This is a genomic window from Acidovorax sp. HDW3, from assembly GCF_011303755.1.
In the GTDB taxonomy this organism is placed as follows: Bacteria; Pseudomonadota; Gammaproteobacteria; order Burkholderiales; family Burkholderiaceae_C; genus Paenacidovorax.
On record NZ_CP049885.1, the window covers coordinates 2,705,749 to 2,755,000 of the forward strand.

A 49,252-nucleotide genomic window follows, 5' to 3' on the forward strand; every position below is an offset into this window, starting at 1 on the left:
GCGCGAGCGCGCAGCGCCGCAGGCGCGAAGGCGTGAGCAACTGTCTTAAAAGTCAAGACAGCGCATCGTGAAAATATCGAATTTCGTTATCGTTATTCGATATGAAAGAAAAACCAACACCCCGCGCCATGGAGCACCACGACCTGCTGTCGGGGCTGATCCGCCTGCACGTGCTGCACCACGCGGCCGAGCAGGAGATCTATGGGCAGTGGATGATCGACGAACTGGCCCACCACGGCTATCGCCTCTCCCCAGGAACGCTGTACCCGATGCTGCACAAGATGGAGCGCGACGGCTACCTCGTCTCCCGCCAGGAGCGTGAAGGGCGCACCGTGCGCAAGCTCTACACGATCACGCCCAAGGGCATGGAAGGCTTGGCGCTGGCCAAGGAACGCATCTGGGAGTTCACCGGGGAGGCAATGCACAAATGACAGATTCCACCAACACCTTGCAGCATGAGGCCGCAGCCGCGCGCGGCTCACCCGTCGAAGTCTTTGGCGCCTTCCTCAAGCTGGGGCTGACCTCCTTCGGCGGGCCGATCGCGCACCTGGGCTATTTCCGCTCGGAGTTTGTCGAGCGCCGCCACTGGCTGGATGACCGCAGCTACTCCGATCTGGTCGCCCTGTGCCAATTCCTGCCGGGCCCAGCCAGCAGCCAGGTAGGCATGGCGCTGGGGCTGGGCCGCGCGGGCTGGCTGGGCCTGCTGGCGGCCTGGGCGGGATTCACCTTGCCGTCGGCGATTGCGCTGATCCTGTTCGCCTTCGGCATCGCGGAGTACCAGGGGCTGGCCCAGTCGGGCTGGGTGCATGGGCTCAAGGTGGTAGCCGTGGCCATCGTGGCGCAAGCTGTCTGGGGAATGGCCAAGTCACTGTGCCCGGATCGGCCGCGTGCTGCCCTAGCCATTCTGGCGGCGCTGCTGACCATGATCCTGCCCTCGGCTGCAGGCCAGCTTGCCGCCATTGCAATGACAGGACTGTTGGGCTGGTGGACATTGAAGATCGCGCAACCCGGCGGCGGCCGAGCCCACAGTTACCCCGTCTCGCGCAAGCTGGGCATCGTGGCACTGCTGCTGTTCGCCGCACCGCTCGTCGGGCTACCCCTATGGGCGGCAGCCACGGGCTCATCCACGATCGCGCTGCTAGAAGGCGTGTACCGCTCCGGCGCACTGGTCTTTGGTGGCGGGCACGTCGTGCTGCCGCTGCTGCAAGCCGCCGTGGTGCCCAGCGGCATCGTGAGCAACGCCGACTTCCTAGCCGGCTACGGTGCGGCGCAGGCCGTGCCGGGGCCGCTGTTCACGTTCTCGGCCTATCTCGGCGCCGTCGCACAGGGGCCGCTGCATGGCTGGATCGGTGGTCTGGCACTGCTGGGCACCATCTTCCTGCCGGCCTTCTTCGTGCTGGTCGGTGCGCTGCCGTTCTGGGAAGGACTGCGCCACCGCGCGGGCATCCAGACGGCCATGGCGGGCATCAATGCCGGCGTGGTCGGCATCCTGGTGTCCGCGCTGTACGACCCGGTGTGGACGAGCGCTATCCACGGCAAGGCGGATTTCGGGCTGGCACTGCTCTCGTTCGGGCTGCTGACGGTGGGACGTGTGCCGCCAGCGCTCGTGGTGCTGCTGGCCGGGCTCGCGGGCTGGGTCATGGCGATGGGTATCTGAAGCCCAGGCGCCAGGACATAGGGACACCGCCACCATCTAGAAAGTCATGCCGGTGCAAGCGGCTCATTCCATGGCTGCCCGGTTTTGACCATGGCGTTCATGATGACCAACAGCTTGCGCATGCATGCCACGATAGCCACTTTCTTCGGCTTGCCAGCCGCCAGCAGGCGCTCATAGTACTGCCGTATCACGGCGTTGTAGCGCATGGCGACGATGGCGGCCATGTACAACGCACTCCTGACCGTGGCCCGTCCGCCGCAAATGATGCGTTTGCCGCGCGCCTGGCCCGAGTCCCGGTTCATCGGTGCGACCCCCACCAGCGCGCAGATCTGCTTGGCCTTGAGTTGGCCTAGCTCCGGCAGCTCGGAAATCAGCGTCGCAGCCGTCGCCGGGCCAACGCCCTTGACGCTCTTGAGCAAGGCGGCCAGATTGGATTGGTGCTGGGCCAGGTGTTCCGCAATCTTCCGATCCAGCGTCTCAAGCTGAGTCGAGAGCATATCCATCAGTTCCGCAATATCCTGCACCACCTCCGCGTGCGCCATGTGTTTGCGTTGGCGCTCGCTGACCAGCAAGCGCACCAACTGTCGACGCCGAAGTACCAACGCATGCAGATACTGCTGCGCTTGGTCTGGCATTGGCTTGATGAAGCGATCTCGATCAGGCCGCAGATTCAGCACCTGGGCCAATTCCGCCAGCATCCTGGCATCCACGCTGTCGGTCTTGACCAATCGCCCCATGGCCTTGGCGAAGTCCCGGGCTTGCCGAGGGTTGATGACGACGACGGCAAACCCCGCAGCCTGGAGCGCGCAGGCACAGGCCAGTTGGTACTGCCCGGTCGCTTCCATCACGATCAGCGAGACCTGATGGCTCTTCAGCACCTCGATCAACGCTTGATGCCCGGCGCCATCGTTGCTGAATATTGCCGTGGACTGCTCGTGCCCAATGGCTACATCCATGGTCTTCTTGGAGATGTCGATTCCGACTGCGACTTGATTGGCCATGATCCCTGCGTCCCTTCCTTGCAAATGCGAACGGCGTTCACGCAACTGTTCGGGCTTTCAGAGATCGGGCGCAAGCATGCGCCCAGGACTCACGCACGGGCTCGAGAGGCACCGAGGGATGACGGGCTACATGCTGCGGCCAACCCCGAACCCTGACAGGTCCGGGCGTGACGGCACTGCCGAACACGCACTTCAAAGATACAAGGGATTGAAGCCGAATGGCCGTGACGGCGAAGTCGGCGCGGGGCGAAGCCCGCAAAGCCCGGCGGCGCATCGCGCCGACACGCCCAGGCCGTTCTATATTTTGAGGAAGAAAGCCAAGACCAGTCCATGACCCTCCAGCTCCGACACGAAACCCCGGACGACACTTCCGCCATCGAGGCAGTGACGGTGGCCGCCTTTGCCGATGCGCCACACACCAGCCACACCGAGCAATTCATCGTGCGGGCCTTGCGAGCCGCCGGCGAGCTGATGCTTTCCATCGTGGCCGAAGAACGCGGCCAAGTCGTCGGCCACGTCGCGCTGTCGCCGGTGACGATCACCGATGACCACGGGCGACAGGCCCAAGGCTGGTACGGCCTGGGGCCAATCTCCGTCCTGCCGCAAAGGCAGCGGCAAGGAATCGGTTCGCGCCTGATGGAACAGGCGCTGTCCGAACTGCGGGCCATGCAAGCCGCAGGCTGCGTGCTGCTGGGAGATCCCGCGTACTACGCGCGCTTTGGTTTTGAGGCCCACGCGGGCCTGCAACTGCCGGGCGTGCCGCCCGGCTACTTCATGGCGCTGGCCCTGCACGGGCCAGTGCCGGAAGGCGTCGCGCACTACAGCGATGCCTTCAACGCCGCCGCCTGAGCCACCGCGAAGGCGGCGGTGTTTTGGTTCGGCTGTTGGCCTTGAACACCGGGCGCGGCCACCGCCGCGCCCGGATTTGCGTTTCACCGCGCCCAGGACGGAACGGCCTGGGCGCGGTGCTGTTCGGGTTATTCCTTCGTCTCGATGAGCCACCACACGGCACGCGGCAAGGCGCGGCCCGTGATGGGGTGAATGTCGGTCAGGTCAGCGCGAGCTGACCAGCCCGAGGGCGGACGGTAGCCGCGCACGTCGCCATCGCCGTGCCAGCGGCGGGCGCGTACCGCGCCGGGGGCGTAGATCGCAGCCATGCGTGGGCGGCTGGTGGTGGTGCGGGTCATGGGGCGTTTTCCTTCCAGCGAAGCGCCCCGGTCGAGGCCGGGGCGCTTGCTGTCGGCGTGGGTCAAGCGGCCAGCGCCACGGCGGGTTCATCCGCCATTGCCTCGGCATCCTCCGGGGCGTCGTCCTGCTCCTGCGGTTCTGCCTGCGTGGCTTCCTGCGTGCCTTCGGTGGCGAAGATGGCAGGCATCCAGCCGGTTCCGTCCGCCAGCCGCTCGGCTTCGCTGGCAATGTCGGCCTTCTTCAACTTCGCCAGCCGGGTGACGTGCGACGGGGCGAACTGCTCCACGGCTTCCAGAATCGCAGCCTTCGGTACATGCCGGAAATAACCCTCATTGGTGGGCTTCCACCATGCGGCCATGTCCAGCCCTACGGCCTGCGCCAGTTCCTCGCTCGGCTGCTGCCGCGTGGTGCGGGGTGTCACCACGTCCACCGTGACGGCCACGCATACCGCCAGCAGCCGCACCAGTTCGTCTTGCGACTTCGCCAGCAGCGCGGCGAACAGATCGGCGCTGTCCTGCGGCAAGCCTTCACCTGCCACCTGTTGCAGTTCGCGCAACGCCACGGCAGCAGGCGATTCCGGCCAGTCCGGGGCCATGCCTTCCAGCCGGTCTTGCACTTTCAGGCTCACGCCCAACGGCAGGTCGTGGCCGTAGTGGCTTTCCTGCAATACGGTCTGCACCATGCCATGCACCAGCGCGGCCAGCGCCACTTGCGGATGCCGGGCGATTTCGATTTGCAGCGCCGCCGTGCGGTGGGCGCTCAACCGCTGCGCCAGCCGGTCGGACATGGCGGCAGTCCTGGGCTGCCCGTCGCCGTCTCCGTCCTCGCCTTCGTCGTCGTTCCCGGCATCCTCGCCGCTGAAACCTTGGCGCAGGCGTTCCAGCGTGCGCAGCGCCTTGGCCTCGGCCTCGCGCATCAGCCCGCGATGAATCACGGCCTGCCCGTTGCGGTCGATGGTGATGATGGCACCGGCTGCGGCCTTCACGGTCGGGCTGTAGTCCTGCAAGCCATCTTCCAGCGCCTGCAACTGCTCGCCCACGGCTTTGCCTTCCTCTTGCAGCGCGTCGGCCTTGTCCTCGTCGTCGGCGTCCAGCGCGTCATCCACGGCTGAGGCCAGTTCCTGCATCTTGGATTGCAGCTTCTCGATGCGCTGCGCTTCGCGCTTGGTCGGCTCGCGCCGTTCCCTCGGCGCACGCTGGAAAGCGTGCAGGTCGGCATGAGTCACGCCCGGCGTGGCATCCACCCATGCCCAGCCTTCGGCCTTCACCTGGGCGGCGATGCCCGCTAGCCGGTCTTGCGCCAGCCTGTCCAGCAGCGCGGCATCGGTCAGATACACGCCCGCGTCACCTTCGGCGAACAGGTCACGGCGCACGCCACCGCCTGCGGCTTCGTAGGTGTCCAGCCCGACGAAGCGCACCAGCGGGTGCCGGTAGGCGTCGATTTCCCTTTCGGTGAGGCGGTCGCGCAGCGCGGACGGCTGGCGCTGCCACGTTGGCGCATCGTAGAAGGCGGCTTCCTGCGCGGCGTGGTCGTCGGTGATGGCAAGGGCCATCAACTGGTCAAGGCTCACGGCATCGGCCCGATAGTCGGCCATTAGGCGCGGCGAGACATTGGCGAGTTTCAGGCGGCGCTGCACCACCAGCGGCGTGACGGAAAAATCCGCTGCAATGTCCTCGATGGGTCGGCCTTCGGCCACCAGCGCGGCGAATGCCTCGAACTGGTCTGCGGGGTGCATGGCTTCGCGCTGCACGTTCTCGGTGAGGCTGGCGGTGCGGGCCGTGCCATCGGCCACCAGCAGGCAAGGCACCTCCCATTCCTTGCTGATGCGGTGCTTCTTCGCCAGCAGCTTCAACGCGGCCAGCCTGCGGCCACCGGCCACGACTTCGTAATGCGCGCCATCGGCGGATGCAATCACGATCAGGTTTTGCAGCAGGCCCACGCGCTGGATGCTCGCGGCGAGCTCGGGGATGGACATTCGCGGGGTCTTGCGCACGTTGCGGCCCGTGGGGCGCAGCACCAGCCGCGACAGCGGAACCAGAGTCAGGTTCTTGGTCGGGTCGGCGGCTTCCAGCGGGACAGCGGCGGCGGCATTGACGGCGTGGGCTTCGGTGTAGGTGATGGCGTTCATGGTGATAACTCCTAACGGTTCAGGGATGCAGCAGCGAGGGATGCGGCAAGGGCTGCTGCCTGCCCCTGCCGCGTGGGGAATCAGGCTTTCAACTGGCGCAGGCCATCGGCCAGCATCCAGAGGGCGCGATTGAGGCGCACATCGGAATCAATGCCCTGCACGGGGCGGGTTTGCTGGCGGCGTCCGTTGGCGCTGCGGCCATGCAATCCGCCTTTGGTCAGGTTTTCTTGGGTGCGGTTGAACACGCTCCACAGGTCGGGGCGGCGGTCGTCGAACCGGCGCGGCATCAGGATTTGCGATTCGGTGATGGGCGCGGGCTTGTTGTCGGTGGGGTCGTACTTGAGGGCCAGCGCGGCGCGGGCGAATACTTCGGCCTCGCCTTCGTCCAGCGTGATCGCGCGCATGGCATCGCGGGAATCCTTCACCCGGTCGAAGCCGCGCAAGACTTCGTAAGCGCCTTCGATGACATGCCCGGAAACGTCGCCCTTGTGGGGTACGCGCACATCGGCCACGGTGTCGCCGCACACCAGCCCATTGCTGCAAACGAAGCGGAACATTCCGGCCAGCATCTGATAGCTGCTGGTGCCGTCATGGGAGTTCAGCAGGATGATTTCGTTGGCCTCGCGGCCGTTGATCTGGCTGGCATGGCGCAGCCGAATCATGTGCTTGGTGTAGTCGCGGCGGTCGTCGTGGCGCACGCGGGTTTGCGTCACCATGAAAGGCTCGAAGCCTTCCCCGCGCAGTTCTTGCAGCACGGTGGCGGTGGGGATGTAGCTGTACCGCTCGGAGCGGCTTTCGTGCGGAGCCTCGGCGAAGATGGACGGGGCCACGGCCCGGATTTGGTCATCGGACAAGGGGCGTTCCGAACGCAGCACCGGGGAACGGGAAGCGAAACGGGATGCGAGTTGCATGGTCTTTCTCCTGACAAAAAGAGGTTTGCTGTTCACACCGCACACCGGATTCCTAGATTCGGAAGCCCAGCCTTTCGGCTGTTCGGTGCGGTCGGCACGAGGAACCCGGTTGGCCCTGTTGCCACCGTCTTTCCTGAGTTCATCGCCCGCGACGGTCAGGAGCGCGCGAACGGATGCCGTCAAGGAGGCAAGCGCAGGGTTGGTGCGGCCCGCAGGCGCAGCCGAGGACACGGCCCTGCGCGCCTTGACGGCACACGGGCGCGGGCTACAGTCGCGGTGAAGGTGATGAAGTCAGGGGAGACGGCTGGACAAGGCAACGGCCATCCCACACGCCGACCGCACGGCAAGCGAAGCGCGCAGGCCCGGATCTAGGAATCCGGGCCGGAGGCGTCAGCCGAGCGGAGCGAGGGAACGATGGAAGCCCGACAGGGGCGAAACCCCGAAGGGGGTTCGATGCGCTACGCGCACGACAGCGCGACCGGCCATGTTTCTTGGCCGGGGACGCACAGCCTTCAAGGTTCGATGAGCACCAGGCGCAACACGCCCCACGCATCGGGAAGCGGGTTCTGCTGTGACTGCGGATTTCTGGCCGAGCCGGCGCAGCCGGTTCGGCGGCTTTTAGGGGTGCCAAGCATCGCGCGGCGGGGATAGCCCGCAGGGCTTTCCCTTAGAGGCAAGCGAAGCGCGCAGCGCCCCGGAAGGGGCGCGAAGGCATCAGGCCGAGTCGTCAGGACGCAGGCTGGATTCCGCAACCGGCACCCACGGCGAAGTCGAGTTCAGCAGATAGCGCGCTCCACGCGCGTAGTGACCGCAAAGGCCACTCGGCCGGTAGAACCCGGTGACGCGGCGACGAAACTGCACGCCGTATTCGTTGGTGTAGATCACCGCGTCGCCGATCTTGAAGCGCAGCGGCTGGCCGTTCTCCGGCGCGAATGGCTTGAGCGCATCGTGCTGCGCCGTGATTTCGATGATGTAGTCGTGATGGCTGCTCATGGCATTGATCTCCTGTGATGGTCGAGAAAGCGCAAGGAGCGCCTTGCGGCGCTCCAAGGGGCGGGTCAGACAGCGATCCGCCCGGCCAGCCGCGCATCGCGCGCGTAGGCGCTCAACCGCTTCTCGGCGCGGAAAGACAGGTCGCGCTCGATCGGCAGGCCCAGCCCGCCGCGCACCGTCGCCAGCTCGCCCAAGCTGACCCAGCCGATTTCCGGCATCCCCAGGCCCAAGTCGCAAAGACCAAAGGCGTGATCGTGGTCGCCGGGATCAATCTCGGTCAGCAGCCAGGTCGCGCCGGCGTCCGGCGTGAACAGCTTGACCACGGGCGCCGGATCGAAGTCCGCGTTCTCCAAGGATTCGCGGCCGTTGGCCAGCAGCACGATGCGCTGTTCGTCAGTGATGAGTGCGTTGTTCATGGTGAACTCCTGAAAGGTTGCCGGGCGGAATTGCCCGACCCTTCCGGGGCACGGCGCAGCGCAAGCAGTCAGGGGTCGCAGACGGCCGCCAGGACGCAAGCGCGCATGGCGCGCGCAGCCCTTGACGGCGAGAACGCCGTGGCACGATGAGGGAAACAGCAAGACCGCCTCCCTCGCACCTCCACGCACCCCGGCTTTGGGGCAAGTGCGTAGCACGCGCAGGCCCGTGAGGGCCGGAGTTGCGCCAACGGACGCAGCAAAAAGGGGGCCGAAGCCCCCTTGGTCAAGTTAGATCGCGTTTGGTGAAGGACACAACGCTACATGCGTGGCCAACCTTGATGTAGGTCGTCCACGATCAGAAGGTGGTGGTGTCGGCCCTGGCCTGAATGTTCGCGCATATGCGGATGATCCGGCGGTAGATCCGGGTGGTCATGGGCGATATCCGATGGATCGCCGGCAGGCCAAAGCATTAGCGCAAGCACTACACCGGCGAGGCCAATCAACGACATAACGATGAAGGTTGATTGCAGTCCGAAGGCAGCACCGAAGCGTCCCGCCAGCGGGTAGCAGATCAGCCAGCAGGCATGTGACAGCGCAAACTGTGCAGCGAATAGCGCAGGCCGATCCTCGGCATGGGCGGAACGGCGCAGCAGCCGACCAGAAGGCGTTTGTGCCACGCTGTAGCCGAAACCAATCACCAGCCAAAGTGGAAGCAACAGAACATAAGACGGAATCAGCGCCCCGATGGCCGTACCGATAACCAGCACCGCCGCTCCCGTGATCATGACAGGTCGATCCGCTAATTTGTTGAGCAGCCCAGGCAGTGCAAATGCAGCGATCATCGAGCCGCCCCCAAACGCCGCCAAAGCCCAAGCTACTTCTGCTTCGCCCAGGCCGAAGCGTGCCTTGACGATGACCACCGTATTCACTATCACCATCGCACCTGCTGCTGACACGGCGAGGCTAACTGCCAGAAGTCCTCGCAGCCGCGGCGTTGCAAGGTAGAGGCGAACGCCCCGCGTGGTGCGCTCCCAGATGCCGCGACGTGGGCCAGGTGTCGAGGCGGGCAACATCACGCTGACCACCAGCGCGGCCGAGACAAGGAAGCCAAGCACTGTCCCGGCAAACAGGTTGTGGAAGCTGATGATGGTCAGCAGCGCAGCCGCCAGCATCGGGGAAACCAGGCTTTCAAGGTCGTAGGCCAGCCGCGAAAGCGACAGCGCCTTCGTGTACTCCTCCTCGTCAGGCAGGATGTCCGGGATGGTCGCCTGAAAGGTCGGCGTGAATCCGGCAGAAGCCGCCTGCAACACGAAGATCAGGAGATAGATTTGCCAGACCTCGGTGACGAAGGGCAGGCAGAGAGCCACGGCGGCTCGAATTAGGTCAAGTGCGACCAGCAGCGACCTACGCGGCAAGCGGTCGGCGAACGCCTGAGCGATCGGGGCGATGCCAACATAAGCAAGCATCTTGATAGCCAGCGCCGTACCAAGCACCGCTCCGGCGTCCGCGCCCGCCAGTTCGTAGGCGAGTAGGCCCAGCGCCACAGTCATCAGGCCGGTGCCCACTAGCGCGATCACTTGCGCAGCGAACAGGTGGCGATAGGTGCGGTTCTTAAGGACAGCGAGCATAAGTCGGCCTCATAGGAGTTTTGCGAGTGCCTTCATTTCACTCAGGACGGAAGCTGCATCATGGTCAAGGCAATGGTCGATGTGGTCATGAATCAGGGCACGCTTTGCTGCCGTTACCGCGCTTTCTACCGCCGAGAGCTGGCGGGCAATATCGAGGCAAGGTTCCTCCGCCTCGATCATGCCGATAACGTGCCGAAGGTGGCCTTCGGCACGCTTGAGCCGCTTCACAAGGGCAGGATGACTGGCGTGTTTGTGTGATTCCGTCATACGGCAATTATATCCCCCTAGGGGGGATGCGTCTAACGGCAATAATGCTTTGCCACAAATGGAGTGACGTGCCAGCGCAGCAGAAGAAAGTGCGCCATCCCGCAGGGACGACGCACCGAAGGCAGCGTGGCGCGGCTAGCTTGCCGCCGTTGCTGCCATCGACTGCAACTGGTCGATCACGCCAGGCTCTACAAACACGCAAGCCTGCTTGTCCTCGATCGGCACGTTGAACACCTCGGCAAACACCGTGCGCCGCAGGTGGGCCAGTCGGCCCGTGCGATACGCCTGCTCCGGCTTCATGCGGCCACCGGCCTGCGAGCCGCTACGCTGTGGATCGCATTCGACCAGTGCGACGAAGCCGTCATCGGACAGCCTCTGATGCTCGGGGCACAGGCCCCAGCCCGTCGCCGTGTGGCGTTCCATGCTCGCGCGCAGGCGCTTGTCCAGCAGGATCGCGCCGGTATCGAACGCCGTGCCGCAGACCAGGCAAACGTGCTGTTCGAGGGAAACGTGTGATTTGTCGTTCATGACGGTTCTCCGGTTGCAAGGGCGGAATTGCCCGGAACCGTCGAAGTCACGGCGCAGCGCAGCAGTCAGGGGGCGCAGCCGACCGCCAGGACGCAAGCGCGCATGGCGCGCGCAGCCCTTGACGGCGAGAACGCCGTGATACGGTGAAGGGACACAGCAAGACCGCCCCCTCACGCCATCCACGCGCGAAGGGTTTTCGGCAAGCGGAGCGCGCAGGCCCGCCAGGGCCGGAGGCGTCAGTGATGGAAGCCCGCATGGGGCGAGACTCGCGCAGCGAGGCTCGATGCGCAGCACGACAGCGCGACGGCGGCACGCCGGGACGCCCGACTACTGGTGACAGGACTACTCGGTGTCGGTCTTGCGCTGCTCGATCTGCAACTGCGCCCGCTGCGTTGCCTGTTGCAGCCGCTCCACCAGCACGCCCCTTGGCGGCAAAGCGGTCAGGTACTCGGCGACGTGGATGCCCGACTTGTCCAGCTCCAGCAATTCGATCTGCTCGCGCTTCTTGCCGGTACAAAGGATGATCCCCAGCGGCGAGGCTTCTTCCGGCTCCCGTTCGTGCTTGTCGAGCCAACGAAGGTAAAGCTCCATCTGGCCTTTATAGGCCGCCTTGAACTCGCCGACCTTTAACTCCACCGCCACCAGCCGCCGCAGCTTGCGGTTGTAGAACAGCAGATCGAGGTGGAAATCCTCGTCGTCAATCGGAATGCGTTTCTGCCGGGCCACGAAGCTGAAACCCGCGCCCAGCTCCAGCAAGAACGACTCCATTTCGCGGATGATCGCCGCCTCCAAGTCGCCTTCCTGCCAAGTGTCGCGCAGCCCGAGGAAGTCGAGGATGTACGGGTCGCGCATGACCAGGGCGGGCGACATGCGCTGCGCATCGCGCATCGTCGCCAGTTCCTGCGCGATCGTCTCGCCCGGCTTCTGCGACAGCGCCGTGCGCTCGTACAGCATCGAGTCGATGCGCTCGCGCAGCGTCCGCACGCTCCAGTGTTCGGCACTCGCCATCTGCACGTAGTATTGCCGCTGGAGCGGGTCTTTCAGCGGCAGCAGCGCCAGGAAATGCGACCAGCTCAATTGTCGTGACAGCGTCACGACAATTGGCTCGTCCGGGTAGGTGGCGGCGAACTGCACCATGCGGCGCAGGTTCTTGTCCGCGAAGCTGCGCCCGTAGTCGCGCACAAGCTGCGCCGCCAGCGTCGGCAGGATTTCCTCGCCGTACCCGGCTCGCTGGCCGGCCAGCACCTCCGTATGGATGCGCTGGCCGATGCGCCAGAACAGCAGGGTCAGTTCGGCATTGACCGTCGAGGCGGCGCGCTGCCGCGCCGCCTCGATCAGTGCCCGAATGTCCCCCAGCAGCGCCGAAGGTGCTGCTGACGATGCTGCGGATGGCCGGCGCGCGTTCATGCTGCCGCCTCCGTAAGCTGCCGCGCGCCCGTGATGGCCTGGCGCCGACTGGCCACCAGTTCGGCCGCCTCGCGCACCGGCTTGTCTTCGGTGTGGACGTAGTGCATGAACATCGCCACGGTCTTGTGGCCCGTCAGCTTCATGCCCACTTTGGTCGGCACGCCCGAATTGGCAATGTCGGTGGTCGAGCGATGGCGGATGCCGTGCGTGCCGACGTGCGGGACGCCGGCGGCCTTGAGCGCCCGGCACCAGCCGCCATAGTGCTCGCCAAAGGTCAGGTGCTTGGCCGGGTCGTTCGGCGACGGCAAGACATAGGGGCAACCCTCCCGGCGTGGCGCCGTCGAAAGCAGCCGATAGGCTTCCTCGCTCATGGGCTTGGATACGCCGCCGGTCTTGCTGTCGGGCCACACCACGCGCCGGTTCTCGAAGTCCAGCCAGCTCCATTCGAGCGGGCAGATTTCGGAGCGCCGGGCGGCAAACTCGAATTGCAGCCGGATCGCCAGCGGGATGACGTAGTTCTCCAGCCCTTCCGCCTCCAGCTTCTCCAGATGGCGGAAGATCCGCACCAGTTCCTCGTCCACGATGAGCCGGGTTTCCTTGCCCGGCGGGTACATCGGGACGTGGCGGCACGGATTCGTGCCGTCCGGGCGGAAGCCCCACACTTCGGCCAGGTTGAACATCTTGCGCAGCACGCCGAAGGTCTTGTTCGCCTCGGTCGGCTTGTAGGCCAGCTTCTCCATCAGCCCGGCAATATCGGGCCGCTTCACGTCCTGCACCTTCTTGCGGCCTAGCAGCGGGATGATGTTGCGGTCGATGACGCCCTGATAGCCTTCCTGTGTGCTGGGCTTGTTGCGCTTCTTGGAGTAGTCCTCCATGAATTTCTTGCACAACTCGGCCATCGTGGGTGCCTTGCGCGCCTCGGCCTTGGCCCCGCCGGGGTCGCCGCCCCGGCGAACCTCGGCCAGCCAGTCCTGTGCCTTGACCCGCGCCTGTTCGACGGTCAGCTCCCCGTATAGTCCTAGCGAGGGCTTGCGGGGCTGACCGGAGTTCGTGCGGTACTGGAGCATGAACACCCGGCGGCCCGTCGGGGTAATCTTGCACAGGAAGCCGGGCACCACGGTATCCCGCAGTTCGACGTCCTTGGCCTGGGGTTGCGCCGACTCCACGGCGGTCTTGGTGAGCTTGATCTTTGCCATGATGACTCCTTGGAACGACCCGGATTCCAGGAGCCAGATAGGAGCGGCGCGAGGGAAAACCGGATCAAGTTTCAGAAAGCACCGGCATATGATGGACGCGCGTAAGCTATTGATAAACCTGCTGTATCGAGCTGTGGCGCAGTCCAGCGAACTACCGGGCTGGAGTCATCGTGAAACAAAAAAACCCGCTGCCCCGCCCTCTTTTGCCGTCCATAGGGGCGCCGTTTTGGTAGTCTGCGCCCACGTTTTTCTGGAGCACCGCAGACCATGGCCACCCCTTTCACCCTTGAGACTCCCATCGCCTTCATCGGCGGCGGCAACATGGCCAGCGCCATCATTGGCGGCCTGCTGCGCCGGGGCCTGCCGGCCGAGCGCATCGACGTCGTCGAGCCCTTTGCCGAGGCGCGTGCGGCGCTGCAGCGCCAGTACGGCATCCAGGCGCTGGCGCAGGCGGGCGCGCAGCTCGAACGCGCGCGCCTGGTGGTCTGGGCCGTGAAGCCGCAAAATCTGCACGAGGCGGCGGCCCAGGTGGCGGCGCACACCCCGGGGGCGCTGCACCTGAGCGTGGCCGCCGGCGTGCGCTCGGCCAGCCTGGCGCAGTGGCTGGGCAGCGAGCGCATCGTGCGCGCCATGCCGAACACGCCGGCGCTCATCGGCCAAGGGATGACGGGGCTGTACGCGCGCCCTGCCGTGAGCCCGGCCGAGCGCGACCTGGTCGAGCAGGTGATCGCCACCACCGGCGCCCACCTGTGGGTGGAGGAAGAGGCGCTGCTGGACGCGGTGACGGCGCTCTCGGGCTCGGGCCCGGCCTATGTGTTTTATTTCCTCGAAGCCATGACGCAGGCGGGCGTGGACATGGGCCTGACGAGCGCGCAGGCGCACCAGCTGTCGGTGGCCACTTTTGCCGGCGCCGCCGAGCTGGCGCGGCGCAGCGACGACCCGCCGGTGGTGCTGCGCCAGCGCGTCACGTCCAAGGGCGGCACCACGCACGCGGCGATCGAATCCATGGAGGCCGACGGCATGGCGCAGCGCTTCATGCGCGCCCTCGACGCCGCCGAGGCCCGCGCCCACGCGCTGGGCGAGGAATTCAAATAAAACAAACGGTTCGCAATGTACCCCTGACTCCTTCCCCCTCTGGGCATAGGTATCTGCACAGCAATTTTGATAGCGCCTGACGCTTATCTGGCACGGGGTTTTACTCCCTCTCCCCTTGCGGGAGAGGGCTGGGGAGAGGGGGATGAACAGGCATGGCGCTGCAAGCTGGCACCCCCTCTCCCCCCACCCCTCCCCCGCGAGGGGGGGAGGGGAGTTACAGCCGTCACGCGCTTGCTGGGTAAGCGCTAGCAGCTATAAAAATAATAGCAATTCAGCGCAGCGCAAAGCCCAGCGCGACGCCGGCAAACAGCGCTGTGCCAATCCAGTGGCTCTGGCTGAAGGCGGTAAAGCAGCCGGGGCGCTGGCGCGTGCGGATCAGGCGGTAGTGCCACAGCACCTGCGCCGCCGCCACGCCCCAGCCCAGCCACAGCGGCCAGCCCAGGCCCAGCGGCGCCAGCGCCAGCGCCGTCAGCCCCAGGCACAGGGCAAAGAACAGCATCACGCCCGCCACATCGAAGCGCCCGAGGGTGATGGCCGAGGTTTTCATGCCGATCAACAGGTCGTCGTCGCGGTCCACCATGGCGTATTCGGTGTCGTAGGCCAGCACCAGGCACAGGTTGGCCAGCCACAGCAGCCAGGCCGTCCCCGGCACCTGGCCCTGCACGGCGGCAAAGGCGATGACGATGCCGAAGTTGAAGGCAATGCCCAAAAACGCCTGCGGCATGGCAAAAAAGCGCTTGGTGAACGGGTAGAGGATGGTGAAGGCCACGGCGGGCACGGACCAGGCCACGGCCTCCCAGCGCGTGGTCAGCACCAGCGCCAGCGCCACCAGCGCCAGCACCACACCCACCAGGGCGGCCTCGCGCACCGACAGCGCGCCGCTGGTGATGGGCCGCGCCTGCGTGCGCTTGACGTGGCGGTCAAAGTCGCGGTCGGCAATGTCGTTGATGGTGCAGCCGGCGCTCCTCATGAGCACCGTGCCGGCGACGAACACCGCCAGCAGGTGCCAGCCCGGAAAACCGCCCGCCGCCACCCACAGGGCGACGAGGGTGGGCCAGACCAGCACCAGCCAGCCGGCGGGGCGGTTGAAGCGGATCAAATCCAGGTACAGGGCCAGGCGGCTGCGGGCAGGGCGGGGGGTGGGGGTATTCATCAACAAAAAAGGGCCGAAGCCCTTGTATAGCAAACGCTAGCAGCTATCAATCTTCTAGCAAGGAGCGCAGCATCCAGGCGGTTTGCTCGTGCACCGTCAGGCGCTGGGTGAGCAGATCGGCGGTGGGCTCGTCGCTGGCTTTGTCGGCCAGGGGGAAGAGTTCGCGCGCGGTGCGTGCCACGGCCTCGTGGCCTTGCACCAGGATGCGCACCATCTCCAGTGCCTTGGGCGGCTGCGCCGGCACGTCGGGCAGCGAGGACAGCGCGCCAAAGGCGGCATAGGAGCCGGGCGCGACGTGGCCGAGCGAGCGAATGCGCTCGGCGATCGGATCGACGGCGTTCCACAGCTCGGTGTACTGCCCCATGAACATGGTGTGCAGGGTGTTGAACATGGGGCCGGTGACGTTCCAGTGGAAGTTGTGCGTCGTCAGGTACAGGGTGTAGGTGTCGGCCAGCAGGCGCGACAGGCCTTGCGCAATGGCGGCGCGGTCTTTGTCGCTGATGCCGATGTTGATGGCAGCGGCAGCGGCGGTTTTGCGGGCAGTCTTGGTTTCCTTGGCCATGGTGCTTACTCCTTGTGTGAGAACGTCAACCCCTGCGACTGTAGCGCAGCCATGGCTCAGGAAAGGCGCTGCACGCCCGGCAGCTCGCAGGCGTAGATGGCGTTGCGCAGCGCGGCAATGGCCTCGTAGCGCGTGAAGCTGCGCCGCCAGGCGAGCACCACGCGGCGCGTGGGCGGGCCCATGCCTTCTTCTTCCCGGATGGGCAGGTAGCGGATGTGCGCGTCGTCGCTCTTGCGTCGGCGCACGCCCTTGTGCAGCGCGTCGCGCGGCACCGACAGGCGCGGCACCAGGGTCACGCCCATGCCGGCGGAGACCATGTGCTTGATGGTTTCGAGCGAGCTGCCTTCAAAGGTGCGCCGTATGCCTTCGGCGTTGCTGGCGTAGCGCGCGAACTCGGGACAGACTTCGAGCACATGGTCGCGAAAGCAGTGGCCCGCGCCCAGCAGCAGCATGGTTTCGTTTTTCAATTCTTCGGTCGAGACACTGTCGCGCGCCGCCAGCGGGTGGCTGCTGGGCACGGCGGCCAGAAAGGGCTCGTCGTACAGCGGCGCCATGGCCAGGCCGGTATCGGGAAAGGGCTCGGCCAGGATGGCGCAGTCGATCTCGCCGGTGCGCAGCATCTCCAGCAACTTGACGGTGAAGTTCTCCTGCAGCATCAGCGGCATTTGCGGCGTGCGCGCAATCGCGTGGCGCACCAGCTCGGGCAGCAGGTAGGTGTCCCATCTCGTGTGATCATATACCCCACAGGAGTTGGGCATTCTTCCAAGCAAGAGAGGTAATGCGCAACGTGGTGGAATCCTTCAAACAGGAGCAATCGACATGAGCCAAGTGCACGCGCAAGCACGAACCACACCGCGTACGAGAGCCGAGATTAAAGCTTCGTCAGCATCGATTGCAGAACTGGCCGATCGCTACAACATCAACCGTGCGACAGCACGCAAATGGAAGCACCGAGACAGCCCGGATGATCTCTCGCACCGTCCGCACACGCTGCATACCACGCTCTCGCCCGTGCAAGAGGCCATCGCTGTGGAGCTGCGCCGCCTGCTGTTTCTGCCCCTGGATGACCTGCTGGCGGTGGTGCGAGAGTTTGTGAACCCGCAGGTCTCCCGTGCAGGTCTGGATCGTTGCTTGCGCCGCCACGGTGTCTCCAGTTTGCGTGAACTTCAGGCCCAGGCCCAGGCCGACGCAGGCACTGCTGACAAGCCCGTCAAGACCTTCAAGGACTATGAACCAGGCTTTGTGCATGTGGACATCAAATACCTGCCGCAGATGCCCGACGAGCGCCAGCGGCGCTATCTGTTCGTGGCCATAGACCGGGCAACGCGCTGGGTGTTCATGCACATCTATGCCGACCAGAGCGAGGACTCCAGCGTGGACTTCCTGGAGCGTCTGGAGCGTGCAGCACCCATGAAGATCGTCAAACTACTCACCGACAACGGCAGTCAGTTCACGGATCGGTTCACGAACAAAAAACGCGAACCCAGCGGGCGGCACAAGTTCGATGTGCGCTGCAAGGCGTTGGGCATTGAGCACCGGCTGTGTCCGCCGCGTCACCCACAGACCAACGGCATGGTGGAGCGCTTCAACGGGCGTATCAGCGAAATCGTCAGGCAAACGCGCTTTGCATCGGCAGCGCAGCTGGAGGCCACATTGATGAACTACGTCAAAACCTACAACCACCAGATTCCACAGCGTGCACTCAAGCACGTTTCACCCGTTCAGGCGTTGAAGGATTGGTATGCAAAAAAGCCGGAATTGTTCAAGAAGCGTGTTTACAAACAGGCGGGACTTGACAGGTAGGGGCCGATGGTGTAGATCACGCCCAGCGTGAGCACGCCAGCGAGCGGGTCCTTGCCGCGCTTGGCGATTTCCTTGATGGCGGCGGCCTGCTCCAGCACGCTTTGCGCCTGGCGCACGATGTCTTCGCCCAAGGCGGTGACGGTGACCTCGCCGGCGCTGCGCTCGAAGATTTTCATGTCCAGCTCGTCTTCGAGCTTTTTCACCGCCACCGACAAGGTGGGCTGCGAGACAAAGCAGGCTTCGGCGGCGCGACCAAAGTGCTTTTCACGCGCGACGGCGACGATGTATTTGAGTTCAGTGAGGGTCATAGCGCTGCATCCTTGGGCTCGATAGCGCCGGCGGCCAGCGGCGGCGCCATGCGCAAGGGGATGGTGACCGGGCCGTCGTTGACCAGGTGCACCTGCATGTCGGCGCCAAACGCGCCCGTTGCCACCGCAGGGTGCACCGCGCGCGCCAGGGTGACGAAGTGATCGTACAGGCGGCGCCCCACGTCGGGCGCTGCGGCCTGGCCAAAGCTGGGGCGATTGCCGCCGCTGGTGTCCGCTGCCAGGGTGAACTGGCTGACGATGAGCAGGCCGCCGGCCACGTCTTGCAGGCTGCGGTTCATCTTGCCGTCGGCGTCGCTGAAGATGCGCAATTTCAGCACCTTGGCCAGCAGGCGCACCGCCTCTTGGGGGCGGTCGCCCTGCTCGGCGCACAGCAGCAAGAGCAGGCCGGGGCCGATGGCGCCAATGCATTCGCCCTGCACGTGCACCTGTGCCTGGCGCACGCGTTGCAGCAAAGCCATCATGGGGTTTTCTCCTGGGTTTGCTCAAACACGGTGACGGCCCCGGTGGGCAGCAGCTCGATGGTGGCGTACAGGCCGGGGATGGTGCCCATCAACTCGGCTTCGAGCGCCTCGCGCGCGGCGGCGGCGCGCCCGAGCGTCCACTGCGCCGGCACGTGCATGTGCAGCTGCACATAGCTGCGCGCACCGGCGCGGCGCGAGGTCAGGTTGTCAAAGCGCACCGCGCCGGCGCTGGCCTGGCTGTGGCGCTCCAGGGTGGCGCCGATCAGCTCGAGCAGCGCCTGCTCCACAGCCTCGTCCATCAGGCCCTGGGCGGCGCGCCAAACCAGCGCACCGCCCTCCTTCAAGATATTGAGGGCCACGCCCATGGCCACCAGCGGATCGAGCCACAGCCAGCCCGTGGCGCGCGCCGCCAGCAGGCCAACGACCACGCCGATGGAGGTCCAGACGTCGGTCACCAGGTGGCGCGCATCGCCTTCGAGCGCCACCGAGCGGTGCGCGCGCGCGCTGCGGAACATGGCCCAGGCCAGCAGGCCGTTCAAGCCGGTGCTGGCCAGCGACAGCGCCAGGCCCCAGTCGAGCTGCTGCAGCGGCTGCGGCTGCAGCAGGCGCAGGCCCGAGGCCCAGAAGATGGCCACACTGGCGCCGACGATCAAAATGCCCTCGAAGCCGGACGAGAAGTACTCCGCCTTGTAATGCCCGTAGGGGTGCTCGGCGTCTGCCGGGCGCTGCGCAATCGTCACCATGGCCAGGGCGAACATGGCGCCGGCGAGGTTGACGAAGGATTCGAGCGCATCCGAGAGCAGGCCAATCGAGCCGGTGAGCCACCAGGCCAGCGTCTTGAGCGCAATCGTGAGCAGGGCCACGCCCACCGAGGCGCGCAGCAGGCGCTGCGGCGTCAGCCACACGAGCAGGGAAGGAACAAAGGGATGCGTCACAGCCGGGGATTATCGGCGCCCCAGCACCCAGCATTGAAAAAATCTATGGCTGTAGCCCCCAACCCAAAATAGTCGGTTTTACGTATGGCAATGGCAGACGCTTCCGCTATAACCAGCGCCAGTCTTATGCCTGATATGCCGAACACCGACCGCCTCGACCCTGCAGAGGTGCTGAGCTCCAGCAACAGCGGCTCGTTGTTGCGCGTGATTGCCGACGCCGTGCCCGCCAGCATTGCCTACTACGAGGCCGACACCCTGCGCTGCCGCTTTGCCAACGAGCGCTACGCCCGCAGCTGCGGCCAGAGCACGCGCAGCATTCTCGGGATGCACGCCCAGGACAGTGTCAGCACCGCCACCTGGGCTGCCATCGAGCCCTATACCCGCCGCTGCGCTGCCGGCGAGGCCGTGCGCTACACGCGCGAACAGCACGACGCCCAGGGCCAGCTGCGCATGGTCGAGGTGCACCTGATCCCGCACCTGCAGGACGGGCGCCAGCTGGGCATCTTCGTCATGATCAACGACATCACGCACCACTGGCAAGCCGAGCGCGCCGTGCGTGAGAGCAACGAGCGGATGCACAAATTCAGCACCGCAACGCAAGAATCACTGGTCTTTCACCGCCATGGCCGCGTGCTCGACGGCAACGAGGCCCTGGAGCGCCTGGTGGGCTACCGGGCGACGGAGGTCATCGGGCGCTCGATTCTGGATTTCGTCAGCCCCGAATACCACCAGGCCGTGATCGACTACATGACCCAGGGCCGTGAGGACAACTACGAAATCGTCGTGCTGCACCGCAACGGCCAGCGCATTCCGGTCGAGGTCGTGGGCAAAACCATGCCGGACGAAGGCGAGGAATACCGCATTGCCGTGCTGCGCGACATCACGGCCCGCAAGCAGGTGCAGGAGCACATGGCCTTCATGGCCCTGCACGATGGCCTGACGCAGCTGCCCAACCGCCGCTACCTGCTCGAACAGCTGGGCCAGACCCTGGCTCGCCTGCGCCCGCAGCTGGGCCAGGCGGCGCTGTTGTTCGTCAACCTCGATCATTTCAAAACCGTCAACGAATCGCTGGGCCACCAGGTGGGCGACGCCCTGCTCTACGAAACCGCCCAGCGCCTGAAAACGGCCGTGCGCCCCGGCGATCTGGTGGCACGCCTGGGCAGCGATGAGTTTGTGGTGCTGCTGTCCGAACGGGCGCAGGCCGCAGACGCCGAGCAGGTGGCCGACACCCTCTTGACCGTGCTCGCCCGCCCCCACCCCGTGGGCGGCCTGCCGGTGGCGCTCTCGCCCTCCATCGGCATCAGCTTGTTCCCGCAAGACGGCGACAGCCCCGAGGAGTTGCTGCGCCACGCCGATATGGCCATGGCCTACGCCAAGGAAAGCGGGCGCGCCAACCGCCAGTTCTACCAGGCGCGCATGGATGGCCGCACCCCGCACGAGGAGCTGCGCCTGGAACGCCAGCTGCGCGAGGCGATTGCCCAGCACGAATTCACCCTGCACTACCAACCCCAGGTGCGCCTGGCCGACGCGGGCCTGGCCGGCTTCGAGGCCCTGGTGCGCTGGCACCACCCCGAGCGCGGCCTGGTCGGGCCCGACGAGTTCATCACCTTTGCCGAGGCACGCGGCCTGATCACACCCATTGGCCGCTGGGTGCTGCACGAAGCCTGCCGCCAGCTGCAAGCCTGGCACGCCGCCGGCCTGCCCAAAGTGCCCATCGCCGTCAACATCTCGGCCCTGGAGCTGCGCCAGCGCGACGTGCTGGCCGACATCCGCCAGGTGCTGCACGACACCGGCCTGGCGCCGCAGTACCTGGAGATCGAGATCACCGAATCGGTGCTGATGCAGCAGTCCGGCGCCGCCGAGCAGATGCTCGCGGCGCTGCGCGCGCTGGGCGTGGGCGTGTCCATCGACGACTTCGGCACCGGCTATTCCTCGCTCGCCTACCTCAAGCGCTACCCGATAGACAAGCTCAAGATCGACCGCTCCTTCGTCATCGACACCCCCGACAGCCAGGACGACGTCGCCATCGTCACCGCCATCATCCAGATGGGCCACAGCCTGCAGCTGCGCGTCGTTGCCGAAGGCGTGGAAACACCGGCGCAGCAGGCCCTGCTGCAGCGCCTGGGCTGCAACCTGGTGCAGGGCTACGGCCTGTCGCGCCCACTCACCGCCTGTCAGGTACTGCCCTGGTGGGAAGCCTGGCAGGCGCGCGCGCAGCTCACGCCGCCCTGAACCAGGGGTGACACAAAGGCCGTGGACAATGCACATCCATGGCCTACCTCACCACCTTCACCGCGCCCACCGAGCACGACGACCCGGCAGCAGCGCTGGCACAGATTCAGCACATCTACCAGCAGCAGATCGAGCACCTGCGCCAGCACATGCAGCGCTTTGTGGCGGGCGAAACCCCGCCCCAGCCGGTGCGCGCCTACTACCCGCTGGTGCGCCTGCGCACGCACACCGTGGCCCGCGCACCCACGCAGCTGGCCTACGGCTTCGTCGAAGGCCCGGGCCACTACGAAACCACCCTCACCCGCCCGGATCTGTTTGCCAGCTACTACCTGCAGCAGCTGACCCTGCTGCGCCAAAGCCACGGCGTGGCGCTGGAGGTGGCCACCAGCAATCAGCCGATTCCGGTGCATTTTTCCTTTGCCGAGCAGGATCACGTCGAGGGCCAGCTGAGCGCCGAGCGGCGCCTGTTGATGCGCGATTTGTTCGACCTGCCCGACCTCACCGCCATGGACGACGGCATCGCCAACGGCACCTGGCAGCCGCAGCCGGGCCAGGCGCAGCCGCTGTCGCTGTTCACCGCTGCGCGCATCGATTACTCGCTGCAACGCCTGCGCCACTACAGCGGCACGCAGCCCGAGTGGTTCCAAAATTTCGTGCTGTTCACCAACTACCAGTTCTACATCGACGACTTCATCCGCCTCGGGCTGGCGGAGATGGCCAACCCCGAGAGCGAGTACGTCGCCTTCATCGAGCCCGGCAACGTCGTCACGCGCCGCGTGGGCCTCGCGCCCGAGCCCGGCGACGCACGCGGCATGGCGCCGCCGCGCCTGCCGCAAATGCCGGCCTACCACCTGGTGCGCAAAGACTGCAGCGGCATCACCATGGTGAACATCGGCGTCGGCCCGGCGAACGCCAAAACCATCACCGACCACATCGCCGTGCTGCGCCCGCACGCCTGGCTGATGCTGGGCCACTGCGCCGGCCTGCGCCACAGCCAGCAGCTGGGCGACTACGTGCTGGCGCACGCCTACGTGCGCGAAGACCATGTGCTCGACGAAGACCTGCCGCTGTGGGTGCCCATCCCGGCGCTGGCCGAGATCCAGCAGGCACTGCAGCAGGCCGTGGCCGACGTATCGCAAATTCCCGAGGGCGAGCTCAAACGCATCATGCGCACCGGCACCGTCGCCAGCACCGACAACCGCAACTGGGAGCTGCTGCCCAACAATTTGCCGCAACAGCGCTTTAGCCAAAGCCGCGCCGTGGCGCTGGACATGGAGAGCGCCACCATCGCCGCCAACGGCTTTCGCTTTCGCGTGCCCTACGGCACGCTGCTGTGCGTGTCAGATAAGCCGCTGCACGGCGAAATCAAGCTGCCGGGCATGGCCAACCACTTCTACCGCGAGCGCGTCGATCAGCACCTGCGCATCGGCCTGCGTGCCATCGAGCTGCTGCGCGCCGGCGGCGCCGCGCGCCTGCACAGCCGCAAGCTGCGCAGCTTTGCCGAGGTGGCGTTCCAGTAAAGGGGCGTAAAGAATTTACTGCGGCTGCACGCCACCAGGCGGCAGCGGGATCGCCAGGGTCACGGTGCTGGCCGCGCCCGGCGCCGGCCCGAGGTGCGCCTCGCGCCCGGTGACGTTTTGCAGCACCAGGCCGGCCTCCACCGTGGCGCCGACGCGAAACGGCTTGGCCGGCAGGCCGTCGATGGAGATCAGCGCCGCGCCGCCACCGCTTTCACGCCCGGCAAGCAGGCCCACCAGGGCCATGCGCCCCTGCACCGGCGCTGCCGCCTGCGCCCCCGGTGGTGGCGCCGGCACCATGCCCAGCAGGCGCCCCAGGGCCAGGGCGTCGGGGGTGCTGGCCACTGGCGCTGGCGCCAGCGCGGCCCCGGGCAGGGGCTTGTCGAATAGGCGCAAACCCCAATAGACCACACTACCCCCCGCAAGCGCCCACAGCGCAAAGGTGGCAAGGCGCGCGCCCCAGGGCGCAGGAGTTGCAACAGCAGATTTTTTGGAGCGGGATGCGGTGGCCATGGCGCGATTATGATTGACCGGCTATGCCTATCCCACCCCATTTCACCCCCACGTTCGCCCCCACGTCCCTGGCCCGCCACGTCCATCGCGTGCGCCAGGCCCGCAGCCTGCGCCAGCGTCTGGCGGCGGGCTTTACCCTGATCGAGCTGATGGTGGTGCTGGTCATCATCGGCGTGCTGGCGGCACTCATCGTGCCCAACGTGCTCGACCGCGCCGACGACGCCCGCGTGACCGCCGCGCGCACCGACATCACCAACGTCATGCAGGCGCTCAAGCTCTACCGCCTGGACAACCAACGCTACCCCACGGCCGAGCAGGGCCTGCAGGCGCTGGTGGTCAAGCCCACCAGCGGCCCCATCCCGGGCAACTGGAAGCCCTATCTTGAAAAACTGCCCAACGATCCCTGGGGCCGCCCCTACCAGTACCTGAACCCCGGCATCAAGGGCCCGATCGACGTCATGTCCTTCGGCGCCGACGGCCAATCGGGTGGCGAAGGCAAGGACGCCGACATCGGCAGCTGGCAGTGAGCCCGCACGCCCCGCTGCAGCGGGGCTTTACCCTTTTGGAGCTGCTGGTCGTGGTCGCCATCATGGCGATTGCCACCGCCGGCGTCAGTCTGAGCCTGCGCGATGGCGCCAGCACGCGCCTGGAGCGCGAGGGCGAGCGTCTGGCAGCCCTGCTCGAAGCGGCACGCGCGCAGTCGCGCGCCAGTGGCGTGCCCGTGCGCTGGCGCCTGCAGGGCAACGGCTTTCGCTTCGAGGGCCTGCCGCCCGAGCAGCTGCCCAGCGCCTGGCTCGACAGCGCCACCACCGCCCAAACCGCACCGGGTCAGGGGGAGTTGCTGCTCGGGCCCGAGCCCCTGATCCCGCCACAGCAGGTGCTGCTGTCGCTGGCCGACCAGCCCGAACGCCGGCTGCAAGTGGCCACCGACGGCCTGCACCCCTTCACCGTCGAGGCCGCGCCATGACGCGGCAAGCGGGCTTTACCCTGGTCGAGGTCATGGTGGCGCTGGCCATCACGGCCATTGCCCTGCTCGCCGGCCTGCAGGCGACGAGCGCGCTCACACACAACGCCGCACGCCAAAGCGAGGTGCTGCTGGCCCAGTCCTGCGCCGACAACGCCCTGGTCGGCCTGCGCCTGCTGCGCCAGCTGCCTGCCGTGGGCGACAGCAGCAGCCGCTGCGAGCAGGCGGGCGCGGTGTTTGACCTGCAGCTGCACGTGCGCCCCACGCCCAACCCCATGTTCCGCCGCGTCGATGCCCAGGTCTTCAACGCCGAGGGCTACGCCGTGCTGCGCGTCTCCACCATCCAGGGGCGCAACTGATGCGTTCACGCCCACACCCACGCCTGCTGCGGGCACATGGCTTCACCCTGATCGAACTGATGACGGCGATTGCCATCATGGCGCTGCTGGCCGTGCTCAGCTGGCGCGGCCTCGACGGCATGGTGCGCGCGCAGGAACAAACACGCAGCCGCGCCGACGCCCACCTGACGCTGCAAACCACCCTGGCGCAATGGAGCGCCGACCTCGATGCGCTGCAGCCGCTCGAACACACCAGCACCCTGGACTGGGACGGCCAGGTGCTGCGCCTGACGCGCCGCTCCAGCGCCTACCCCGACCCGGGCGCGCTCGTGGTTGCCTGGACGCGGCGCAACGTGGACGGCGTGGACATGTGGCTGCGCTGGCAATCGCCGCCGCTGCGCACGCGCACGCAGTGGCACCAAGCCTGGCAAAGCGCAGCGCAATGGGCACGCAACCCCGGGGCCGAGGCGCGCAAACAAGAAGTTGCCCTGCTGCCCCTGCAAGCGTGGCGCCTGCTGTACTACCGGGGCGGCGCCTGGACGAACCCGCAATCGAGCGCCAGCAATAGCGGCGCCAACGGCACCAACAACCCTGGCACCGCCCTGTCCACGCGCAGCAGCATTCCGGAGGGCATACGCCTGGAGCTGACGCTGGCGCCGGGCCAGGCCACGGCCGGCCTGCTCACGCGCGACTGGTTCAACCCCGTCAGCCCCCGGAGCGTGCCATGACGGGCCTGCGCCAAAGGGGCGCCGCGCTGCTCGCGGCCATGCTCACCGTCACCCTGGTGGCGTCTTTTGCCGCCGCTACGCTGTGGCAGCAGTGGCGTGCCGTCGAGGTCGAAACCGCCGAGCGCGCACGCGTGCAAGCGGGCTGGATTTTGCTCGGCGCACTCGACTGGTCGCGCCTGATCCTGGTCGAAGATGGCCGCGCCAGCGGTACCGACCACCTGGACGAACCCTGGGCCGTGCCGCTCGAAGAAGCGCGCCTGTCCACCTTCCTCGCCGCCGAGAAAAACACCGTGCAGGTGGACGACGCCAGCGTGGACACCACCGACGCCTTTCTCTCCGGTCAGATCGTCGATCTGCAAGCGCGCCTGAACCTGCGCAACCTGCTGCCGAGCGAAGCCCAGTCCAAAGTGGCCAAACGCCAGTTTGAACGCTTGTTCGAGCGCCTGGGCCTCTCGCCCGCCGAGCTGACGCTGCTGGTCGAGGGCCTGCGCCGCGCCCAGCAAGGCAGCGAGCAAGATGCGCCGCTGCTGCCCGCCAGCGCCGAGCAGCTGGGCTGGCTGGGCCTGTCGCCCACCACCGTGGCGCTGCTGGCGCCGCATGTGGCCATGCTGCCCAAGGCGATGCCGGTAAACGTCAACACCGCCAGCGTCGATGTGCTCTGGGCCGCCATCGACGGCCTGGACCAGGCCGGCGCCATGAAGCTGGTGCAGACACGCGGCGCGCGCTACTTTCGCTCCATCGACGAGGTCAAACAGGCCCTGGGCAACGACGTCAACCTGCCCGACGGCAACGTCCTGAGCGTAGGCAGCAGCTTTTTCGAGGTGCGCGGGCGCCTGCGCCTGGGCAGCACCACGGTGGAAGAACGCTCCCAGGTCGAGCGCTACATGGGCCAAGTGTACGTACTGTGGCGCCAGCGCAGCGCCCTGCCCCCACCGGCGCAGCTAAACGCCCAAATGGGGCCCGATTCCCGCCCTTCACCGGTCAAATCGCTCTCGGTGCTCCCCTAGAATCGCCCGCACACTGCCATGAGCACCCTCATCCTCACCCTGCCCCTGACCCCGCCCGGGCCGCACAGCCCCTTCGGCTACCTGGTCAGCCCCGATGGCCACCAGATCGAGCGCCAGGGCCAGGCCGCGCCCGCGCTGCTGCCGCCGCAAGGCCGCGCCGGCGAAACCGTGGCCGTGGTGCCCGTGCGCGCTCTGTCCTGGCTGCGCGTGGCCCTGCCGCAGAACCTGCCCCTGAACAACGCCCCGCGCCTGCGCGCCGTGCTCGACGGCCTGCTCGAAGACCGCCTGCTCGACGACCCGGCGCAGCTGCACTTTGCCCTGCAGCCGGGCGCACGCGCCGGCGAGAGCGCCTGGGTTGCGGTGTGCAGCCGCGCCTGGCTGCTGCAGTGCCTGCAGCAGCTCGAAGCCGCAGGCCGCCCGGTGGCGCGCATCGTGCCCGAATTCGCCCCCCTGGCCGCCAGCGCCGAATACTTTGCCCTGGGCAGCCCTGGCGACGCCCAGCTGCTCGCCACCAGCCAGGGCGAGGAGCAGGCCCTGGCGCTGTTGCCCCTGGCCGCCGCACCCGCCCTCCTGGCCGAAGTGCCCAGCCAGAACGAAGACAGCCCCACGCTGCAGGCCGACCCGGCAGTGGCCGAACTGGTCGAGGATTTGCTCGGGCGCCCGGTGCAAATCGTCACCGCCGCCGAACGCGCCCTGCGCGCCGCGCGCAGCGACTGGGATCTGGCACAGCTGGACCTGGCCAGCCATGGCCGCACGCGCCTGCTGCGCAAGGCCGGCAGCGCCGCCGGCGCCTTGCTGCGCGCGCCGCAGTGGCGCGCCGCCCGCTGGGGCGCTGCCCTGCTGCTGGGCGCGCACCTGCTGGGCCTGAACGCCTGGGCCTGGCAAGAGCGCCAGGCGCTCGCCGCCAAGCAAGCGCAGGTGCGCAGCCTGCTCAAGCAAACCTTTCCCCAGATTCAGGTAGTGGTCGATGCCCCGGTGCAAATGCAGCGCGAGCTGGCACAGCTGCGCCAGGGCGCGGGCGGCATCTCCGAGCACGACCTGGAACCGCTGCTGGCCACCACCGGCCAGGCGCTGCAGGGCATTGCCGGCGCCAGCCTGCCGCAAGCCATCGACTACCAAAACGGCGAACTGCGCCTGCGCGGCCTGGACGTGACCGGCGAGCTCAGCGCCACCTTGCGCGAACGCCTGGCCGGCAGTGGCTACCAGGCGCAGGCGAGCGACAGCGCCCTGACCATTCGCCCGGAGGCCCAGCCATGAGCACCCCCCGCCCCGCCGCCTGGCTGGCGCTGCAAGCGCGCTGGAGCAAGCTCGCCGCCCGCGAGCAAAACCTGCTGCTCGGCGCCTGCGCCGTCCTGGCACTGGCCCTGCTGTGGTGGCTGGCGCTGGCGCCGGCCCTGGCGACGCTGCGCAGCGCCCCGGCACGCCACGCCGAGCTCGACAGCGCGCTGCAGCAGATGCTGGCCCTGCAGCAAGAGGCGCAGCAGCTGCAAAACGCCCCCCAGCTGCGCACCGCCGACGCCCGCCGCAGCCTGCAAAACGCCCTGGCGCAGCAGCTTGGCGAGAGCGCCAAAATCCAATTCAGCGGCGACAGGGCCACCGTCACCATCAAAGACGCCAACGCCAGCGCCCTGGCGCAGTGGCTGGTTCTGGCGCGCAACAACGCCCACGCCGCCACGCAAGAAGCGCACCTGGCGCGCGCTGGCGACGCCCCCACGCAACGCACCAGCACGGCCGAGGAGCCGCGCTGGAGCGGCTCCCTGGTGCTGACCCTGCCCAGCGCGGACAAGGCCCGCTGATGGGCAGCACCACGCCCGTCCAGCGCCCCCCTGCCATGGCAGGCACGCCAGCGCGTGCGCGCTCGGCCACCCGTGCCGCCTCCTCACGTTCGCGCCGGCCACCGCCGCCGCCACGCGCACCCAAGGGCTGGGCGCTGGCCGGGCTGGCGCTGGGCCTGCTCGCGGCGCTGGTGTTTTTTGCCCCGGCGCAGTGGCTCGCTGGCACCCTGGCACAGGCCAGCGGCCAGCAGCTGGTGCTGGCGCAGGCGCGCGGCACCGTCTGGAGCGGCTCGGCCCAGCTGGTGCTCAGCGGCGGTGCACAAAGCCAGGACCGCGCCGCCCTGCCCGGGCGCGTGCAGTGGCAGCTGCGCCCGCGCTGGTGGGGCCTGAGCCTGCTGCTGCAGGCTGACTGCTGCACCAGCAGCCCGCTGCGCATGGCGCTGGCGCCGCGCTGGGGCGGGGCCCGCGTCGTCATCGGTAACAGCCAAAGCCAATGGCCGGCCCAGGTGCTCAGCGGCCTGGGCACGCCCTGGAACACGCTGCAGCCACAGGGCCGCCTGGCGCTGCAAACGCAGGGCGTGAGCCTGGAATGGGCGCAGGGCCGGATGCAGCTCGAGGGCCAGCTGCAGCTCGATGCGCTGGCCATGTCCTCGCGCCTGTCGAGCCTGCGCCCCATGGGCAGCTACCGCCTGCTGCTCGCCGGCAGCAGCGCCAGCGCGCCCAGCCTGACGCTGCAAACCATCGAAGGCCACCTGCGGCTCAGCGGCAGCGGCCAGTGGGTGGGCTCGCGCCTGCATTTCACCGGCGAAGCCAGCGCCGCGCCCGACGACGAGGCGCAGCTGTCGAACCTGCTCAACATCATCGGGCGCCGCTCCGGCCCCCGCTCCGTTATTTCTCTGGGTTGACTGATATGAACTCCAAGACCCCGCGCCTCTTTCAGTTTGCTCTTAATTCGATAGCTGCTTGCGCTTTACTGGCAAGCGCTAGCGGCCAAATTCATGCCCAAACGGCAATCAGCCCCGGCCAGACCAGCGTACGCGCGGGCGAGCCGGTGACGCTGAACTTTGCCGGTGCCGACATCGAGGCCGTGGCGCGCACCATGGCCACCATCACCGGGCGCAACGTGGTTGTCGATCCACGCGTCAAGGGCCAGCTCAACCTGGTAACCGATCGCCCGGTGGCGCCGGCGGCCGCGTTCGACCAGTTCCTGGCAGCGCTGCGGCTGCAGGGCTTTACGGTGGTCGAGGCTGCCGGCCTGTACAAGGTCGTGCCCGAGGCCGACGCCAAGCTGCAGGCGGGCAGCGTCGGCGTCACCCAGGGCGGGGGCAGCGCCGGCGTGCCGCACGGCGGGCAGATCGTGACGCAGATTTTCAAGCTCAACTTTGAGAACGCGAACAACCTGGTGCCGGTGCTGCGCCCGCTCATCAGCCCGAACAACACCATCAACGTCAACCCCGGCAACAACTCGCTGGTCATCACCGACTACGCCGACAACCTGCAGCGCATGGCACGCATCATTGCCGCCATGGACGTGGCCAACGCCACCGATGTTGAGATCATTCCACTGCAATACGCCCTCGCTGGCGACCTGGTGCCGCTGCTCACGCGCCTGATCGATGGCGGCAGCAACGGCGGCGCCGGCGCCCCGCAGGGCCAGGCCGACACATCTTTCAAGACCGCGCTGCTGGCCGAGCCGCGCAGCAACTCCATCGTCGTGCGTGCGGCCAACCCGGCGCGCGTGGCGCAGATCCGCTCCCTGGTGGCCAAGCTCGACCACCCCGCCGCCCCCGGCAGCGGCGCCGCCACCGGCAACATCCACGTCGTGTACCTGAAAAATGCCGATGCCACCAAGCTCGCCGTGACGCTGCGCGCTGCCATGGCAAGCATGGGCGGCGTGGCCGCTGCCGGCGGCGGTGGGGGCAGCAGCGGCGGCGCACCCAGCACCGGCCTGACGCCCACGAGCGCCAGCACCACCGGCGCCAGCTCCGGCCTGGCGGGCAGCAGCGCGGGGGGCAACGGCGCCGGCCTGGGCGCGGGCGCGAGCCTGTCGGGCGGCAACAGCAACCAACCCTCCACCGGCGGCCTGATCCAGGCCGATCCGACGACGAACTCGCTCATCATCACCGCCCCCGAGCCGCTGTACCGCCAGCTGCGCGCTGTCATCGACAAGCTCGATGGCCGCCGCGCCCAGGTGCTGGTCGAGAGCCTGATCGTCGAAGTCACCGCCAGCAAGCTGGCCGAATTCGGCATCCAGTGGCAGGGCGTGATGGGCAAGAACGGCGACGGCGTGGTCGGCGCCATCGGCAACAACTCCAGCATTGCCGGCGGCAACATCATCAACCTCACTGCCGGGCTGGCACAAGGCGGCACAGAAGCGGCGAAGGCCGCAGGCAGCCTGGGCAAGGGCCTGAACCTGGCGCTGGCACCGCGCGTCGCTGGGCAGTATTACCTGGGGGCGCTGGCCAACTTCCTGCAAAACAGCGGCGACGCCAACGTGCTCTCGACCCCCAACCTGATGACGCTGGACAACGAGGAGGCGAAGATCGTCATCGGCGACAACGTGCCCTTCGTCACCGGCTCCTACGCCAACACCGGCGGCAGCAGCGGCGCCGTCAACCCGTTCACCACCGTCGAGCGCAAGGACGTGGGCCTGATGCTCAAGGTGCGCCCGCAGATCAACGAGAACGGCACCGTCAAACTGGCGATCTACCAGGAGATCTCCAAGGTCGATTCCTCCACCCTGAAGGACCCCAACGGCCCGACCACGAGCAAGCGCTCGGTCGAGTCCAACGTGCTGGTCGATGACGGCAGCATCATCGTCATCGGCGGCCTGCTCGAAGACCAATACGCCCAGGCCGAGGACAAAGTGCCGGTGATGGGCGACCTCCCACTGGTGGGCAATCTATTTCGCAGTGAAAGCCGCGCACGCAAGAAAACCAATCTGATGATTTTCCTGCGCCCCACCGTGGTGCGCGACGCGGCCACCAGCGACGCCCTGATGACCGACCGCTACGACGCCATCCGCGCCGTGCAGCAAGGCGCGCAGCCCGAATCGAGCCTGCTGCTGCGCACCGTGAACAACGCCCCGGTGCTGGCACCGCTGCCCGCACGCCCGGCCCCAGCCGCGCCCGCCGAAACCGCGCCCGCATTGGCCCCGGCCCCCGAAGCCACCGCCACGCCTGCGGCCACGCCCGTGATTCAAACCCCGGCGCCCACACCGCAACCTGCGCCAGCCCCCACCGCTGCCGCTGCCGACGATGGCCGCTATTTCGTCAACGTCGGCATGTTTGCCAACGCACGCAACGCCCGGGCCACGCAGGCACAGCTGCGCCAAGCGGGGCTGCCGGTGGTCACGCAGTCCATCAGCACCAACCGGGGCCCGCGCGTGCGCGTGCGCGTCGGCCCCTACAGCAGCAACGAAGGCGCCGACACCGCCGCTGCCCGTGTGCGCGCCCTGGACATGGACGCCAAAGTGATCCGCCAGGAATAAGGACAAAGGCCCGAGGATGCGCTACCCCCTGCCCTACGCCTTTGCCCGCAGCGCCCAGCTGCTGCTCGAAGACGACGGCCAGCAGCCCGTGCTTTGGCACGCGCCGCAGCCCGGCGCCCAGCTGCTGCAGGCACTCTCCGAAGTGCAACGCAAGTACAACGTGCGCCAATTTGCCACGCTGGCGCCGGCGCAGCTGGCGCAGCGCATCAGCGCCGCTTATTCCCAAGGGGAATCGAGCGCGGCCTCGGTGGTGAGCGAGGTCGAGGAAGAGGCCGATCTCTCGCGCATGATGCAGGAGCTGCCCGCTGTCGAGGATTTGCTCGAAAACGCCGACGACGCGCCCATCATCCGTATGCTCAACGCCCTGCTAACGCAGGCCGCGCGCGACGGCGCCAGCGACATCCACATCGAGCCCTACGAGCGCCATTCGAGCGTGCGCTTTCGCGTCGATGGCAGCCTGCGCGAGATCGTGCAGCCCAACCGCGCGCTGCACGCGGCGCTGATCTCGCGCCTGAAGATCATGGCCGACCTCGACATTGCCGAAAAACGCCTGCCGCAGGACGGGCGCATCAGCCTGCGCCTGGGCACCAAGGCCATCGACGTGCGCGTCTCCACCCTGCCCAGCGCCCACGGTGAGCGCGCCGTGCTGCGCCTTTTGGACAAGAGCGAGAGCAAACTCACGCTCGAATCGGTGGGGATGCAGGGCCAGACCCTGGAGCGCTTTGAGGGCCTGATTGCGCAGCCGCACGGCATCATCTTGGTGACGGGCCCGACCGGCTCAGGCAAGACGACCACGCTTTACGCCGCACTCTCGCGCCTGGACGCCTCGCAGGGCAACATCATGACGGTGGAAGACCCCATCGAATACGAGCTGCCGGGCGTGGGCCAGACGCAGGTCAACGCCAAGATCGACCTGACCTTTGCCAAGGCGCTGCGCGCCATCCTGCGCCAGGACCCGGACGTGATCATGATCGGCGAGATCCGCGACTTTGAAACCGCGCAGATTGCCATCCAGGCCTCGCTCACCGGCCACCTGGTGCTCGCCACACTGCACACCAACGACGCCACCAGCGCCATCACGCGCCTGACCGACATGGGGGTTGAGCCATTTTTGCTCAGCTCGTCGCTGCTGGGCGTGCTGGCGCAGCGCCTGGTGCGCAAATACTGCCGCCACTGCGAAGGCAGCGGCTGCGAACACTGCGGCCACACCGGCTACGCCGGGCGCACCGGCGTCTTCGAGCTGCTGACGGTGGATGACACCATCCGCGCGCGCATCCACAACCAGGCGCCCGAGGCCGACATCCGCGCCCAAGCGCAGCAAGGCGGCATGGTGCTGATGCGCCAGGACGCAGAGCGCCTGATCGCCACCGGCATCACCAGCCGCGAAGAAGTGCTGCGCGTAACGCGCGATTAGGAAGACGGCGAGGCCTGGCGGCGCCGGCTCGCCGCCAGGCCGCGCTGGAGCTCGCGCAGCAGCAGCACCACCTGGCGCGAGGCGTGCTGGCAGCCATTGAACGCCTGCTCCGCGCGCTGCGCCTCGCCCGCCTCGGCGTGCAAGATCATGAGCGCAGCCTGTTGGTGAAAATAGCGGTGGCGGCGCAGCAGCATGTCGTAGGCCGGGAAATGGCCCAGCGCCATGCGCCCGCTGTCTTGCAGCCACTGGCCCAGCTCAGAGCTTTCGGCCTCACGCACCACCTCGGGGCGCAGGCGCTCGTCGCGCGCGCCCTGCAGCACCTGCGCCAGCCAGGGCAGCCAGCGCGCATGGCTCTGGATGGCTTCTTCAATATCAAATTCGGCCATGACGCGTACGGCCTCGTCGTCGAGCAGCACCAACTCGCTGGCCTGGCTGTCGGGCAGCGAGGTCCAGTCATCCGTCACCGGCTTGCCCTGGGGCTGAAACAGGCGGCTGAAGAATCCCATGATTTTTCCTTCCTGCACTGGCCATTCGTTAAACGGCATCAATGAAACCAGCGCAATTGATAGGGCTGCATTATGTAAGCATTTACCCGCATAGTGCGTCGCTGCGGCGACGGGCGTTGCGAAGCCGCTACCATGGTGCCCGCTTTTGCCCTTCTTCACCACCTGCCGAATGCCCGCGTTTTCCTTTGAAGCCCTCGATGCCCAGGGCCAGCCCCGCAAGGGCACCATAGAAGCCGACACCGCCCGCTCCGCACGCAGCATGTTGCGCGCCCAGGCCCTGGTGCCGCTGCATGTCGAATCCGTCAGCCCGGGGCAGGACGAGGAGGCCGGCCCCGGCTGGAGCCAGCGCCTGTTCTCGCGCCCGGTGTTCAACAGCACCACGCTGGCGGTGTGGACGCGCCAGCTCGCTGGCCTTGTGGCCTCCAGCCTGCCGCTCGAGCGCGCCCTCACGGCCCTGGCCGACGAATCGGAAGATGAACGCCAGCACCACCTGATCGCAGCGCTGCGCGCCGAGGTCAACGCCGGCGCCAGCTTTGCCCGCGCGCTGGGCCAGCATCCGCGCGAGTTCTCCGAGATTTATTGCGCCGTCATCGGCGCTGGCGAGGCCAGCGGCAGCCTGGGCCTGGTGCTCGAGCGCCTGGCCGATGACCTGGAGGAGCGCCAGCAGCTGCGCGCCAAGCTCGTGGGCGCCGCGCTCTACCCGGCCATCGTCACGCTGGTGGCCATTGCCATCGTGCTTTTTCTGGTGGCCTACGTCGTGCCGCAGGTGGCGGGGGTGTTTGCCGGCACCAAGCGCGCGCTGCCGTTTCTCACCACCGTCATGCTGGCCGTGAGCGACGCCGTGCGCGCGCAGGGCTGGCTGATGCTGCTCACTCTTATTTTGATAGCTGCTGGCGCACGCCTGGCGCTGGCGCAAGAGCATATTCGGCAAAAATTCGACGCCGCCTGGCTGCAGCTGCCACTGGTGGGCCGGCTGGCGCGCGGCTACAACGCGGCGCGTTTTGCCAGCACCCTGGCCATGCTCGCGGGCGCGGGCGTGCCCATCCTCAAGGCGCTGCAGGCCGCCGCCGACACCCTGGGCAACCGCGCCATGCGCGCCGACGCCCAGGATGCGCTGGTGCTGGTGCGCGAGGGCGCGCCGCTGGCCTCGGCACTGGCGCAGAAAAAGCGCTTTCCCGGCCTGGTGGCCATGTTTGCGCGCCTGGGCGAGCAAACCGGCCAGCTGCCGGTGATGCTGCAGCGCGCGGCCAACCAGCTCAGCGCCGAGGTGCAGCGGCGCGCCCTGCACCTGGCAACCCTGCTGGAGCCGCTGCTCATCGTCGGCATGGGACTGATGGTGATGCTCATCGTGCTGGCGGTGCTGCTGCCCATCATCCAGCTGAACCAACTCATCAAATAAACCATGGCCCTGACCCTGGACGACAAGCTCGTTGTTGCCATCTCCTCGCGCGCCCTGTTCGACTTCGAGGAGGAAAACCGCGTCTTCGAGCAGGACGACGACCGCGCCTACGTGCAGCTGCAGCGCCAGCGCCTGGATCAGCCCGCACGGCCGGGGGTGGCGTTCTCTTTGGTAAAAAAACTGCTGGCTTTCAACCAGGAGGGGCAGCAGTGTGTGGAGGTGGTGCTGCTCTCGCGCAACGACCCGGTGAGCGGAATGCGCGTCTTCCGTTCCTGCCGCGCCCACGGCCTAGAGAGCGTGCAGCGCGGCGTTTTCACCCAGGGGCGCGATCCGTTTCACTACCTGCGCGCGCTCGGGGCGCATCTGTTTCTCTCGGCCAACGGCGCCGACGTGCGCGCCGCGCTGCACCTGGGCTACCCGGCGGCGCGCGTGCTGACCGAATCGGTGCAGGCCGGCAGCGCCTACCCGCACGAGGTGCGCATCGCCTTCGACGGCGACGCCGTGCTGTTCTCCGACGAGGCCGAGCAGGTGTACCAGCGCGAGGGCCTGGCCGCCTTCCAGCAGCACGAACGCGACAAGGCCGCCCAGCCTCTGCCCGACGGCCCGTTCAAACCCCTGCTGGCGGCCCTGCACCGGCTGCAGCAGGCCGGCAGCGGCGCCATGCGCCTGCGCACCGCGCTGGTGACGGCGCGCAGCGCGCCGGCGCACGAGCGCGCCATTCAGACGCTGCTGAACTGGAACATTGCGGTGGACGAGGCGATGTTTCTCGGCGGCCTGGAAAAAGGCCCGTTCCTGCGCGAATTCGAGCCCGACTTTTTCTTTGACGACCAGACGGGCCACGTCGCCTCGGCAGCGCGCCACGTGCCCGCTGGCCATGTGAGCAGCGGCGTCGCCAACCCCGCCTGAGCCCGAGGGGGGGTTACACCCCGCCGCTGCGCTTGACCTTGGGGTCGGCGTAGGTGGGGGATTCCTGCGGTGGGTTTTGCGCCATGCGCTCTTGCTGGCCGGCCTTGGTGACGGCATCGGCCATATCGACGGCCATGGTGCTGGCGCGCCACATGGACTGAACCAACTCCACCAATTGCTTGTACAGCGGCTCCTTGGGCGGTTCTTCGGCTTTTTTCGCCTCTTTGGCTTTTTCGGGCTCGGGCAGCGTCCAGTCGCGGTTGGCCTGGTCGATGTTCGAGGGCTTGTCCGGTTCGCGCACGATGGCCCCCTGGCCCAGCCGGTCGCTCGATTCGACCGGATTGGGCGCATGAACGGGGCGCACGGGCACCGCACCGGAGGCGCCGGTGGAATACAAATCGGCGCCCTGAGGACGCCATTGCGGCGATCGATCAACAGGTGGCAGTTGCATGGCAGTGGCCCTGGGTAACGGTGAAACACTGGGGTGGTACTCCACCCCTCTCGTGCTTCATTTCGGCAAACAACAGGGGAAATTAAGCCCTTTTTGACCGATTGCAGCCAAAAAGGCGTCAAACCCAGGCCCAGAGCGCGTCAGCTGCTACAAAAATCTCTCTAAAAGCTTACGTGAATGTCTGTCCAGGCGCTGCGTATCGCGGATGCGGTACTGCACGCCGTCGGCACTGGCGATCAGGAGGTGGGTGCGCCCGGCCAGGCGGCGGATGTCCTCCTCGGCCTTGAGCTGCAGCCGCGCCGGGCCCCGGTCGGTCTGCAGCTGCCATTGGCTGGGCATGGAGAAGCTCGACACGCTCAGAATCTGCTCGATCTCGGGCACGAACTCGCGCACCGCCAGGTCTTCCTCGATCAGCGCACGCACGGCGGCAGGCAGGGCGTTCAAGTGCTCTATCCACAGCAGCTCGTGGCCGTCGCTGCCGACCAGCGACAGCCCCTCTTGCGGCGCGGCAATGGGAAAGGCGCGCACCGGCGTCACGCCGGCATGGCGGCTGCCATCGGCCAGCGTCAGCTCCAGGCGGCCCTGGGGATTGCGTTGCAGGCGCAGGCCGGCGCCAAAGTCAAAAGAGGTCATGGGCGTTACTTTCCTGCGGGGTGGCTGCTGTGCAGCAGGCTGCTGTCGATCACCAGCCCGGCGGCCTGGGCGTCTTCTTCGGCGCGGCGTGCCTGGGCTTCGTACAGGCGCCAGTAGGCGCCCTGTTGCGCCATCAAATCGTCGTGCGGGCCGACTTCGACGATCTCGCCCCGGTCCATGACGACCAGGCGGTCGGCCTTGCGCAGCGTCGAGAGGCGGTGCGCAATCGCAATCGTGGTGCGTCCCTTGACGAGGTTGTCCAGCGCTTTTTGGATTTCCTTTTCCGTCTCGGTGTCCACCGCCGAAGTGGCCTCGTCCAGAATCAAAATGCGCGGGTCGATCAACAGGGCGCGGGCGATGCTGATGCGCTGGCGCTCGCCGCCCGACAGGCCCTGGCCGCGCTCACCCACCAGGCTGTCGTAGCCGTGGGGCAGGCGCAGAATGAATTCGTGCGCGTGCGCGGCGCGGGCGGCGGCGACGATTTCTTCGCGCGTGGCGTCGGGTCTTCCGTAGGCAATGTTCTCGGCAATCGTGCCGAAGAACAAAAACGGCTCTTGCAGCACCAGGCCGATGTGGCGGCGAAAATCACTCACCGCCATGCGGCGAATGTCCACGCCATCGACCAAGATGGCGCCGTCGGCCACGTCGTAGAAGCGGCTAATGAGGTTCACCAGCGTGCTCTTGCCCGAGCCGCTGTGGCCCACCAGACCAATCATCTCGCCGGGGCGGATGGTGAGCGACAGGTCTTTGACCACCACGCGGCTGCCGTAGCGAAAGCCGACGTTGCGCATCTCGATTGCGCCTTGCACCTTGTCCACGCGCACCGGGTTGACGGGGTCGGGCACGTTGCTGACGTGGTCGAGGATGTCAAAAATGCGCTTGGCGCCGGCGGCGGCTTTTTGCGTCACGCTGACGATGCGGCTCATGGAGTCCAGCCGCGTGTAAAAGCGCCCGATGTAGGCAATGAAGGCGGCGAGCACACCAACGGTGATCTGGTTTTGCGCCACCAGCCAGATGCCAAAGCCCCAGACCACCAGCAGGCCGATTTCGGTCATCAGCGACACCGTGGGGGCAAACACGCTCCAGGTTTTGTTCAGGCGGTCGTTGACCTCCAGGTTGTGCACGTTGGCGGCGCGAAAGCGCTCGGCCTCGCGCTTTTCCTGCGCAAAGGCTTTGACCACGCGGATGCCGGGAATGGTGTCGGCCAGCACGTTGGTGACTTCGCTCCAGACGCGGTCGATGCGCTCAAAGCCGGTGCGCAGCTTCTCGCGCACGGTGTGGATCAGCCAGGCGATGAAGGGCAGCGGCACGAGCGTGACCAGCGCCAGCCAGGGGTTGATGGAAAACAAAATCGCCGCCGTCATGCAGATCATGAGCACGTCGGTAGCGAAGTCGAGCGCGTTGAGCGACAAAAAGACGTTGATGCGGTCGGTCTCGGAGCCGATGCGCGCCATCAAGTCGCCCGTGCGCTTGCTGCCAAAGTAATCGAGCGACAGGCGCAGCAGGTGTTCGTAGGTGGTGGTGCGCAGATCTGCGCCGATGCGCTCGGACACCAGCGCCAGGATGTAGGTGCGCGCCCAGCCCAAGCCCCAGGCAAAAATCGCCGCCAGCAGCAGCCCGAACAGGTACAGGCCGGCCTGGGCAAAGTCGATGGCTTTGCCGCTTTGGTAGGGGATGAGGATTTCGTCCATGAGCGGGATCGTCATGTACGGCGGCACCAGCGAGGCGGCGGTGGAGGCCAGCGTCAGGCCAAAACCGGCGGCCAGCTGCTTTTTGTAAGGCCGGGCAAAGCGCCACAGGCGCAGCAGCACCCAGGTGGAGGTTTGCGGCGCCTGTTGGCGCGCGCAGGCCGGGCATTCGTCGCTGTCGGGCGGCAGCGGGGTCTGGCAGGCCGCGCAGGTCGGGGCCAGGGCCTCGTCTTGCAGCGCGGCCACGGCGCTGGTGCCGCTGGCCAGGCGCTGCGCCTGCTGCTGCTCAAAGCGCTGCAGCAGGCGCAGCGCCTGGGCCTGCGCCCCCAGGGTGAAATACCAAACCGCCAGGCGCTGCTGGGCGTCGTGCAGCTCCAGCTGGCCGACGCCGCCGTGGTCGAGCAGGCGCAGCTGCAGGCCGGGCGCCAGCGCCCAGGATTGCCAGGCATCGGCTGCTGGCGGGCGCGCCCACAGGCGGCCTTCGGTCAGCGCCAGCAGACCGCTGCCAAAGCGCAGATCGGCGCCCAGGTCAACCGCCAAAGCGGCCTGCACGTTTTCATGGGGGGCGAGCTGGGCTCGCAAGTCGGCCCCCAAAGGGCCTTGAAGAACAGTGAAGGCGTCTGGTAATGAGTGATGTTGCATGGTGTCGGGGGGCTCGCGTCAGCGGTGGTCACGAACGGCGGCCGGGGCAATTGTCAATCAAGCACAGACCCGGCCAAGGCTGACGGTTTTTATCCTTAACGCAAGCGGCGGCGCCGGCGCTGACAGCCGCGCAAACCGGCGCTGGCAAGCGCACAATCTGCACTCTCGAAATCCCCACTTTTCCCATCCCCTTCCATGGCGACATTCAAAGACATCCAACTGCTGCGCACCACCTATCTGCGTGGCCCCAACATCTGGACCTACCGCCCAATCCTCGAAGTGTGGCTGGACCTGGGGGAGCTCGAACAACACCCCTCGCACCAGCTGCCGGGCTTCAACCAGCGCCTGACGGCCTGGCTGCCGGCGCTGGTCGAGCACCACTGCGGCGTGGGCGAGCGCGGCGGCTTCATCCAGCGCCTGGAGGGCGGCACCTGGATGGGCCACGTGCTCGAACACATCATCATCGAGCTGCTCAATCTCGCCGGGATGCCCGCCGAGTTCGGCCAGACGCGCGAGACCTCGCGCAGCGGCATCTACCGCATGGTGTTTCGCTGCCCCGAGGAGACCGTGGCGCGCGTGGCGCTGGCGCAGGGCCACGCGCTCATCATGGCGGCCATCAACGACCAGCCGTTTGACCTCAAGGGCGCGATCCAGGCGATCAAGACCGCCATCAACGACCGTTACCTCGGCCCCTCGACCGGCTGCATCGTCGATGCCGCCAGCCAGCGGCGCATCCCACACATTCGCCTCAACGACGGCAACCTGGTGCAGCTCGGTTACGGCGCGGCGCAGCGGCGCATCTGGACGGCCGAGAGCGACCAGACCAGCGCCATTGCCGAGGGCATTGCGCAAGACAAGGACTTCACCAAGCGCCTGCTGGCCGCCTGCGGCGTGCCCGTGCCAGAAGGCCAGGTGGTGGCCAGCGCCGACGAGGCCTGGGAAGTGGCGCAGGACATCGGAGCGCCCGTCACCGTCAAGCCCAGCGACGGCAACCACGCACGCGGCGTGACGCTCGAACTCACGCAAGAGGCCAACATCCGCGCCGCCTTCGCCCTGGCCGAGCCCGAGGGCTCGGAGGTGATCGTGGAAAAATTCATCCCCGGCACCGAGCACCGCCTGCTCATCGTCGGCGGCAAGCTGGTGGCCGCCACGCGCGGCGAGCCGGTGAGCGTGCACGGCAACGGCCAGGCTACGCTGGCCCAGCTCGTGGCCCAGCTCAACGAGGACCCGCGCCGGGGCCCGGAGCAGGAGTACCCGCTCGACTGGATCGACCTGGAAAAAGGCGCGGTACAGCTCGAACTCAAGCGCCAGGGCGTGACGCCCGAGAGCGTCATCCCCCAGGGCCAGAGCGTGCTGTTGCAGCGCAACGGCAACATGGCCATCGACTGCACCGACGAGGTGCACCCCGACGTTGCCTACTACGCGCAGCTGGCGGCCAAGATCGTCGGCCTGGACATCGCCGGCATGGACATGATCTTGCAGGACGTCTCGCGCCCGATGAAGGAGCAAGGCGGCGCGATTTTGGAAGTCAACGCCGGCCCCGGCCTGCTGATGCACCTCAAACCCACCAGCGGCACACCGCGCCCGGTGGGCATGGCCATTGCTGACCACCTGTTCCCGCACAGCGAAGACGGCCCGCGCGCCGGCCGCATCCCGCTCGTCGGCATTGCCGGCACGCAGGGCAACGCCTTCATCGCCCGCCTGGTGGGCTGGCTGCTGCAGCTCTCGGGCAAGCGCACCGGCGTCGCCAGCAGCGAGGGCATGTTCCTCGCCGGGCGCCAGACGCAAAAGAGCAACGCCGCGCACTGGGCCGGCGCGCACCGCCTGCTGACCAACCGCCTGGCGCAGGCCGCTGTCATCCAGACCACGGCACGCTCCATCCTGGACGAGGGCGTGGCCTACGACCGCTGCCTGGTCGGCGTGGTGACCGACATGGCCGGCTGGGAGGGCCTGGCCGACCACGACGTACTCGACGCCGCGCAGATGACGCGCGTGCTGCGCACGCAGATCGACCTGGTGCTCGACGACGGCGCCGGCGTGCTCAACGCCGACGACGCCCAGGTGGCCGACCTGGCGCGCCTGTGCGACGGCGAGGTGCTGTTCTACAGCCAGAACGCCGACAACCCGCTGATCGCCGCGCACCGCACCGAGCGCGAGGGCCGCGCCGTCTTCACGCGCCTGGGCCACGTGGTGCTGGCCACCGGCGCCAAGGAGCGCGTGCTCGGCAGCCTGGCACAGCTGAGCCTGGCGGGCGGCCAGCAGCCTGAAGTGCCGGCCCTGCTGGCCGCGATTGCCGCCGCCTGGGCCCTGGGCATTGCCCCCGACCTGATCGCCGCCGGCATCAAAACCTTTGACTACCAGACCGCCTGATACTATAAATTTGATAGCTGCTTGCGCTTGCCAGACAAGCGCTACAGCCCGATTTTGCTGAAAGAGCACGCCATGCAAATCATCCGCACCCGCGCCTTGCGCGGCCCCAACCTCTGGACCCGCAGCACCGCTGTCGAGACCATCATCGAGTGCGCCCGCACCGAACGCGACATCACCTTGCTGCCCGGCCTGGAAGAGCGCCTGCGCGCGCGCTTTCCGCGCATCGGCGCGCTGCGCCCCGAGGGTGGCGACCAACCGATCTCGCTCGCCGAAGTGCTCGAAACTGCCGCCCTGCAGCTGCAGGCGCTCGCCGGCTGCCCGGTCACCTTCAGCCGCACCCACGCCACGGTGGAAGAAGGCACCTACCAGGTCGTGGTCGAGTACACCGAAGAGGCCGTGGGCCTGCGCGCCGTGGAGCTGGCAGAGCAGCTGATCGCCGCCGCCCTGTCCGACACCCCATTTGACGCCGACGCCGCCGTCGCCGCGCTGCACGACCTTGACGAGGACGAGCGCATCGGCCCCTCCACCGGCGCCATCGTCGATGCCGCCATGGCGCGCGGCATTCCCATCAAGCGCCTGACCAGCGGCTCCCTGGTGCAGCTGGGCTGGGGCAGCCGTGCGCGGCGCATCCAGGCGGCCGAGCTGGATGTGACCAGCGCCGTGGCCGAATCCATCGCGCAGGACAAAGACCTGACCAAGCGCCTCTTGCACGCCGCCGGCGTGCCCGTGCCCATGGGCCGGCCCGTGACCAGTGCCGAAGACGCCTGGGCCGTGGCCGAGGAGGTCGGCCTGCCCGTGGTCGTCAAACCCCAGGACGGCAACCAGGGCAAGGGCGTGACGGTGAACATCACCACCCGCGAGCAACTGGAGGCAGCCTACGCCACCGCCCAGCACTACAGCGACGAGGTGATGGTCGAGCGCTTCATGCCCGGCCATGATTTCCGCCTGCTGGTGGTGGGCGACCAACTGGTGGCTGCTGCGCGGCGCGAGCCGCCGCAGGTGCTGGGCGACGGCGTGCACACCATTGCCGAGCTGGTCGATACCGTCAACCAAGACCCGCGCCGGGGCAGCGGCCACGGCACGGCGCTGACCAAGATTCGCCTCGACGACATCGCTATCGCGCGCATCGCCGCCGAGGGCTTGACGCCTGCGAGCGTGCCCGCCCAGGGCCAGCGCGTGGTGCTGCGCAACAACGCCAACCTATCCACCGGCGGCAGCGCCACCGACGTCACCGACGACGTCCACCCCGAGGTGGTGGCGCGCGCCATCGAGGCGGCCCAAACCATTGGCCTGCACATCTGCGGCGTGGACGTGATTTGCGAATCCATCCTGCGCCCGCTCGAAGAGCAAGGCGGGGGCATTTGCGAGGTCAACGCCGCGCCCGGCCTGCGGATGCACCTGGCGCCCTCGTTTGGGCGCGCGCGCAATGTGGGCGCTCCCATGGTCGATGCCATCTTCCCGCCCGGCGAAGATGGCCGCGTGCCGCTGGTGGCCGTCACCGGCACCAACGGCAAGACCACCACCACGCGCCTGATCGCGCACCTGTTCACCGCGCACGGCTGGCGCACGGCCATGACCAATACCGACGGCGTGTATGTGAACGGCCGCCAGATCGACAGCGGCGACTGCTCCGGCCCGCGCAGCGCGCGCAACGCCCTGGCCCACCCCGAAACAGACGCCGCCGTGCTCGAATGCGCACGCGGCGGCCTGCTGCGCGAGGGCCTGGGCTTTGACCGCTGCCAGGTGGCGGTGGTCACCAACGTGGGCGAGGGCGACCACCTGGGCCTGAACTTCATCACCACGGTCGAAGACGTGGCCGTCTTGAAGCGCGTCATCGTGCAAAACGTGGCCGCCAGCGGCTACGCCGTGCTCAACGCCGCCGACCCGCACTGCGCCGCCATGGCGCCGGCCTGCCCGGGCAAGGTCATCTTCTTTGCCCTCGACCGCCACCACCCGGTCATGGCCACGCACCGCGCCCAGGGCCAGCGCGTGGTCTATGTCGATGACGGCCACATCGTCGCCGCCGAAGACTCCTGGCGCGAAAAAATCGCCCTGCGCGACATCCCCCTCACACGCGGGGGCACCATCAGCTTCCAGGTGGAAAACGCCATGGCCTCGGTCGCCGCCGCCTGGGCCATTGGCCTGCCGTGGGACACCATCCGCCGGGGCCTGGCCGGTTTCGTCAACGACAGCGACAACGCCCCCGGGCGCTTCAACGTCATGGACTACCGGGGTGCGACCGTGATTGCCGACTACGGCCACAACCCCGACGCCATCCGCGCCCTGGTGCAGGCCGTCTCGGCCATGCCAGGCAAGACGCGCAGCGTCGTCATCTCGGGCGCGGGCGATCGGCGCGATGAGGACATCCGCGCCCAAACGCGCATCCTGGGCCAAGCCTTTGACGATGTGGTGCTGTACCAAGACGCGTGCCAGCGCGGTCGCGCCGACGGCGAGGTTCTCGCGCTCTTGCACAGCGGCCTGCAGGGCGCGCCGCGCACACGCTACGTGACCGAGATCCACGGCGAATTCCTGGCCATCGACCACGCTCTGGCGCGATTGCAGCCTGGCGATCTGTGCCTGGTGCTGGTCGATCAGGTGCAGGAAGCGCTGGCCCACCTGCAGCGCCGCTGCGCCGAGGCCGCCTGATGCGCGCCGCTGCCGCCAGCGTTGCCGTCGCCCTGCTGTGCGCCAGCGCCAGCACGCTGGCAGCAGGGGAAAAAGTCGGCACTGTCGATACCGCCTTTCAGTGGATAGGGCGCGACCACGACATCATCGTCGAGGCCTACGACGACCCGCAGGTCACGGGCGTGACCTGCTACGTCTCGCGCGCGCGCATCGGCGGCATCAAGGGCACGCTGGGCCTGGCCGAAGATAGGGCAGAAGCGTCGATTGCCTGCCGCCAGGTGGGCGCCATCGGCTTTCCCCAGGGGGCGCTGAAAAAGCAAGATGAGGTGTTTACCGAACGCATGAGTCTGCTGTTCAAGCGCCTGCGCGTGGTGCGCATGGTCGATGTGCAGCGCAACACGCTGGTGTACCTGACCTACTCGGACAAGCTCATTGAGGGCTCGCCGCAAAACGCCATCACCGCCGTGCCGGTGCCGGCCGAGACGCCCATTCCCCTGAAAAAATAACGCCAAATCACAAAGAAAAAGGCTGCTAGCGCTTATCCAGCAAGCGCTAGCAGCTATTTTTTTGATAGCAAATCAAGTTGCACCAGAGGCCCCGGCAGCGCGCGCAGCCTCGGCCAGCTCGTGCAGGGCCTGGGCAAAAACTTCCGGCGGGTGCCCGCCCTGGAGCATGGCACGCTCATTGAAAATGACCGAGGGCACCGAGCGGATGCCGCGCTGCTGGAACAGGTCTTCGCGCGCACGCACGGCGTTGGCAAACTCGTTGCCTTGCAGCACCGCCTGCGCGCGTGCGCCATCGAGCCCCACCGACTGCGCCACGCGCAGCAGCACGGCGTGGTCGCTGGGGTTTTGCGCCTGACTGAAGTAGGCCGCAAACAGCGCTTGCTGCAGCGCCAGCTGCGCGCCCGGCGGGCCCTCCACGCTCGCCCAGTGCAGCAGGCGGTGGGCGTCAAACGTGTTGTAGATGTGCGTACGCGCCGGGCTGAAGGCAAAGCCCAGCGCCGCGCCCCGGGCCGCAATTTGGGCGTGCATTTGCGCACTTTGCTCAGGGCTGGCGCCGTATTTTTCCTGCAAGTGCGCGTCCAGCGCCTGGCCCTCGGGCGGCATCAGCGGGTTGAGCTCAAACGGCTGCATTTGCAGCTGCACGGCAATGCCCGCCGGCAGCTGGCGCAGCGCCTGCAGCAGCGACTGCAGGCCAATGGCGCACCAGGGGCAGGAAATGTCGGAAACAAAATCAATATGTATAGCAGCGTTCGGCATGGTGCAACTCCATCCTCTCGGGCAAACCCCGATGGTAGGCCGCCAACAGCCCCCAGACAGTCCCCAAACCAATTGTTACCCGCGTGGAAAGGAGCTGCGCCGCAACCGAGACACTTGATACGCATCTGAGGAGCAAGCTGGCAGTGCAATCAACACCAGCCAACGCTACCCGCCCCTAGCGCGCGACGGCATTGAGCTCGACCCAACCCGTCCAGAGGATCTCAATGCCGATGCAAAACAGAATGAAGGCCACCAGGCGCATCATCACCAGGCTGCCCACCGGCCCCAGACGGCGCAGCAAAGCCGAGGCGTTGCGATAAATCAGGTACACCACGACCATGGTGGCCGTCGCACCGAGCAAGGCCACCACTGCCCCCAGCAGGTACAGCGCTGGTGTTTTCGGCAATTTGGCCCCCAAAGCAATCGCGGCGGCAATGGCACCCGGGCCCGTGGTCAGGGGAAAAGAGAGGGGGAAAAAACTGCGCCGAACGATTTCTTCATCCGACAAAGGCAAGGATTCGCGTGCCACAGCTGCGGTGACGTCATCCTCAGCGTTGGTATTGAGCATGCGCCACCCCGTGGCTGCCACCAACAAACCACCGCCAATACGCACAATGGGCAGGGAAATACCAAACAATTCCAGCACATAGGTGCCCACCAGCATCGACACCACCAGCACGATCCAGCCATTGATCGCCACTTGGCGCGCTAGGCGCTGCCCCACCAACGGATTGCCCCCAGCGGTCGCGGTAAAAATCGGCGCGGTACCCAAGGGGTTGATGATCGGCAACAAAGTTAGGGGCACGATCACAAAGGCCTGGAAAAAATCAATCACCGCTTGCATCGTCGCCGCTCCTTGCCAGGGTATGCAGTTACCCCAAAAAACAAAACCCCTTCATTCTTTCGAATGAAGGGGTTAGTTTGCTATTAATAGCCTGACGATGACCTACTTTCACACGGGAATCCGCACTATCATCGGCGCGAAGTCGTTTCACTGTCCTGTTCGGGATGGGAAGGAGTGGTTCCAACTTGCTATGGTCATCAGGCTTAAACTTTGAGCCATCTTGATAGTTTATCAAGACAGCGAATTCATAGAATCGAATCGGTATTTGATTGCGTCACTTGGCATAACAACCTTGACATGGACGTCAAAGTTATAGGGTCAAGCCGCACGAGCAATTAGTACTGGTTAGCTTAACGCATTACTGCGCTTCCACACCCAGCCTATCAACGTCCTGGTCTAGAACGACTCTTTAGGGGGCTCGGGGCCCCGGCAGATCTCATCTTGAAACGAGTTTCCCGCTTAGATGCTTTCAGCGGTTATCTCTTCCACACTTAGCTACCCTGCGATGCCACTGGCGTGACAACAGGTACACCAGAGGTGTGTCCACTCCGGTCCTCTCGTACTAGGAGCAGGCTTCCTCAAATCTGCAGCGCCCACGGAAGATAGGGACAAAACTGTCTCACGACGTTTTAAACCCAGCTCACGTACCTCTTTAAATGGCGAACAGCCATACCCTTGGGACCGACTACAGCCCCAGGATGAGATGAGCCGACATCGAGGTGCCAAACACCGCCGTCGATATGAACTCTTGGGCGGTATCAGCCTGTTATCCCCAGAGTACCTTTTATCCGTTGAGCGATGGCCCTTCCATACAGAACCACCGGATCACTATGTCCTGCTTTCGCATCTGCTCGACTTGTCAGTCTCGCAGTTAAGCACGCTTATGCCATTGCACTATCGTCACGATGTCCGACCGTAACTAGCGTACCTTCGAACTCCTCCGTTACGCTTTGGGAGGAGACCGCCCCAGTCAAACTGCCTACCATGCACTGTCCCCGATCCAGCTAATGGACCTGGGTTAGAACCTCAAACGCACCAGGGTGGTATTTCAACGTCGGCTCCAAGTGAACTAGCATCCACTCTTCAAAGCCTCCCACCTATCCTACACAGATCCGTTCAAAGTCCAATACAAAGCTACAGTAAAGGTTCATGGGGTCTTTCCGTCTTTCCGCGGGGAGATTGCATCATCACAAACATTTCAACTTCGCTGAGTCTGCGGAGGAGACAGTGTGGCCATCGTTACGCCATTCGTGCAGGTCGGAACTTACCCGACAAGGAATTTCGCTACCTTAGGACCGTTATAGTTACGGCCGCCGTTTACTGGGACTTCGATCAAGAGCTTGCACCCCATCAATTAATCTTCCAGCACCGGGCAGGCGTCACACCCTATACGTCCACTTTCGTGTTTGCAGAGTGCTGTGTTTTTATTAAACAGTCGCAGCCACCGATTTTTTGCAACCCTGTTCAGCTCCGTTTGTTCAACTTCACTTACTTAGGGCATACCTTCTCCCGAAGTTACGGTATCAATTTGCCGAGTTCCTTCTCCGCAGTTCTCTCAAGCGCCTTAGAATACTCATCTCGCGCACCAGTGTCGGTTTGCGGTACGGTCGTCAATAGCTGAAGCTTAGTGGCTTTTCCTGGAAGCAGGGTATCACTCACTTCGTCTGCAAGCAGACTCGTTATCACCCCTCATCTAAGCCCGGCGGATTTGCCTACCAGGCACGACTACAGGCTTGAACCAACTATTCCAACAGTTGGCTGAGCTAACCTTCTCCGTCCCCACATCGCACTATTGATCGGTACAGGAATATTGACCTGTTTCCCATCAGCTACGCATCTCTGCCTCGCCTTAGGGGCCGACTCACTCTACGCCGATGAACGTTGCGTAGAAAACCTTGCGCTTACGGCGAGGGGGCTTTTCACCCCCTTTAACGCTACTCATGTCAGCATTCGCACTTCTGATACCTCCAGCAGCCTTTACAAGCCACCTTCACAGGCCTACAGAACGCTCTCCTACCACGTGCAATAAATTGCACATCCGCAGCTTCGGTAACTGGCTTAGCCCCGTTACATCTTCCGCGCAGGACGACTCGATCAGTGAGCTATTACGCTTTCTTTAAATGATGGCTGCTTCTAAGCCAACATCCTGACTGTTTTAGCCTTCCCACTTCGTTTCCCACTTAGCCAATTTTAGGGACCTTAGCTGGCGGTCTGGGTTGTTTCCCTCTTGAGTCCGGACGTTAGCACCCGGTGCTCTGTCTCCCAAGCTGTACTCTTCGGTATTCGGAGT

44 protein-coding genes, 2 rRNA genes and 2 pseudogenes (1 of these 48 cut by a window edge) are annotated in these 49,252 nt (G+C 66.4%); 22 read left to right on the forward strand and 26 right to left on the reverse strand.

The features are described from left to right. Positions 1 to 128: 128 nt before the first annotated feature. Positions 129 to 431 carry a PadR family transcriptional regulator gene (locus tag G7045_RS12490; RefSeq protein ID WP_043372456.1) on the forward strand — a complete coding sequence of 101 codons (303 nt, stop codon included), beginning with the start codon at positions 129 to 131 and terminating at the stop codon, positions 429 to 431. Next, entirely contained in the window at positions 428 to 1,657 is a 1,230-nt protein-coding gene (gene chrA, locus G7045_RS12495) for a chromate efflux transporter (RefSeq protein ID WP_043372455.1), read from the forward strand. Before G7045_RS12490 ends, chrA begins: the two co-directional genes overlap by 4 nt. A gap of 44 nt (positions 1,658 to 1,701) precedes the next feature. Here the strand turns inward: chrA and G7045_RS12500 are convergent, their stop codons facing one another. Then, the gene (locus tag G7045_RS12500) at positions 1,702 to 2,658 is read right to left on the reverse strand and encodes a transposase (protein WP_141101032.1); all 957 of its coding nucleotides are present in this window, start codon (positions 2,656 to 2,658) and stop codon (positions 1,702 to 1,704) included. 330 nt (positions 2,659 to 2,988) lie between these two features. Between G7045_RS12500 and G7045_RS12505 the strand changes: the two genes are divergently transcribed. Continuing rightward, positions 2,989 to 3,507 (forward strand): GNAT family N-acetyltransferase, encoded by a 519-nt coding sequence (locus G7045_RS12505; protein WP_166159929.1) that lies wholly within the window; start codon positions 2,989 to 2,991, stop codon positions 3,505 to 3,507. A 128-nt stretch (positions 3,508 to 3,635) separates the two neighbouring features. Here the strand turns inward: G7045_RS12505 and G7045_RS12510 are convergent, their stop codons facing one another. The 10 genes from G7045_RS12510 to G7045_RS12555 all read right to left on the reverse strand — a co-directional run bounded on the left by G7045_RS12510 (position 3,636) and on the right by G7045_RS12555 (position 13,320). Further along, positions 3,636 to 3,845 (reverse strand): hypothetical protein, encoded by a 210-nt coding sequence (locus G7045_RS12510; RefSeq protein ID WP_033476338.1) that lies wholly within the window; start codon positions 3,843 to 3,845, stop codon positions 3,636 to 3,638. Positions 3,846 to 3,907: 62 nt separating this feature from the next. Then, the gene (locus G7045_RS12515; protein ID WP_166159930.1) at positions 3,908 to 5,974 is read right to left on the reverse strand and encodes a ParB/RepB/Spo0J family partition protein; all 2,067 of its coding nucleotides are present in this window, start codon (positions 5,972 to 5,974) and stop codon (positions 3,908 to 3,910) included. A gap of 80 nt (positions 5,975 to 6,054) precedes the next feature. Beyond that, positions 6,055 to 6,885: a DUF932 domain-containing protein gene (locus tag G7045_RS12520; RefSeq protein WP_166159931.1), complete on the reverse strand. Its 831-nt coding sequence runs from the start codon at positions 6,883 to 6,885 to the stop codon at positions 6,055 to 6,057. 714 nt (positions 6,886 to 7,599) lie between these two features. Next, positions 7,600 to 7,878 carry a hypothetical protein gene (locus tag G7045_RS12525; protein ID WP_166159932.1) on the reverse strand — a complete coding sequence of 93 codons (279 nt, stop codon included), beginning with the start codon at positions 7,876 to 7,878 and terminating at the stop codon, positions 7,600 to 7,602. A 65-nt stretch (positions 7,879 to 7,943) separates the two neighbouring features. Then, positions 7,944 to 8,294: a DUF2958 domain-containing protein gene (locus G7045_RS12530; protein ID WP_166159933.1), complete on the reverse strand. Its 351-nt coding sequence runs from the start codon at positions 8,292 to 8,294 to the stop codon at positions 7,944 to 7,946. Positions 8,295 to 8,611: 317 nt separating this feature from the next. Continuing rightward, on the reverse strand, positions 8,612 to 9,922 hold the full coding sequence (locus tag G7045_RS12535) for an MFS transporter (protein ID WP_166159934.1): 1,311 nt from the start codon (positions 9,920 to 9,922) through the stop codon (positions 8,612 to 8,614). A 9-nt stretch (positions 9,923 to 9,931) separates the two neighbouring features. Then, the gene (locus tag G7045_RS12540; RefSeq protein WP_166159935.1) at positions 9,932 to 10,189 is read right to left on the reverse strand and encodes a metal-sensing transcriptional repressor; all 258 of its coding nucleotides are present in this window, start codon (positions 10,187 to 10,189) and stop codon (positions 9,932 to 9,934) included. 135 nt (positions 10,190 to 10,324) lie between these two features. Next, positions 10,325 to 10,717 carry an ATPase gene (locus G7045_RS12545; protein WP_166159936.1) on the reverse strand — a complete coding sequence of 131 codons (393 nt, stop codon included), beginning with the start codon at positions 10,715 to 10,717 and terminating at the stop codon, positions 10,325 to 10,327. A gap of 342 nt (positions 10,718 to 11,059) precedes the next feature. Continuing rightward, positions 11,060 to 12,124, reverse strand: coding sequence for a YhcG family protein (locus tag G7045_RS12550; RefSeq protein WP_166159937.1), 1,065 nt, complete (start codon positions 12,122 to 12,124; stop codon positions 11,060 to 11,062). Beyond that, positions 12,121 to 13,320, reverse strand: coding sequence for a site-specific integrase (locus G7045_RS12555; protein ID WP_166159938.1), 1,200 nt, complete (start codon positions 13,318 to 13,320; stop codon positions 12,121 to 12,123). Before G7045_RS12555 ends, G7045_RS12550 begins: the two co-directional genes overlap by 4 nt. A gap of 267 nt (positions 13,321 to 13,587) precedes the next feature. On the opposite strand from G7045_RS12555, the gene proC reads away from it, so the two are divergent. Next, positions 13,588 to 14,415 carry a pyrroline-5-carboxylate reductase gene (gene proC / locus G7045_RS12560; RefSeq protein ID WP_166159939.1) on the forward strand — a complete coding sequence of 276 codons (828 nt, stop codon included), beginning with the start codon at positions 13,588 to 13,590 and terminating at the stop codon, positions 14,413 to 14,415. 271 nt (positions 14,416 to 14,686) lie between these two features. Here the strand turns inward: proC and ubiA are convergent, their stop codons facing one another. From ubiA to G7045_RS12575, 3 genes and pseudogenes are all read right to left on the reverse strand, one after another. Then, a complete protein-coding gene (ubiA, locus tag G7045_RS12565) occupies positions 14,687 to 15,568 on the reverse strand; it encodes a 4-hydroxybenzoate octaprenyltransferase (RefSeq protein ID WP_166159940.1) in 882 nt (293 codons plus the stop codon). 46 nt (positions 15,569 to 15,614) lie between these two features. Next, on the reverse strand, positions 15,615 to 16,130 hold the full coding sequence (locus G7045_RS12570; RefSeq protein WP_166159941.1) for a Dps family protein: 516 nt from the start codon (positions 16,128 to 16,130) through the stop codon (positions 15,615 to 15,617). A 56-nt stretch (positions 16,131 to 16,186) separates the two neighbouring features. Continuing rightward, positions 16,187 to 16,843, reverse strand: a pseudogene (locus tag G7045_RS12575) (LysR substrate-binding domain-containing protein); the annotation flags it as partial. 106 nt (positions 16,844 to 16,949) lie between these two features. On the opposite strand from G7045_RS12575, the gene G7045_RS12580 reads away from it, so the two are divergent. Further along, positions 16,950 to 17,933 (forward strand): IS481 family transposase, encoded by a 984-nt coding sequence (locus tag G7045_RS12580; protein WP_166159942.1) that lies wholly within the window; start codon positions 16,950 to 16,952, stop codon positions 17,931 to 17,933. Here G7045_RS12580 and G7045_RS12585 read toward each other — a convergent pair. The 3 genes and pseudogenes from G7045_RS12585 to G7045_RS12595 form a co-directional block, all read right to left on the reverse strand. Then, positions 17,927 to 18,241: pseudogene (locus G7045_RS12585) on the reverse strand (LysR family transcriptional regulator); the annotation flags it as partial. The gene G7045_RS12580 and the pseudogene G7045_RS12585 sit on opposite strands and share 7 nt — an antisense overlap. Further along, the gene (dtd, locus tag G7045_RS12590) at positions 18,238 to 18,723 is read right to left on the reverse strand and encodes a D-aminoacyl-tRNA deacylase (protein WP_166159943.1); all 486 of its coding nucleotides are present in this window, start codon (positions 18,721 to 18,723) and stop codon (positions 18,238 to 18,240) included. The gene dtd and the pseudogene G7045_RS12585, both read right to left, overlap by 4 nt. Further along, positions 18,720 to 19,658, reverse strand: a complete 939-nt coding sequence (locus G7045_RS12595; protein ID WP_205737194.1) for a cation diffusion facilitator family transporter — start codon at positions 19,656 to 19,658, stop codon at positions 18,720 to 18,722. The genes dtd and G7045_RS12595 overlap by 4 nt, the downstream gene beginning before the upstream one ends. Before the next feature lie 135 nt (positions 19,659 to 19,793). Between G7045_RS12595 and G7045_RS12600 the strand changes: the two genes are divergently transcribed. Together G7045_RS12600 and G7045_RS12605 are read left to right on the forward strand one after the other, a co-directional pair. After that, complete coding sequence (locus G7045_RS12600; RefSeq protein WP_240919222.1) at positions 19,794 to 21,890, forward strand: bifunctional diguanylate cyclase/phosphodiesterase; 2,097 nt, start codon at positions 19,794 to 19,796, stop codon at positions 21,888 to 21,890. Positions 21,891 to 21,928: 38 nt separating this feature from the next. Next, a complete protein-coding gene (locus G7045_RS12605) occupies positions 21,929 to 23,410 on the forward strand; it encodes an AMP nucleosidase (protein ID WP_166159945.1) in 1,482 nt (493 codons plus the stop codon). 15 nt (positions 23,411 to 23,425) lie between these two features. Here G7045_RS12605 and G7045_RS12610 read toward each other — a convergent pair whose 3' ends face one another. Next, the gene (locus G7045_RS12610) at positions 23,426 to 23,920 is read right to left on the reverse strand and encodes a general secretion pathway protein C (RefSeq protein WP_166159946.1); all 495 of its coding nucleotides are present in this window, start codon (positions 23,918 to 23,920) and stop codon (positions 23,426 to 23,428) included. 23 nt (positions 23,921 to 23,943) lie between these two features. Here G7045_RS12610 and gspG point away from each other — a divergent pair, with 23 nt between their 5' ends. The 10 genes from gspG to G7045_RS12660 are packed head-to-tail and all read left to right on the forward strand — an operon-like array spanning position 23,944 to position 33,636. After that, the gene (gspG, locus tag G7045_RS12615) at positions 23,944 to 24,447 is read left to right on the forward strand and encodes a type II secretion system major pseudopilin GspG (RefSeq protein ID WP_166159947.1); all 504 of its coding nucleotides are present in this window, start codon (positions 23,944 to 23,946) and stop codon (positions 24,445 to 24,447) included. Next, positions 24,444 to 24,887 carry a prepilin-type N-terminal cleavage/methylation domain-containing protein gene (locus tag G7045_RS12620; protein ID WP_240919223.1) on the forward strand — a complete coding sequence of 148 codons (444 nt, stop codon included), beginning with the start codon at positions 24,444 to 24,446 and terminating at the stop codon, positions 24,885 to 24,887. The genes gspG and G7045_RS12620 overlap by 4 nt, the downstream gene beginning before the upstream one ends. Beyond that, positions 24,884 to 25,243 carry a type II secretion system minor pseudopilin GspI gene (gene gspI, locus G7045_RS12625; RefSeq protein ID WP_166159948.1) on the forward strand — a complete coding sequence of 120 codons (360 nt, stop codon included), beginning with the start codon at positions 24,884 to 24,886 and terminating at the stop codon, positions 25,241 to 25,243. The genes G7045_RS12620 and gspI overlap by 4 nt, the downstream gene beginning before the upstream one ends. Then, positions 25,243 to 25,950 (forward strand): prepilin-type N-terminal cleavage/methylation domain-containing protein, encoded by a 708-nt coding sequence (locus G7045_RS12630; protein ID WP_166159949.1) that lies wholly within the window; start codon positions 25,243 to 25,245, stop codon positions 25,948 to 25,950. The genes gspI and G7045_RS12630 overlap by 1 nt, the downstream gene beginning before the upstream one ends. Next, positions 25,947 to 26,957 (forward strand): type II secretion system minor pseudopilin GspK, encoded by a 1,011-nt coding sequence (gspK, locus tag G7045_RS12635; protein ID WP_166159950.1) that lies wholly within the window; start codon positions 25,947 to 25,949, stop codon positions 26,955 to 26,957. Before G7045_RS12630 ends, gspK begins: the two co-directional genes overlap by 4 nt. A gap of 18 nt (positions 26,958 to 26,975) precedes the next feature. Continuing rightward, a complete protein-coding gene (gspL, locus tag G7045_RS12640) occupies positions 26,976 to 28,214 on the forward strand; it encodes a type II secretion system protein GspL (RefSeq protein WP_166159951.1) in 1,239 nt (412 codons plus the stop codon). Beyond that, positions 28,211 to 28,753, forward strand: coding sequence for a type II secretion system protein GspM (gene gspM / locus G7045_RS12645; RefSeq protein ID WP_166159952.1), 543 nt, complete (start codon positions 28,211 to 28,213; stop codon positions 28,751 to 28,753). Before gspL ends, gspM begins: the two co-directional genes overlap by 4 nt. A 35-nt stretch (positions 28,754 to 28,788) precedes the next feature. Beyond that, positions 28,789 to 29,637, forward strand: a complete 849-nt coding sequence (gspN, locus tag G7045_RS12650) for a type II secretion system protein N (protein WP_166160461.1) — start codon at positions 28,789 to 28,791, stop codon at positions 29,635 to 29,637. Between the two features lie 5 nt (positions 29,638 to 29,642). Beyond that, positions 29,643 to 32,222, forward strand: coding sequence for a type II secretion system secretin GspD (gene gspD / locus G7045_RS12655; protein WP_205737195.1), 2,580 nt, complete (start codon positions 29,643 to 29,645; stop codon positions 32,220 to 32,222). A gap of 16 nt (positions 32,223 to 32,238) precedes the next feature. Then, on the forward strand, positions 32,239 to 33,636 hold the full coding sequence (locus tag G7045_RS12660) for a GspE/PulE family protein (protein ID WP_166159954.1): 1,398 nt from the start codon (positions 32,239 to 32,241) through the stop codon (positions 33,634 to 33,636). Here G7045_RS12660 and G7045_RS12665 read toward each other — a convergent pair. Beyond that, a complete protein-coding gene (locus G7045_RS12665) occupies positions 33,633 to 34,142 on the reverse strand; it encodes a CZB domain-containing protein (protein ID WP_166159955.1) in 510 nt (169 codons plus the stop codon). The two genes, G7045_RS12660 and G7045_RS12665, sit on opposite strands and share 4 nt — an antisense overlap. 169 nt (positions 34,143 to 34,311) lie before the next feature. Between G7045_RS12665 and gspF the strand changes: the two genes are divergently transcribed. Further along, positions 34,312 to 35,541, forward strand: a complete 1,230-nt coding sequence (gene gspF, locus G7045_RS12670; protein ID WP_166159956.1) for a type II secretion system inner membrane protein GspF — start codon at positions 34,312 to 34,314, stop codon at positions 35,539 to 35,541. A 3-nt stretch (positions 35,542 to 35,544) separates the two neighbouring features. After that, entirely contained in the window at positions 35,545 to 36,447 is a 903-nt protein-coding gene (locus tag G7045_RS12675) for a 5'-nucleotidase (RefSeq protein ID WP_166159957.1), read from the forward strand. 13 nt (positions 36,448 to 36,460) lie between these two features. Here the strand turns inward: G7045_RS12675 and G7045_RS12680 are convergent, their stop codons facing one another. The 3 genes from G7045_RS12680 to G7045_RS12690 all read right to left on the reverse strand — a co-directional run bounded on the left by G7045_RS12680 (position 36,461) and on the right by G7045_RS12690 (position 39,861). Further along, a complete protein-coding gene (locus G7045_RS12680; RefSeq protein ID WP_166159958.1) occupies positions 36,461 to 36,898 on the reverse strand; it encodes a hypothetical protein in 438 nt (145 codons plus the stop codon). Between the two features lie 147 nt (positions 36,899 to 37,045). Then, positions 37,046 to 37,531 carry a DUF1854 domain-containing protein gene (locus tag G7045_RS12685; protein WP_166159959.1) on the reverse strand — a complete coding sequence of 162 codons (486 nt, stop codon included), beginning with the start codon at positions 37,529 to 37,531 and terminating at the stop codon, positions 37,046 to 37,048. Positions 37,532 to 37,536: 5 nt separating this feature from the next. Further along, positions 37,537 to 39,861, reverse strand: a complete 2,325-nt coding sequence (locus tag G7045_RS12690) for an ABC transporter ATP-binding protein (protein WP_166159960.1) — start codon at positions 39,859 to 39,861, stop codon at positions 37,537 to 37,539. Positions 39,862 to 40,056: 195 nt separating this feature from the next. Between G7045_RS12690 and cphA (G7045_RS12695) the strand changes: the two genes are divergently transcribed. The 3 genes from cphA (G7045_RS12695) (at position 40,057) to G7045_RS12705 (ending at position 45,362) form a co-directional block, all read left to right on the forward strand. Then, a complete protein-coding gene (gene cphA / locus G7045_RS12695; RefSeq protein WP_166159961.1) occupies positions 40,057 to 42,231 on the forward strand; it encodes a cyanophycin synthetase in 2,175 nt (724 codons plus the stop codon). A 72-nt stretch (positions 42,232 to 42,303) separates the two neighbouring features. Next, on the forward strand, positions 42,304 to 44,877 hold the full coding sequence (gene cphA / locus G7045_RS12700; RefSeq protein ID WP_166159962.1) for a cyanophycin synthetase: 2,574 nt from the start codon (positions 42,304 to 42,306) through the stop codon (positions 44,875 to 44,877). Continuing rightward, positions 44,877 to 45,362 carry a CreA family protein gene (locus tag G7045_RS12705; protein WP_166159963.1) on the forward strand — a complete coding sequence of 162 codons (486 nt, stop codon included), beginning with the start codon at positions 44,877 to 44,879 and terminating at the stop codon, positions 45,360 to 45,362. Before cphA (G7045_RS12700) ends, G7045_RS12705 begins: the two co-directional genes overlap by 1 nt. Before the next feature lie 72 nt (positions 45,363 to 45,434). Here the strand turns inward: G7045_RS12705 and G7045_RS12710 are convergent, their stop codons facing one another. From G7045_RS12710 to G7045_RS12725, 4 genes are all read right to left on the reverse strand, one after another. Continuing rightward, positions 45,435 to 46,118 carry a DsbA family oxidoreductase gene (locus G7045_RS12710; protein WP_166159964.1) on the reverse strand — a complete coding sequence of 228 codons (684 nt, stop codon included), beginning with the start codon at positions 46,116 to 46,118 and terminating at the stop codon, positions 45,435 to 45,437. Between the two features lie 175 nt (positions 46,119 to 46,293). Next, entirely contained in the window at positions 46,294 to 46,962 is a 669-nt protein-coding gene (locus tag G7045_RS12715) for a MarC family protein (protein ID WP_166159965.1), read from the reverse strand. An 89-nt stretch (positions 46,963 to 47,051) separates the two neighbouring features. Then, a 5S ribosomal RNA gene (rrf, locus tag G7045_RS12720) occupies positions 47,052 to 47,164 on the reverse strand. 112 nt (positions 47,165 to 47,276) lie between these two features. Then, positions 47,277 to 49,252: ribosomal RNA gene (locus G7045_RS12725) — 23S ribosomal RNA — on the reverse strand (it continues 900 nt past the right edge of the window).

Excerpts from the sequence above, each read along its gene's own strand:
- G7045_RS12490 (WP_043372456.1), top strand. The coding sequence starts at position 129 with ATGGAGCACCACGACCTGCTGTCGGGGCTGATCCGCCTGCACGTGCTG.
- chrA (WP_043372455.1), top strand. The coding sequence starts at position 428 with ATGACAGATTCCACCAACACCTTGCAGCATGAGGCCGCAGCCGCGCGC.
- G7045_RS12500 (WP_141101032.1), bottom strand. The coding sequence starts at position 2,658 with ATGGCCAATCAAGTCGCAGTCGGAATCGACATCTCCAAGAAGACCATG.
- G7045_RS12505 (WP_166159929.1), top strand. The coding sequence starts at position 2,989 with ATGACCCTCCAGCTCCGACACGAAACCCCGGACGACACTTCCGCCATC.
- G7045_RS12510 (WP_033476338.1), bottom strand. The coding sequence starts at position 3,845 with ATGACCCGCACCACCACCAGCCGCCCACGCATGGCTGCGATCTACGCC.
- G7045_RS12515 (WP_166159930.1), bottom strand. The coding sequence starts at position 5,974 with ATGAACGCCATCACCTACACCGAAGCCCACGCCGTCAATGCCGCCGCC.
- G7045_RS12520 (WP_166159931.1), bottom strand. The coding sequence starts at position 6,885 with ATGCAACTCGCATCCCGTTTCGCTTCCCGTTCCCCGGTGCTGCGTTCG.
- G7045_RS12525 (WP_166159932.1), bottom strand. The coding sequence starts at position 7,878 with ATGAGCAGCCATCACGACTACATCATCGAAATCACGGCGCAGCACGAT.
- G7045_RS12530 (WP_166159933.1), bottom strand. The coding sequence starts at position 8,294 with ATGAACAACGCACTCATCACTGACGAACAGCGCATCGTGCTGCTGGCC.
- G7045_RS12535 (WP_166159934.1), bottom strand. The coding sequence starts at position 9,922 with ATGCTCGCTGTCCTTAAGAACCGCACCTATCGCCACCTGTTCGCTGCG.
- G7045_RS12540 (WP_166159935.1), bottom strand. The coding sequence starts at position 10,189 with ATGACGGAATCACACAAACACGCCAGTCATCCTGCCCTTGTGAAGCGG.
- G7045_RS12545 (WP_166159936.1), bottom strand. The coding sequence starts at position 10,717 with ATGAACGACAAATCACACGTTTCCCTCGAACAGCACGTTTGCCTGGTC.
- G7045_RS12550 (WP_166159937.1), bottom strand. The coding sequence starts at position 12,124 with ATGAACGCGCGCCGGCCATCCGCAGCATCGTCAGCAGCACCTTCGGCG.
- G7045_RS12555 (WP_166159938.1), bottom strand. The coding sequence starts at position 13,320 with ATGGCAAAGATCAAGCTCACCAAGACCGCCGTGGAGTCGGCGCAACCC.
- proC (WP_166159939.1), top strand. The coding sequence starts at position 13,588 with ATGGCCACCCCTTTCACCCTTGAGACTCCCATCGCCTTCATCGGCGGC.
- ubiA (WP_166159940.1), bottom strand. The coding sequence starts at position 15,568 with ATGAATACCCCCACCCCCCGCCCTGCCCGCAGCCGCCTGGCCCTGTAC.
- G7045_RS12570 (WP_166159941.1), bottom strand. The coding sequence starts at position 16,130 with ATGGCCAAGGAAACCAAGACTGCCCGCAAAACCGCCGCTGCCGCTGCC.
- G7045_RS12580 (WP_166159942.1), top strand. The coding sequence starts at position 16,950 with ATGAGCCAAGTGCACGCGCAAGCACGAACCACACCGCGTACGAGAGCC.
- dtd (WP_166159943.1), bottom strand. The coding sequence starts at position 18,723 with ATGATGGCTTTGCTGCAACGCGTGCGCCAGGCACAGGTGCACGTGCAG.
- G7045_RS12600 (WP_240919222.1), top strand. The coding sequence starts at position 19,794 with ATGCCGAACACCGACCGCCTCGACCCTGCAGAGGTGCTGAGCTCCAGC.
- G7045_RS12605 (WP_166159945.1), top strand. The coding sequence starts at position 21,929 with ATGGCCTACCTCACCACCTTCACCGCGCCCACCGAGCACGACGACCCG.
- G7045_RS12610 (WP_166159946.1), bottom strand. The coding sequence starts at position 23,920 with ATGGCCACCGCATCCCGCTCCAAAAAATCTGCTGTTGCAACTCCTGCG.
- gspG (WP_166159947.1), top strand. The coding sequence starts at position 23,944 with ATGCCTATCCCACCCCATTTCACCCCCACGTTCGCCCCCACGTCCCTG.
- gspI (WP_166159948.1), top strand. The coding sequence starts at position 24,884 with ATGACGCGGCAAGCGGGCTTTACCCTGGTCGAGGTCATGGTGGCGCTG.
- G7045_RS12630 (WP_166159949.1), top strand. The coding sequence starts at position 25,243 with ATGCGTTCACGCCCACACCCACGCCTGCTGCGGGCACATGGCTTCACC.
- gspK (WP_166159950.1), top strand. The coding sequence starts at position 25,947 with ATGACGGGCCTGCGCCAAAGGGGCGCCGCGCTGCTCGCGGCCATGCTC.
- gspL (WP_166159951.1), top strand. The coding sequence starts at position 26,976 with ATGAGCACCCTCATCCTCACCCTGCCCCTGACCCCGCCCGGGCCGCAC.
- gspM (WP_166159952.1), top strand. The coding sequence starts at position 28,211 with ATGAGCACCCCCCGCCCCGCCGCCTGGCTGGCGCTGCAAGCGCGCTGG.
- gspN (WP_166160461.1), top strand. The coding sequence starts at position 28,789 with ATGGCAGGCACGCCAGCGCGTGCGCGCTCGGCCACCCGTGCCGCCTCC.
- gspD (WP_205737195.1), top strand. The coding sequence starts at position 29,643 with ATGAACTCCAAGACCCCGCGCCTCTTTCAGTTTGCTCTTAATTCGATA.
- G7045_RS12660 (WP_166159954.1), top strand. The coding sequence starts at position 32,239 with ATGCGCTACCCCCTGCCCTACGCCTTTGCCCGCAGCGCCCAGCTGCTG.
- G7045_RS12665 (WP_166159955.1), bottom strand. The coding sequence starts at position 34,142 with ATGGGATTCTTCAGCCGCCTGTTTCAGCCCCAGGGCAAGCCGGTGACG.
- gspF (WP_166159956.1), top strand. The coding sequence starts at position 34,312 with ATGCCCGCGTTTTCCTTTGAAGCCCTCGATGCCCAGGGCCAGCCCCGC.
- G7045_RS12675 (WP_166159957.1), top strand. The coding sequence starts at position 35,545 with ATGGCCCTGACCCTGGACGACAAGCTCGTTGTTGCCATCTCCTCGCGC.
- G7045_RS12680 (WP_166159958.1), bottom strand. The coding sequence starts at position 36,898 with ATGCAACTGCCACCTGTTGATCGATCGCCGCAATGGCGTCCTCAGGGC.
- G7045_RS12685 (WP_166159959.1), bottom strand. The coding sequence starts at position 37,531 with ATGACCTCTTTTGACTTTGGCGCCGGCCTGCGCCTGCAACGCAATCCC.
- G7045_RS12690 (WP_166159960.1), bottom strand. The coding sequence starts at position 39,861 with ATGCAACATCACTCATTACCAGACGCCTTCACTGTTCTTCAAGGCCCT.
- cphA (WP_166159961.1), top strand. The coding sequence starts at position 40,057 with ATGGCGACATTCAAAGACATCCAACTGCTGCGCACCACCTATCTGCGT.
- cphA (WP_166159962.1), top strand. The coding sequence starts at position 42,304 with ATGCAAATCATCCGCACCCGCGCCTTGCGCGGCCCCAACCTCTGGACC.
- G7045_RS12705 (WP_166159963.1), top strand. The coding sequence starts at position 44,877 with ATGCGCGCCGCTGCCGCCAGCGTTGCCGTCGCCCTGCTGTGCGCCAGC.
- G7045_RS12710 (WP_166159964.1), bottom strand. The coding sequence starts at position 46,118 with ATGCCGAACGCTGCTATACATATTGATTTTGTTTCCGACATTTCCTGC.
- G7045_RS12715 (WP_166159965.1), bottom strand. The coding sequence starts at position 46,962 with ATGCAAGCGGTGATTGATTTTTTCCAGGCCTTTGTGATCGTGCCCCTA.